The organism is Stenotrophomonas sp. STEN030, from assembly GCF_056759995.1.
This window is the reverse complement of record NZ_JBRREB010000004.1, coordinates 55,121-112,791: the sequence shown is the minus strand read 5'-3', so window position 1 is coordinate 112,791 and position 57,671 is coordinate 55,121. Positions and strand designations below refer to the sequence as shown.

Annotated in this window: 49 protein-coding genes (2 of these 49 running past the window's edge); 22 read left to right on the top strand and 27 right to left on the bottom strand. The window is 62.2% G+C overall.

Annotation, left to right across the window (positions count from 1 at the left end; translation table 11 throughout):
- The 3 genes in view from ACVOLR_RS02350 to ACVOLR_RS02340 are tightly spaced (at most 32 nt apart) and all read left to right on the top strand, a layout consistent with a single transcriptional unit that may run on beyond the window.
- Window positions 1-453: the 3' portion of a quinone-dependent dihydroorotate dehydrogenase gene (locus tag ACVOLR_RS02350; RefSeq protein ID WP_481535001.1), read on the top strand. It extends 603 nt beyond the left edge of the window; 453 of the gene's 1,056 nt are visible here — the last part of the coding sequence; its start codon lies beyond the left edge, outside the window; it ends in the stop codon at window positions 451-453.
- A complete protein-coding gene (gene murB / locus ACVOLR_RS02345; protein WP_481535000.1) occupies window positions 450-1,493 on the top strand; it encodes a UDP-N-acetylmuramate dehydrogenase in 1,044 nt (347 codons plus the stop codon). Before ACVOLR_RS02350 ends, murB begins: the two co-directional genes overlap by 4 nt.
- Window positions 1,494-1,525: 32 nt before the next feature.
- A complete protein-coding gene (locus ACVOLR_RS02340; RefSeq protein WP_481535020.1) occupies window positions 1,526-2,413 on the top strand; it encodes a DMT family transporter in 888 nt (295 codons plus the stop codon).
- Between the two features lie 17 nt (window positions 2,414-2,430).
- Here ACVOLR_RS02340 and ACVOLR_RS02335 read toward each other — a convergent pair whose 3' ends face one another.
- On the bottom strand, window positions 2,431-3,150 hold the full coding sequence (locus ACVOLR_RS02335) for an LrgB family protein (RefSeq protein ID WP_481534999.1): 720 nt from the start codon (window positions 3,148-3,150) through the stop codon (window positions 2,431-2,433).
- Complete coding sequence (locus tag ACVOLR_RS02330; protein WP_481534998.1) at window positions 3,140-3,547, bottom strand: CidA/LrgA family protein; 408 nt, start codon at window positions 3,545-3,547, stop codon at window positions 3,140-3,142. Before ACVOLR_RS02330 ends, ACVOLR_RS02335 begins: the two co-directional genes overlap by 11 nt.
- Before the next feature lie 82 nt (window positions 3,548-3,629).
- Here ACVOLR_RS02330 and ACVOLR_RS02325 point away from each other — a divergent pair, with 82 nt between their 5' ends.
- Entirely contained in the window at window positions 3,630-4,517 is an 888-nt protein-coding gene (locus tag ACVOLR_RS02325) for a LysR family transcriptional regulator (protein ID WP_481534997.1), read from the top strand.
- A gap of 3 nt (window positions 4,518-4,520) precedes the next feature.
- Here the strand turns inward: ACVOLR_RS02325 and ACVOLR_RS02320 are convergent, their stop codons facing one another.
- Entirely contained in the window at window positions 4,521-6,551 is a 2,031-nt protein-coding gene (locus ACVOLR_RS02320; protein ID WP_481534996.1) for a putative bifunctional diguanylate cyclase/phosphodiesterase, read from the bottom strand.
- A gap of 1,488 nt (window positions 6,552-8,039) precedes the next feature.
- Here ACVOLR_RS02320 and ACVOLR_RS02315 point away from each other — a divergent pair.
- From ACVOLR_RS02315 to ACVOLR_RS02285, 7 genes are all read left to right on the top strand, one after another.
- A complete protein-coding gene (locus ACVOLR_RS02315) occupies window positions 8,040-8,570 on the top strand; it encodes a fimbrial protein (RefSeq protein ID WP_481534995.1) in 531 nt (176 codons plus the stop codon).
- 96 nt (window positions 8,571-8,666) lie between these two features.
- Window positions 8,667-9,398 carry a fimbrial biogenesis chaperone gene (locus tag ACVOLR_RS02310; RefSeq protein WP_481534994.1) on the top strand — a complete coding sequence of 244 codons (732 nt, stop codon included), beginning with the start codon at window positions 8,667-8,669 and terminating at the stop codon, window positions 9,396-9,398.
- Between the two features lie 29 nt (window positions 9,399-9,427).
- Window positions 9,428-12,040 (top strand): fimbria/pilus outer membrane usher protein, encoded by a 2,613-nt coding sequence (locus tag ACVOLR_RS02305; RefSeq protein WP_481534993.1) that lies wholly within the window; start codon window positions 9,428-9,430, stop codon window positions 12,038-12,040.
- An 8-nt stretch (window positions 12,041-12,048) separates the two neighbouring features.
- Complete coding sequence (locus ACVOLR_RS02300) at window positions 12,049-13,110, top strand: fimbrial protein (protein ID WP_481534992.1); 1,062 nt, start codon at window positions 12,049-12,051, stop codon at window positions 13,108-13,110.
- Window positions 13,111-13,343: 233 nt separating this feature from the next.
- Entirely contained in the window at window positions 13,344-13,916 is a 573-nt protein-coding gene (locus ACVOLR_RS02295) for a DUF2239 family protein (protein ID WP_481534991.1), read from the top strand.
- 93 nt (window positions 13,917-14,009) lie between these two features.
- Window positions 14,010-15,413 (top strand): MATE family efflux transporter, encoded by a 1,404-nt coding sequence (locus ACVOLR_RS02290; protein WP_481534990.1) that lies wholly within the window; start codon window positions 14,010-14,012, stop codon window positions 15,411-15,413.
- Window positions 15,391-15,705, top strand: a complete 315-nt coding sequence (locus tag ACVOLR_RS02285; protein ID WP_481534989.1) for a GIY-YIG nuclease family protein — start codon at window positions 15,391-15,393, stop codon at window positions 15,703-15,705. Before ACVOLR_RS02290 ends, ACVOLR_RS02285 begins: the two co-directional genes overlap by 23 nt.
- A 46-nt stretch (window positions 15,706-15,751) precedes the next feature.
- Here the strand turns inward: ACVOLR_RS02285 and ACVOLR_RS02280 are convergent, their stop codons facing one another.
- Window positions 15,752-16,195 carry a helix-turn-helix domain-containing protein gene (locus ACVOLR_RS02280; RefSeq protein WP_481534988.1) on the bottom strand — a complete coding sequence of 148 codons (444 nt, stop codon included), beginning with the start codon at window positions 16,193-16,195 and terminating at the stop codon, window positions 15,752-15,754.
- Window positions 16,196-16,272: 77 nt separating this feature from the next.
- On the opposite strand from ACVOLR_RS02280, the gene ACVOLR_RS02275 reads away from it, so the two are divergent.
- Together ACVOLR_RS02275 and ACVOLR_RS02270 are read left to right on the top strand one after the other, a co-directional pair.
- A complete protein-coding gene (locus ACVOLR_RS02275; RefSeq protein WP_481534987.1) occupies window positions 16,273-16,764 on the top strand; it encodes a DUF2938 domain-containing protein in 492 nt (163 codons plus the stop codon).
- Between the two features lies 1 nt (window position 16,765).
- Window positions 16,766-17,569 (top strand): class I SAM-dependent methyltransferase, encoded by an 804-nt coding sequence (locus ACVOLR_RS02270; RefSeq protein WP_481534986.1) that lies wholly within the window; start codon window positions 16,766-16,768, stop codon window positions 17,567-17,569.
- Window positions 17,570-17,876: 307 nt separating this feature from the next.
- Here the strand turns inward: ACVOLR_RS02270 and guaA are convergent, their stop codons facing one another.
- The 12 genes from guaA to ndk all read right to left on the bottom strand — a co-directional run bounded on the left by guaA (window position 17,877) and on the right by ndk (window position 32,304).
- The gene (gene guaA / locus ACVOLR_RS02265; protein ID WP_481529428.1) at window positions 17,877-19,442 is read right to left on the bottom strand and encodes a glutamine-hydrolyzing GMP synthase; all 1,566 of its coding nucleotides are present in this window, start codon (window positions 19,440-19,442) and stop codon (window positions 17,877-17,879) included.
- Window positions 19,443-19,546: 104 nt separating this feature from the next.
- Complete coding sequence (gene guaB, locus ACVOLR_RS02260) at window positions 19,547-21,004, bottom strand: IMP dehydrogenase (RefSeq protein ID WP_481513301.1); 1,458 nt, start codon at window positions 21,002-21,004, stop codon at window positions 19,547-19,549.
- 338 nt (window positions 21,005-21,342) lie between these two features.
- Window positions 21,343-22,242, bottom strand: coding sequence for a bifunctional methylenetetrahydrofolate dehydrogenase/methenyltetrahydrofolate cyclohydrolase FolD (folD, locus tag ACVOLR_RS02255; RefSeq protein ID WP_481534985.1), 900 nt, complete (start codon window positions 22,240-22,242; stop codon window positions 21,343-21,345).
- A gap of 62 nt (window positions 22,243-22,304) precedes the next feature.
- The gene (locus tag ACVOLR_RS02250) at window positions 22,305-24,164 is read right to left on the bottom strand and encodes a monovalent cation:proton antiporter-2 (CPA2) family protein (protein ID WP_481534984.1); all 1,860 of its coding nucleotides are present in this window, start codon (window positions 24,162-24,164) and stop codon (window positions 22,305-22,307) included.
- An 80-nt stretch (window positions 24,165-24,244) separates the two neighbouring features.
- Window positions 24,245-25,384 carry a molybdopterin-synthase adenylyltransferase MoeB gene (moeB, locus tag ACVOLR_RS02245; RefSeq protein ID WP_481534983.1) on the bottom strand — a complete coding sequence of 380 codons (1,140 nt, stop codon included), beginning with the start codon at window positions 25,382-25,384 and terminating at the stop codon, window positions 24,245-24,247.
- Between the two features lie 343 nt (window positions 25,385-25,727).
- On the bottom strand, window positions 25,728-27,128 hold the full coding sequence (gene der, locus ACVOLR_RS02240) for a ribosome biogenesis GTPase Der (protein WP_481513684.1): 1,401 nt from the start codon (window positions 27,126-27,128) through the stop codon (window positions 25,728-25,730).
- A 12-nt stretch (window positions 27,129-27,140) separates the two neighbouring features.
- Window positions 27,141-28,337, bottom strand: coding sequence for an outer membrane protein assembly factor BamB (bamB, locus tag ACVOLR_RS02235; RefSeq protein WP_481534982.1), 1,197 nt, complete (start codon window positions 28,335-28,337; stop codon window positions 27,141-27,143).
- Entirely contained in the window at window positions 28,337-28,978 is a 642-nt protein-coding gene (locus ACVOLR_RS02230) for a YfgM family protein (protein WP_481534981.1), read from the bottom strand. The genes bamB and ACVOLR_RS02230 overlap by 1 nt, the downstream gene beginning before the upstream one ends.
- Before the next feature lie 55 nt (window positions 28,979-29,033).
- The gene (locus ACVOLR_RS02225) at window positions 29,034-29,873 is read right to left on the bottom strand and encodes a helix-turn-helix domain-containing protein (protein WP_481534980.1); all 840 of its coding nucleotides are present in this window, start codon (window positions 29,871-29,873) and stop codon (window positions 29,034-29,036) included.
- A 6-nt stretch (window positions 29,874-29,879) separates the two neighbouring features.
- Window positions 29,880-30,647, bottom strand: coding sequence for a type IV pilus biogenesis/stability protein PilW (locus tag ACVOLR_RS02220; protein WP_481535019.1), 768 nt, complete (start codon window positions 30,645-30,647; stop codon window positions 29,880-29,882).
- A 10-nt stretch (window positions 30,648-30,657) separates the two neighbouring features.
- Window positions 30,658-31,863 (bottom strand): dual-specificity RNA methyltransferase RlmN, encoded by a 1,206-nt coding sequence (gene rlmN, locus ACVOLR_RS02215; protein ID WP_481534979.1) that lies wholly within the window; start codon window positions 31,861-31,863, stop codon window positions 30,658-30,660.
- Between the two features lie 15 nt (window positions 31,864-31,878).
- Window positions 31,879-32,304: a nucleoside-diphosphate kinase gene (gene ndk, locus ACVOLR_RS02210; RefSeq protein ID WP_057628193.1), complete on the bottom strand. Its 426-nt coding sequence runs from the start codon at window positions 32,302-32,304 to the stop codon at window positions 31,879-31,881.
- Between the two features lie 210 nt (window positions 32,305-32,514).
- Here ndk and ACVOLR_RS02205 point away from each other — a divergent pair, with 210 nt between their 5' ends.
- The 3 genes from ACVOLR_RS02205 (at window position 32,515) to ACVOLR_RS02195 (ending at window position 36,863) form a co-directional block, all read left to right on the top strand.
- A complete protein-coding gene (locus tag ACVOLR_RS02205; RefSeq protein ID WP_481529420.1) occupies window positions 32,515-33,168 on the top strand; it encodes a TetR/AcrR family transcriptional regulator in 654 nt (217 codons plus the stop codon).
- A 34-nt stretch (window positions 33,169-33,202) separates the two neighbouring features.
- Window positions 33,203-35,575, top strand: coding sequence for a 3-hydroxyacyl-CoA dehydrogenase/enoyl-CoA hydratase family protein (locus ACVOLR_RS02200; protein ID WP_481534978.1), 2,373 nt, complete (start codon window positions 33,203-33,205; stop codon window positions 35,573-35,575).
- 79 nt (window positions 35,576-35,654) lie between these two features.
- Window positions 35,655-36,863, top strand: a complete 1,209-nt coding sequence (locus tag ACVOLR_RS02195; RefSeq protein ID WP_057628198.1) for an acetyl-CoA C-acyltransferase — start codon at window positions 35,655-35,657, stop codon at window positions 36,861-36,863.
- Window positions 36,864-37,148: 285 nt separating this feature from the next.
- Here ACVOLR_RS02195 and galU read toward each other — a convergent pair whose 3' ends face one another.
- From galU to cmk, 8 genes are all read right to left on the bottom strand, one after another.
- On the bottom strand, window positions 37,149-38,027 hold the full coding sequence (galU, locus tag ACVOLR_RS02190) for a UTP--glucose-1-phosphate uridylyltransferase GalU (RefSeq protein WP_481534977.1): 879 nt from the start codon (window positions 38,025-38,027) through the stop codon (window positions 37,149-37,151).
- Window positions 38,027-39,943 carry a polysaccharide biosynthesis protein gene (locus ACVOLR_RS02185; RefSeq protein WP_481534976.1) on the bottom strand — a complete coding sequence of 639 codons (1,917 nt, stop codon included), beginning with the start codon at window positions 39,941-39,943 and terminating at the stop codon, window positions 38,027-38,029. The genes galU and ACVOLR_RS02185 overlap by 1 nt, the downstream gene beginning before the upstream one ends.
- A 14-nt stretch (window positions 39,944-39,957) precedes the next feature.
- On the bottom strand, window positions 39,958-40,932 hold the full coding sequence (locus ACVOLR_RS02180; RefSeq protein WP_481534975.1) for an MraY family glycosyltransferase: 975 nt from the start codon (window positions 40,930-40,932) through the stop codon (window positions 39,958-39,960).
- Complete coding sequence (lapB, locus tag ACVOLR_RS02175; protein WP_481508284.1) at window positions 40,933-42,111, bottom strand: lipopolysaccharide assembly protein LapB; 1,179 nt, start codon at window positions 42,109-42,111, stop codon at window positions 40,933-40,935.
- A gap of 6 nt (window positions 42,112-42,117) precedes the next feature.
- On the bottom strand, window positions 42,118-42,417 hold the full coding sequence (locus tag ACVOLR_RS02170; RefSeq protein ID WP_481534974.1) for a lipopolysaccharide assembly protein LapA domain-containing protein: 300 nt from the start codon (window positions 42,415-42,417) through the stop codon (window positions 42,118-42,120).
- A gap of 96 nt (window positions 42,418-42,513) precedes the next feature.
- Entirely contained in the window at window positions 42,514-42,819 is a 306-nt protein-coding gene (locus tag ACVOLR_RS02165) for an integration host factor subunit beta (protein WP_057628209.1), read from the bottom strand.
- A gap of 87 nt (window positions 42,820-42,906) precedes the next feature.
- Complete coding sequence (gene rpsA / locus ACVOLR_RS02160; RefSeq protein ID WP_481508286.1) at window positions 42,907-44,592, bottom strand: 30S ribosomal protein S1; 1,686 nt, start codon at window positions 44,590-44,592, stop codon at window positions 42,907-42,909.
- A gap of 193 nt (window positions 44,593-44,785) precedes the next feature.
- The gene (cmk, locus tag ACVOLR_RS02155; protein WP_481534973.1) at window positions 44,786-45,460 is read right to left on the bottom strand and encodes a (d)CMP kinase; all 675 of its coding nucleotides are present in this window, start codon (window positions 45,458-45,460) and stop codon (window positions 44,786-44,788) included.
- A 191-nt stretch (window positions 45,461-45,651) separates the two neighbouring features.
- Between cmk and ykgO the strand changes: the two genes are divergently transcribed.
- From ykgO to ACVOLR_RS02125, 6 genes are all read left to right on the top strand, one after another.
- Window positions 45,652-45,777 (top strand): type B 50S ribosomal protein L36, encoded by a 126-nt coding sequence (gene ykgO / locus ACVOLR_RS02150; protein ID WP_057628212.1) that lies wholly within the window; start codon window positions 45,652-45,654, stop codon window positions 45,775-45,777.
- Between the two features lie 197 nt (window positions 45,778-45,974).
- Window positions 45,975-46,304 carry a hypothetical protein gene (locus ACVOLR_RS02145; RefSeq protein WP_481529412.1) on the top strand — a complete coding sequence of 110 codons (330 nt, stop codon included), beginning with the start codon at window positions 45,975-45,977 and terminating at the stop codon, window positions 46,302-46,304.
- Between the two features lie 69 nt (window positions 46,305-46,373).
- A complete protein-coding gene (locus ACVOLR_RS02140) occupies window positions 46,374-47,411 on the top strand; it encodes an agmatine deiminase family protein (protein WP_481534972.1) in 1,038 nt (345 codons plus the stop codon).
- A gap of 229 nt (window positions 47,412-47,640) precedes the next feature.
- Window positions 47,641-48,528, top strand: coding sequence for a carbon-nitrogen hydrolase (locus ACVOLR_RS02135; RefSeq protein WP_481534971.1), 888 nt, complete (start codon window positions 47,641-47,643; stop codon window positions 48,526-48,528).
- Between the two features lie 11 nt (window positions 48,529-48,539).
- Window positions 48,540-49,070, top strand: a complete 531-nt coding sequence (locus ACVOLR_RS02130) for an N-acetyltransferase family protein (RefSeq protein ID WP_481534970.1) — start codon at window positions 48,540-48,542, stop codon at window positions 49,068-49,070.
- On the top strand, window positions 49,063-50,295 hold the full coding sequence (locus tag ACVOLR_RS02125) for a TraB/GumN family protein (RefSeq protein WP_481534969.1): 1,233 nt from the start codon (window positions 49,063-49,065) through the stop codon (window positions 50,293-50,295). The genes ACVOLR_RS02130 and ACVOLR_RS02125 overlap by 8 nt, the downstream gene beginning before the upstream one ends.
- A gap of 476 nt (window positions 50,296-50,771) precedes the next feature.
- On the opposite strand, the gene ACVOLR_RS02120 is transcribed toward ACVOLR_RS02125, so the two are convergent.
- The 3 genes in view from ACVOLR_RS02120 to ACVOLR_RS02110 are tightly spaced (at most 4 nt apart) and all read right to left on the bottom strand, a layout consistent with a single transcriptional unit that may run on beyond the window.
- Window positions 50,772-53,843, bottom strand: a complete 3,072-nt coding sequence (locus ACVOLR_RS02120; protein WP_481535018.1) for an efflux RND transporter permease subunit — start codon at window positions 53,841-53,843, stop codon at window positions 50,772-50,774.
- 4 nt (window positions 53,844-53,847) lie between these two features.
- Window positions 53,848-57,315 (bottom strand): efflux RND transporter permease subunit, encoded by a 3,468-nt coding sequence (locus ACVOLR_RS02115; RefSeq protein WP_481534968.1) that lies wholly within the window; start codon window positions 57,313-57,315, stop codon window positions 53,848-53,850.
- On the bottom strand, window positions 57,312-57,671 hold the 3' end of the coding sequence (locus ACVOLR_RS02110; protein ID WP_481534967.1) for an efflux RND transporter periplasmic adaptor subunit. It continues 777 nt past the right edge of the window; the window shows 360 of its 1,137 coding nt (coding positions 778-1,137); its start codon lies beyond the right edge, outside the window; it ends in the stop codon at window positions 57,312-57,314. The genes ACVOLR_RS02115 and ACVOLR_RS02110 overlap by 4 nt, the downstream gene beginning before the upstream one ends.

Below are 57,671 nucleotides of genomic sequence, written 5' to 3'. Positions count from 1 at the left end.
GAGCAGCTGGCCGCCAAACACGGCAAGCGCGTGCCGATGCTGGTCAAGGTGGCGCCGGACCTGAGCGATCGCGACATCGATGCCGCCGCACGTGTGCTTGGCGAACTGGGCGTGGATGGCGTGATCGCCACCAACACCACCATCGCCCGCTCCGGGGTCGAAGCTGATCCGCTATCCAAGGAAATTGGCGGCCTCTCCGGCGCACCGCTGCTGGGCCAATCCACTCTGGTGTTGCGCCGCCTGCGTGCACGCCTGCCCGAGTCGGTACCCTTGATCGGCGTCGGCGGCATCAGTTCCGGCGCCGACGCCGTTGCCAAGATGGCGGCAGGTGCAACGCTGGTGCAGTGCTACAGCGGGCTGATCTTCCAGGGCCCAAGCCTGATCGGCGATTGCGTGAATGCCATCCGTCGCCGTCGCGAGTCCCCGTCGGGAGGCGCCGTCGCACCGCTATGACGAATGCCGCCCCTGCTTGGTCGCTGACCGAGAACGCTCCACTGCGTCACCTCAACACCTTCCATGTCGACGCCCATGCACCGCGCATGCTGCGCATCGCCGATCCCATCGCCCTGCCTGAAGCGCTTGCCGCCATCGGCGAGGCAGACCTGCTGGTGCTTGGCAGCGGCAGCAATGTACTGCTGGCTGCCGATCCTGAAGATGTCGTGTTGGTATTCGATAACCGCGAGATCAGCGCACTGGAACACCGCGCCGATCACACCATCGTTCGCGCCGGCGCTGGCGTGATCTGGCACGAGCTGGTGATGTGGTCCTTGAAAGAGGGCCTGTCCGGGCTGGAGAACCTGGCACTGATCCCCGGCACCGTCGGCGCCGCGCCGATCCAGAACATCGGTGCCTATGGCGCCCAGATCGGTGAGTTCATCCAGATCGTCGAGGCCTGGGACCGGCAGGAACAAGCCTGGGTGCGGCTGGACCAGGAGGCCTGCCGCTTCAGCTACCGCGACAGTCTGTTCAAACACGAGGCTGATCGCTACCTGATCACCGCCGTGGAATTCCGCCTGCCGCTACTGCACGAGCTGCAGCTGGACTATGCCGGCATCCGCGAGGAACTGCGGACGATGGGAATTGAATTCCCGGTCTCGGCCGACGTCGCCAATGCGGTCATCGCCATCCGCCAACGCAAACTGCCTGACCCGGATGTACTCGGCAATGCCGGCAGCTTCTTCAAGAATCCGATCCTGCCGCTGGAGCAGATCAACGTGCTGCTCCAGCACTACCCGGAACTGCCTGTATTCCCGGGCAGCGACGACAGCAACCGCAAGGTATCGGCGGCGTGGATGATCGAGAAAGCCGGCTTCAAGGGCCAACGCGACGGTGACGCCGGGGTTTCCCCCAATCACGCCCTGGTGTTGGTCAACCACGGCAATGCCACCGGCGCCGAGTTGCTGGCATTTGCCCGCCGCGTGTCAGCGGCGGTACTGGAAACTTTCGGCGTGCCAATTGAACCCGAGCCCAGGTTGGTCGGCGCCCGCTGGTGAACACTGCCCTGGCTGCACCCCGCTCCACCGCAATGCGCGCTGCCCTGCTGATGTTCGGCAGCGCCATGGCCTTCGGCCTGATGGCCATCGCCATCCGCCTGGCCACCGCCTACGTTCCCACCCAGGAAGTGGCATTCTTCCGCAACAGCTTTGGCCTGCTGGCGCTGCTGCCGATGTTGCTACGGCCCGGCCATGCGTCATTGCGTACCCAGCAGTTGCCACGCTATTTCCTGCGCAGCGCAATTGGCCTGGCCTCGATGCTGTGCGGCTTCTGGGCCATCGGCCACCTGCCACTGTCGCAGGCCATCTCCCTGTCCTATTCCACGCCCTTGTTTGTCACCATCGCTGCGGTGCTGTGGCTGGGCGAAAAGGTACGCTTCCGCCGCTGGGCCGCGGTGATCGTCGGCTTCATCGGCGTGCTGGTGATCGTGCGCCCGGGAGCGCACAGCTTTGAACTAGGCAGCCTGATCGCAGTCATGGCGGCGGTGCTCAGTGCACTGGTGGCGATCCAGATCAAACAACTCACCGGCGTCGACAGCCCGGATACCGTGGTGTTCTACACGTATGTGTTCTGGGTGCCGCTGTCGTTGATCCCGGCATTGTTCGTCTGGGTCTGGCCAACCGGTATCGCATGGCTGTGGCTGGTGGCTACCGGGGTGATGGGCACGCTCGGCCAGCTGTTCTGGACCCGCGCACTCAAGCTGGGCGAAGTGTCCGCACTCACCCCGATCAGCTTCACCCAGCTACCTTTGGTGGTGGTGATGGGCTGGCTGTTGTTCGGTGAAACGCTGGACCGCTGGACGGTGATCGGCGCCCTGATCATCCTCGCTGCCAACGCCTATATCGCCCACCGCGAGGCGGTGTTGGCCCGACGTAGTGAAAGTCTGCAGAACGCCCGAGCCGGCGACACGCCGGCTTGACTGAAACCCAGCCGGCGTCAGCCTTGCAGCAGCATCACCAGCAAGGGCGCGACAGCCACGTTCAATACACCGGCCATCACCATCACCAGTCCGGCGATTGCGCCCTCGCTCTCGCCGAGCTCGCGCGCCTTCGCCACGCCCATGCCATGCGCGCCCATGCCAAACAACGCGCCACGCGCCATCGCGCTGCGCACCGGCAGCAACTTGAGCAACAGCTGCCCGCACAGCGAACCACAGACGCCGGTGATGATCACAAACACAGCGGTCAGCTCGGGGATGCCGCCGATGCGCCCGGATACGTCCATCGCGAAGGGTGTGGTTACCGAGCGCGGCGCCAAGCTCAAGCGCAGTTCTGGCGATAGATGCAGGGCGGTGGCCATCAACCACGCAGCGACAATCGCCACGCCGCTGCCGACCAGCACACCAGCACCCAACACCTTCCAGTGCCGCGCGATCAACGCCCGCTGCTGATGGATGGGCACCGCGAACGCCACGGTCACCGGCCCCAGCATTGCCACCAGCCAGTGCGTACCACGCAGATAGTCGCGATAGTTGGCGTGCAACAGCAAGGCCAGGCCCAACAAGACCAGCGGCGCAACGATCAAGGGCGACGCCCAGGCGTTACCGCTACGCAGATACAGCTTCTTGGCCAGCAGGTAGATCGCTACCGTCAGCACGGCCCAGAACACCGGCCACAACAACTGCGCCGGCTGCTGCATCAGCACCTCAACGTTCATGACCTTGGCTCCAGCGCAGCAGCAGTTCGACGGTCACCGCCGTGCTTGCCATCACCAACAAGGTGCCGGCCACCACCACCAGCAACAGCTTCAGGCCGAGCCAACCAAACATCTGCCGGTTGTCGAGCAGGATCATCGCCGCCGGCACGAAGAACAACAGCATTTCCGCCAGCAACCACTGCGCACCGCGCGTGAACGAGCGCGGTGACAACCAACGCATGACGAAGGCCAACAGCAGCAGCAACAAGCCGACGATGCCAGCTGGCACCGGCACAGCCAGCCACTGCATCAACATCTCAGCCAGCAGCCAGATCACCACCAGAACGCCGATCTGCAAGCAGGCGCTACGGCGCAATCCGCGTCGCAGGCCCAGCTGGCCGCGGCGCAAAGACGACATCAAGGTTTCCATTCCCCCTATGTACGCCGGGCTGATCTATAAATAAAATGAATCCATTGCATCCAATGGATTCCATTTAAGAATGGATATCAGGCAGCTACGCATGCTGGTGGAAGTAGTCCGCCATGACGGCTTTTCAGCGGCCGCCGAGGCAGTGTTCGCGACCCAACCAACCATCAGCAAGGCCATCCGCCAGCTGGAGGACGAACTGGGTGAAGTGCTGCTGCAGCGCTCCCGCAATGGGGTGCGGCTGACCCCGGCCGGGCAGATCGTCTATCGGCGTGCCTTGGCCCTGCTCGGCGAACGCGAAGACATGTTGCGCGAACTGGAAGAACTTCGCGATCTGCAGCGCGGCGAACTGCACCTGGGCCTGGCCTCGCTCGGCAGCGACATCCTGTTCGCGCCGGTATTTGCCCGCTTCCGCCAGCTCTACCCGCAGATCGAGCTGCGCGTACTCGAACGCGGCAGCGAGGCACTGGAGGAAAGCCTGCGTGCAGGTGAAATCGAGCTGGCTGCCAGCCTGCTGCCGGTTGCCGATGATCTGGACTGGCAACCGGTCCGGACCGAGCCGCTGGTAGCGCTGCTGCCCCGCCAGCATCCATTGGCAAGTTCAGCCAGCCTGCAGCTGCAGGACCTGGCCGACGTACCCTTTGTGCTGTTCGAGAAGGGCTTCCTGCTGAACCGGCACATCATCCAGGCCTGTCAGGCACGTGGCTTCAGTCCACGCGAGGTCACCCGCAGTGGACAACCGGACTTCATCGTCGCACTGGTCGCAGCCGGCTTGGGCGTGGCGCTGCTGCCGCGCATGATTGCCAACGCACGCCCACGTGCGGACGTAGTGATCGTGCCGCTGGATGAGCCGGAACTGGACTGGAAAATGGTGCTGGCCTGGCGCCGCGGCGGCTATCTGTCCGCTGCGGCGCAGGCTTGGCTGCGGCTGGTGGAAGCACAGCACAACCAGGCCGAATGAGACTCAGGCCGTCGACATCTTCCGCGGCCCCTGCAAGCGCAGCGCCACCTGCGCCGCATCAACCGCCCGGTCATACAGAAAACCCTGGCCAATCCGGTAACCGGCCTCGATCAGTATCTGCCGTTGACTGGCGTTCTCCACCCCCTCGGCGACCAGATCCAGACGCAGACTCGGCCCAAGCTTGCCGACCGCTTCGACTATCGCGCGGATCGATGGCTCATCCACCATGCGTGCGACAAAGCTGCGATCGATCTTGAGTACATCAATCGGGTAGTCGCGCAGATGTGCCAATGAGGAATGCCCGGTACCAAAATCATCCAGTGCGATCCGCATGCCTGCTTCCTTCAGCAAGCCCAGCGCACGGGCGACAAAAGCAGAGCCGCGATCGGTAAGTACCTGTTCGGTGACCTCCAACTCGATCAACACCGGATCAACATCGAAGCGCTGCAGTTTCTCCAGCAGGATTTCAGCAAAGTCATCACGGAGAAACTCCACCGGCGCTGCATTGATCGCGATTGGCGGCACCTCCAGTCCCTGCGCCTGCCAGGCACAGATATCAGCCAATACCTGCAGGTGCATGGACTCTGCCAAACGCGATGCCAGATCATAGTCGCGAAATGCCTCGTCCAGCTGGCAGTCCTCACCCATGCGCTTGTCTTCGGCACATGGCCAACGCAACAGCGCCTCGTAGCCGACAACGCGACCATCCTGCAGGTTCACCTTCGGCTGGTAATGCGGCACCACGCCCCCATCGCGCACCAGCTGCCGCGCCATCAGCCGCTGATTCGCTGCCAGTTCGGCTATGGCCATCAACCGGCGACTGTACAGGCGCACGCCTCCGCGCCCGTTGGCCTTCAGATCATTCAATGCAGTGTCGGCAGCCTTCAACAGCCCTGCGGGATCACGCGCATCGCGCGGGTATAGCGCACAGCCGATACTCATTCCGGTGTTGATCACTTGCCCTGCGTAAGTCACCGAGCTTTCCGCCAGCAAATTGATACGTTCTGCAACCTGCAGCAACTCGGCTTCACCGCTGGTGTCTTCGAGGACAACGGCAAACTCATCACCACCCAAGCGCGTCACCAATGCCGTGTCGGGTACCTGCCCGGCCACACGCTTGGCCAACACACGCAGCAGATGATCGCCGGCCGGGTGACCCAACGTGTCGTTGACGTGTTTGAAGTGATCCAGATCGATGATCATCAAACCCAAGGTGCCGTTGCGCTCACGATGCCGCTGCAGGCTGATTCGCAGCCTGCGATTGAACGAGCGTCGATTGGGCAAGCCGGTGAGTTCATCGATCTCGCAGGCGATACGCAGCCGCTGCTCCGCCTGCTGTTGCCCACTCACATCACGCGATACACACAGGACGCCGTTCACCTGTCCTTGCCCATCAAACATCGGGGTAAGAATGTTGTCCCAGAACTGCGACTGCGCGCCCTCGTTGCCAGTCTGTCCCGCAAACCTTGCCGCCCTGCCACTCGCCGCCTGAGCCAATGCGCGGCGTCCCTTCTTGCGAAACGCCGCTGGCAACAGATCAGTCCACAGCATCCCGAACTCACGCGCATCCTGCGCCAACCCGGAGACCAGGCAGCCGGACCGATTCATATGCCGCACCGAGCCATCGATGTTGATCACCTGAATACAATCCATGCTGGCGTCCAGCATGCGGTGCTGCAGATCAAGGCTCTGCTCCAGGGAATGGCGTAAATGGCGCCTTGCGCTGACGTCCGTCATCGTCACTGCCTGCAACGGCACCTCTGCGCCCGGGCTCCCCAGACGTACCTCAAACCAATGCTCGAGGCCCGCTTCATCCTGCAAACGGCACTCAAACGCTGGTGCATGCCCACGCAGCAGAAACTCCCGCCAAGCCGCGATCGCCTGCACACGCTCATCGGCGTGCACACGCTCCAGCCAGTCACGTGAGCTGCCCAGCGCAGCATCCTTGCCAAAGAACTCACGCCAGCGCAGATTGGCTTGCACAGGCACGCCATCGTGAACCATCGCAGCCATCTGCGGCAGTGCGTCCAACACCGCCTGCAACTGCACATATAGATCAGCCTTTCGCCCCCTCCCTGATGACGGCTGAACAGCCTCGTCCCAACGCATTGCACTTCCCCCCGATGCACTGCCCGTATGAAACAAGGCAGCGGGGACATCATGCAGGACGGAAGACCTGAAAGAAGTGAAGACCGCGTGTGCATCGCAAACGCCGAAATCGATTACAGCCGCGTGACACTTCGTAAGAAAACTACCTATCCCAAGGCTTCCTTCGTCATTCCGCGGCGGCGGGCAGGCTTACCCCTGACAAGTTCACACTTTTACCAACACCGCATCCCGAACATATCCAGCAGTCGATACCCCATCAGCTAGCGCCGGGAGAGCCTGGCGACCACTACATAGCCAAGAAACTCCCGACTGGAACACCCACGCCCCCGTCCAGCGTGCACCGAATAGCTGTGTGTCGCTTCAACATAAAGCCGATCCACCCTCACCCCCACCTCACGCTTTGCTGTCTGCAAGGACCTGGGCAAATAGAAACAAGAGGGATGTATCGGCGGTTGGCAACCGCCAACTGGCAAGAATGAAAAGAAACCGAGGCAGCCGCACCGGCAAAAAGACGACCAGCCAACTCGAACTATCCCTACAAATTCCCGCGCAAAACTTGGGAGCAACCAGCGCCAGAACACCAGTAAACGGGCGCGCGCCCGTGCGCTCATCCAATTACGCAGCGCGCAACCACGGGGCCTCGCCGGCGTTGTCCATACGGCGCCAGCACCAACCAAGCAGAAGCCGGCATGCGTAAGCCGCACATCGATTGCCAATAATTCCCATCAGCAACATCACTTCTCGCCGCCGGTGTTCTGGGAAATACCTACAGCCGAATTGAGCGGCGCAACATAACCTTTTCGGCTCAATTCATCGCTTCAAGACCTATCGAAACCACCGAATCCAAGACGCGATTGCGCAACCGAAGAACCGACTTCCGCCTTCGCTTGAAGTTTCCAGCCAAGCGCGTCGCTGCCAGACAGAACTCCACCACTGCGCTCAACCGATTGGATGGTCGCGATCACATCCGCGTAGAGAACAGGCGATTTCCTAAGCTGATTGATAAATCGCCGCACACAGCACTCAAAGGTACGGCGGCGCTATCGCTGTTCCAACGCTTCGCCGCCATTGATAACCAGCGCTTCAGAAATACACGCACCGTCAATTGGCGCGGCAACGGAAGCAGCCATATTCGCCGACGGAATCGCGATTCTCCGGACAACTATTTTGCTTCACCACCGCACTCGCTCGCCACACCAGCAGTGAGTCCTTCCCACCATTCATGCAGTACACCGCATGACCCCACCTACGCGTCAGCAGCTGTGAGCCCTGGCCCTGAAACCAACGTCGCAATCAGTGCGACTTCCACTTGGAGCCATCACGACGCGCTACACAGCCTCCGTCGCCATGTTCAAAACGCCTGCGAGATCACAACGGTAGCGCCGGTGCCTCCTCAACGAATAGGAAAATAAAATGAACTTTACTACCCCAAACATTCTCAAGAACGCCGCACTGACACTGGCACTGTCCTGCCTGGTAGCACCGGCAGCCCAGGCAGCATCGGGTTCGATCACGTTCAAGGGAGAGATCGTCCAATCCACCTGCGACGTAAGCACCGCCAGCGTCGACCAGACCGTCACCATCGGTACCTTCCCGACCACCTTGTTCAAGGAAGCTGGCGATGTCTCCTCGCCCAAGAGCTTCAACATCAACATGGAAAACTGCGAAGCCGGCACTTACACGCTGCGCTTTGACGGCACCACCCCAACCGGTCACCCGGAACTGCTTGCGGTGAGCAAGGCAACCGGCGTTGGCATTGAGATCCTGGACAACAACGACAAGCTCTTCCCCATCAACCAAGACCTGGTTGATCCGGCGCTGGTCACCGTTGCCGCCACCGGCAAGGCAACCGTCAACTTGAAGGCTCGCTACAAGTCGTTCGAGAAAGATGTAGGCGCAGGCCTCGCCGACGCGAACTCGACGTTCTCGATCGAGTACCGCTGATTGACTCCGCGGGGCTTGCGACGCATCGCCGTTTCCAGCCCCGCGGCAAATCTTCCAGGCGCCCGCGCGCAATCGTCCAATTCTCTGGCAAGACCAATGAACTTCATGCACGCCCCTATTTCCCAGGCGAAGTGGCCTATCGCCTTGGCCGCGCTGCTCTGCCTTTCCCTGTCCAATGCGGCTCATGCAGCAGTGCAGGTGCAAACCACGCGTGTGATCTACGACGCCAAGTCCGCATCTGCCGCGGTGACATTGTCCAACAAGAGCAGCCTGCCCTACATGGTTCAAACCTGGCTGGACACCGGTGACGACTCCGTGGTCCCTCAGGATCTACCGATGGCAATCACACCACCACTGATGCGGATGGCGCCAGGCGAGCAGGCGGTGGTTCGAATGATCTATGCCGGCAGCGGACTTCCAGAGGACAAGGAGTCGCTGCTGTGGATCAACGTGCAGGAGATTCCGCCCACTGCGGAAGCCGACAACGTCCTGCAGGTGGCCATACGCACCCGCATCAAGCTGTTCTACCGGCCGCGTGAACTCGACACAACGCTGGATGAAGCCGCCCACAGCCTCCAGTGGCGTATCGACGGCCAGCAGTTGGAGGTTCGCAACAACAGTCCAATGCATATCACCTTCTCGCACCTGCAAGGGCTGGCAACTGCAGGCATTGGCAACGACATCAAGCTGGACATGATCGCGCCGGGGCAGACGCTCTCAGTACCACTGTCCAAGCTGAAACTCAACGATACGCGCTCATTGCGCTTTGGCTACATCAATGACTACGGCGGCATCAGCGATGTCACCGACGTGCCGTTGCGGTCCTAAGCCCCCCGATCCACTTCGCGATATCCATCATGCTTCGCAGAATCCGTGTAACGCTGCGGGGGGGCAGTGCGGCCCCTCGCCTGGCACCGCTCGCGGTGGCCATCAACGCACTTGGCATCGGCAGCGCTGTTGCCTCCGGAAACTTCAACCTGGACTTTCTGCGTGGCGACGCCAACCGCAGCGATGTCGCCGCGCTGTCCAGCCCCGGTGCCATTCTCCCTGGCACCTATCCCTTCGCCGTCTATCTCAATGGCAATGAAGTGGCCCGCGAGCAAATCACGTTCACGGCATCCCCGTCCGGCCAGACCGAACCGTGCCTGCCACGTAATCGCGCCAAACAATGGGGCATACGTCTTGAGGATCTCAAGACCGGCGCTGCCGACGCATCTGACTGCGTCGCGCTTGACCGTGTCATTCCAGATGCAAGCGTCAGCTACAACGGCAACCAGCAGCGGCTGGATCTGCGCATTCCGCAGGTTCACCTGATCAACCTGCCGCGCGGCCACATTCCGGTCGCGCTACGAGACCAGGGAGTCAACGCACTACTGGTCGACTACGCACTCAATGGAGCGCACAACGACCACGAAAACCAGCGCCAGGACAGCTATTTTTTTGCATCGATCAACAGCACGCTCAATGCGGGAATGTGGCGCTTTCGTCATACCTCCAGTGGCAACCGATCAGGCAATGACAGGGGCATACACTGGAAAACGCAAGGTTTCCGCGCAGAGACCGATCTCGGTTCCGCGCACAGCAGATTGACGCTTGGCGACACCTATACCGCATACGGAGTCTTTGACAGCATTCGCTTTCGTGGTGTGCAGATATCCAACGATGACGAAATGCTGCCTTACAGCCAACGCAGCTATGCCCCGGTTGTACGCGGTGTGGCCGCCAGCAATGCACGCGTTGAGATCCGTCAGGACGGAAGCCTCATCTATGCCTTGAACGTGGCTCCGGGCGCCTTCCAGATCGACGATATCGTGCCCAACCGGCTGAGCGGCGAACTGGAGGTTTCCATCGTTGAAGCGGATGGCTCGCTGCAACGCTACAGGCAATCTTTCTCTGCAGTCGAGACAATGCTGCGACCAGGTCTACTGCACTACGAATTCAACGCCGGCGAACTACGCAATGGCTATGACCGCTACCAACCGCGTTTTGTACAGGCAAGCGCAGCGCGGGGCTTGGCATCGGACACTACGCCTTATGCCGGCCTGCTGTTGTCTGAAAACTACAGCGCCGTAGCGCTTGGGGCGGCCCAGAGCCTCGGCCGGCTTGGATCGGCCTCCATCGACCTGATCCACGCCCGCACCCGGCTGGCTCAGGGCAAGGTGAGCAACGGCCAGAGTTACCGGTTCCTGTATTCGAAATCGCTGAATGCACACGGCACCGAATTCCGTCTGGTCGGCCATCGCTATTCTACTTCCGGCTACTACGATTTCAGCGACGCGTCTGCAGAGCGCGCGCAGTGGCGGCACGGCTACTACGAGTCCAGCTACGACGATCCGGGGCAATCTGCGGACCACGCCGCCCCGTGGACTGAGCCAGCACAACAACTGATACGCAGCCAGCGCTACCACAACAAACGCAACCGCCTGGAAGTCGCACTGAATCAGCGCATCTCCGACGGCTACACGCTCAATGCCAGTTACAACAACCAGAACTATTGGGGTGCAAACGAACGCGAGCGCGAACTACAACTGGGGTTGAATGGCCAGATTGGCGCAGTCAACTTTGGCGCGTTCGTTCGCCATAGCCAGAGTCGTTACAGCCGCGCGGACCGTTCGTTCGGCCTGACCCTGTCCATGCCCCTTGACCGACTGGGCAGGCGCCGTAGCAGCGGCTCTGCCTCCTACAGCCACTCGCGCCATAGCGGCGCAAGCTACCAGACCGGGTTGAATGGCTCCCTGCTGGATGGCGACCGGCTTGGCTATGGCGTCAATATAGGCAGAACCGATACCGGTACTACTGGCTCGGCAAACCTGCGATACATGGGCAGCAAGGGTGTCGCGACGTTCGGCGGCACGCTCGCAGACGATTACTCCCAGATCAACTGGGGGGTCCGCGGCGGCTGGGTTCTTCACCGCAACGGCCTGACCTTTGCACAGTCACTGCACCGTACCAATGTCCTGGTGCACGCGCAGGATGGCGCCGGCCTTGGCCTGGAGAATCAGTCAGGGGTTCGCCTGGATCACCGAGGCTACGGCCTGATCAGCGGCATCAGCGCTTATCGAACCAATCGGGTCGCCCTGCGCACTGATGATCTTGGTGCTGACATGGATGCCAGCAGGGTTTCCAGAAACGTAGTGCCAACGCGCGGTGCGTTGACGCGCGTGGATTTTGAAACCCGTCGCGGCGTCAGCTTGATGATCCATCCCATTCTCGTTGAGGACATCCGTGTTCCACTCGGGGCAACCGTGTTCGGCAACGACGGCTTGAGCCGCGGCATCGCTGGTCCCAATGGCGAGATCTTCGTCAGTGGCGTGAACCCGGGCGACCGACTCTCGGTGCGTTGGGGAAACAAGCCAAATCAGCGCTGCGAGATGCGCCTCGATCAAGCGCACGCAGCGCCAACCCACATGACCTTGGCCGGCTACCGGCACATCGAATTGCACTGCGCTCCGCCAAGCCAATCACAATGAAAATAGACATGAAAAAAAAGCTATTCCAGGCACTTGCGGTACTGATGCTCCTGTCGGTGCTGCCAAGCACAGCGTGGGCTTTGTCCTGCAAGGATGCCATGACCGAATCGGTAAACCAGGTCATCCCATTGCTCGATGAGATCACCATTTCCAAAGGTGATGCGGTCCGCGGCCGGCTGCTGTGGCGCTCGGACGATTACACCGTGAGCTTCCGCTGCGTAGACGCGCAAGACGCGCCGCAAGGGGAGGAAGCATTCTTCTACTGGGACCCGGATCGAACCGTTGCCCAGATCCACCCGTCGATCGAGATTGGCGTGACCATCAAAAGCGTCGACCACAGCCTCAGCAGAGGCAACATCCGATTGCTGGCAGGTCAAGGAACCGCGCCGCCGGCAAACCGCCAGAACTGCAAGATGTACTGGAACAATGCCAAGGCCAAACAATGCGCAACGTCGATGGTATTGAACGTCACCTTTTCGATCTACATCAAGGCGACCGGCAGCCCACCGCCGCAGAGCGGGAAGATCGACAACTACGGGGTTTACGACCTGTTTCAAGTAGACGGCGAAGGCGGCCTGAATACCATACCCAACTCAAATTTCCGCGCCGGCATCTCTGGACTCGGACAGATCCATTTCATTGCATGCAACCCAAGCATCACGGTCATCGGGAACTCGGGGAGCACGGTGAACTTTGGCCGCATCCCGGTTGCAGACATCAACAAGGGAGCGATCCAGTCGCAGATCCCATTCCAGATCCAGGTCGACATGACCCAACCCGGCGCGGGCAATGAATGCAGCGATCGAATGCTGGTCGCCTCGATCAGCACCCTCAACATCGTGCAGGACGGCGTCATCATCATGCCCAAGCTCAACGGCGGCTTCGGCATTGCGATATCCCCGGCAGATACGCCGAATCACTTCATCCAGTTCAAGAAGTCGATACCGCTCGGCCCCGTCAACAACACACTGATGAACTACGACTTCCTTGCCTCATTGATGTGGACTGATGACACGGCAAAGCTGGGCCCGTTCTCGGCAACGGCCACGGTAAATGTCACGTTCCGTTGATGCCGCAGTGGACCCAGCAAGGCACTGACATGCTGGGCCACACAACTCTGTCGTCGCTGGCAACCGATAACAGGCGCGCATCGAGAATTGCCAGCACCAGGCATGGAAGGAACGCCTGCATCGGTTCTGATCGGCAGGGACTGCCAAGCCACCTTGCTGGAAGCCCCACTGCGCCCGTTTATTTTATCCGGGTATTATTGACGATAAAATTTAACCCGGGTAATATTCTTCAAATGAAGCCAGACCCGTCAACCTCGTACACCGCCTTCCTGAACGGGCAACGCCTCACTACCGGCCCATTGCATGAGGTCGCCTTGGCCTTGCTGCGCACGCAGCAGACGCAGCCCGGCGCACAGCCACTGGTGTTCAGCGATGCCACCGGCCAGGCTGCAGACCTCGACCTGCGCGGCGGCGAGGACGCTGTCGCCGCGCGCTACACCGTAGCTGCGCCGATCCAGCAACCAAAAGGCCGCGGCCGCCCCAAACTCGGCGTGGTCGCGCGCGAAGTGACGCTGCTGCCGGAGCACTGGGACTGGCTTGCGGCGCAGCCAGGCGGCGCTTCCGTGGCCTTGCGCAAGCTTGTGCACGAAGCGCGGCGCACAGGCAGCGGCATGGACCAGACGCGCCAAGCGCGCGACCGCGCGTACCACGCCATGTCCACGCTGGCCGGCGATCTTGCTGGTTTCGAGGAAGCATCACGAGCACTGTTTGCCGGCGACCACGAGCGGTTGGTGGCGCAGATGTCCGATTGGCCGAAGGACGTGCGGGCGTACGTACTGCAGCTCGCCGAGCCTGCCCCCGGCTAAGCACCGCCCTTTCCTGCTGTTGTTGCAACCAGTGCGCGGCTCAGGGTCGCAGCGCTGCGGGCATACGCACGCCTGCGATCAACGAGATCACCCATGAGCACACCAGAATCACCCGTCGCCGCCAAACCGGCGCCAACGTTGCGCACGCACTACCTTGCGCTGCTGACACCCCTGATCCTCACTCACGCGCTGCAAAGCGCAGGCGGCCTGCTCGATGGCTTCTGGCTCGGACACCTGCTCGGCGTGCGCGGCATCGCGACTGCCGCATCGTTCTTCCCCGTGTTCTTCCTGCTGCTGTCACTGATCATAGGGCTGGGTGCCGGTGCAACAGTCCTTGCAGGACAAGCATGGGGCGCGGGTGACACCGCACAGGTGCGGCGCGTGGCTGCAACAACCTTTGTCGCTGCGTTTGCTGTCGGGCTTGCAATCGCAGCAGCCGGGGCGTGGTCTGCACCGTGGCTGATGCAGGCATTGGGCACACCAAAGGACATTTTGCCAGCCGCGGTCGGCTATGCACGCGCCATGTTGCTGGTGATGCCCTTGGTGTTTGTCACATGGGCGGGCCTGTCGCTGAGCCGCGGCACCGGCGACGCGCTTTCGCCGATGTGGGCATTGCTGGCCGCGACACTGATGGGCGCGGTGTGCACGCCACTACTCGTCGCCGGTACGCCATTAGGCGTGGCTGGTGTGGCGGTCTCAACGCTTTTCGCGCAGCTGACAGCACTCACCGTCTTGATCCGGCGCTGGCGTCGGCACGACCATCCGCTTGCCCCCGGCTCAGGGTGGCAGGACTGCAAACCAAGTGCGGCCATCGCCAAACGCATGCTGCGCATCGGCCTGCCGGCTGCATTGCAGATGCTGGCACTGGCGCTTGCTGAGATCGTGTTGCTCGGTCTGGTAAACCGTCACGGCTCCACCGCAACCGCAGCCTATGGCGCGGCTACGCAGGTTCTGAGCTGGGTGCAGTTCCCGGCGATGAGCCTGGGCATCGCCGCAACGATCTTCAGCGCGCACGCAGTTGGCGCGGGACGACGCGAAAGGCTATCAGCGATCGTGGCCATGGGTCTGCGCTTGAACGCCGTGGTCACCGCATTGTTCGTGTTGGCTGCACATCTGCTGGCGCCCTTCGCCCTGCGTGTATTCCTGGAGCCCGGGCCCGTACTTGATCTGTCAGTCAGCATCGTGCGCACCGCCGCCTGGAGCGTGCTGCTGCTCGGATGGAGCAACGTCCTGGTGGGCTCGATGCGTGCGAGTGGTGCTGCTCTGCTGCCGGCACTGTTGAGCATGACTGCAATCATTGGCGTCGAATGGCCGGTTGCCGTGGTGCTGGAAGCGCACTTCGGCCTGGCCGGCGTGTTCTGGGCCTGCCCTGCCGCATTCCTCACCATGCTCGTACTGCACAGCCTCTACTACCGCCACAAGGAAAAGAAAGATGGACGCGCCCCTCAGCCACACCTCGCGTCAAGCGCGACGGATGCTCGCACGACAGGCACGTGACGCCTTCCCGCCGATGGGCATCTACACCATTCGCGACCGATCCAGCGGCTATCGCGTGCTCGGCGCGAGCCGCAATGTGCCTGCGGCGCTGAATCGTGCGCGCTTCGAGCTGGGCATGGGCAAGTACGCCGACCGCGTGCTGCAAGCTGAGTGGAACCGCAGCGGCGCCGACGGGCTCGACTTCGACGTGCTCGAACTTGTGAAGAAACGCGAGGATGCAAACTTCGATTACGCGGGCGAGCTGAAGGCACTGGAACAGATCTACCGCGAACTGGAAGGGCTGGTGCCGTGATTGAAAGCGCCCTGCAGATGCAGGCATAAGTTCGATATGCGTCGACTCAGCCGCCAGCCCGAGTACTGCGCCTCACCGCTTTCAATTTGGCTACGTCCTGCTTCAACCGGCCAGCGCCCGCGGCCTTGAGCAGGCGCTGGAAGGTCGGGCATTCCACGTGATTTTCAGCAGGGCATGCGGCGGCATGGCGCAAGCCCTCACTCATGGCCCGCAAGCGTTTCACGGTCGCATCGATCTCGTCGGCCTTGGCCAACAGCAGCGCCCGATCCACGCGCGGAGCTCCCTGCGGCGAGAGCATGGTCTGGATCTCGTCCAGCGACAGCCCGCCGGCCTGGCCCAAGGCGATCAAGTCCAACTGGTCGAGCACGTCAGCGGCAAAGTGCCGCCGGCCACCAGCGCCCCGACTTGCCACGATCAGGCCCTTGTTTTCGTAATAGCGCAGCGTGGAGGACGCCAACCCCGTGCGCTTGGCGACTTCGGCAATGTCCATCGCAGCCTCTTGACTTGAAGTTGACTTCAACTTTTACCATGCCGGTCAGCAGATGAGTCGATTGCAAAGGAACCAAGATGACTTGGATGGAAGTGTTACGGCTGGTATTGGTCGGAATCGGGGCTACCGCGGTGATGGATGCCTGGACGCAGACCCTCAAGCGGCTTGGCATTGCCACGCTCGACTACGCACTGCTCGGACGCTGGGCAGGACACCTGGGCAAGGGCACGTTCGCACACGCCAGCATCGGGCAGGCTGCAGCAATACCGCGCGAGCGGCTGCTTGGCTGGGTCATCCACTACGCCATTGGCATCGCTTTCGCGGTGCTGTTGGTGGCAGTTGAAGGCTGGTCCTGGTTGTACCATCCCTCCCTGCTGCCCGCCTTGGTCGTGGGCACGGCAACCGTCGTCGCACCGCTGTTCGTCATGCAACCGGCAATGGGTGCGGGGTTCATGGCATCAAAGACGCCTACGCCGTTGAAGAACTGCCTGCGCAGCTTGGCCACGCATTCGGTATTCGGGTTGGGGCTGTATCTTTCCGCTACGCTGATTGCGTTCTGTGAGGCTTGATATGACGATCAATGAAATCCGCTTTCGCGACGGCGCAGCCTACGAGCGCTACATGGGAGTGTGGAGCCAGCTTGCCGGCGACGTATTCCTCGATTGGCTGGCTCCAGCACCGCGTCAGCAATGGCTGGACGTCGGCTGCGGCAACGGTGCCTTCACCGGGATGGTGATCGGACGCTGCGCGCCCAGCTCGATGCATGGCATAGATCCATCCCAGCAACAACTCGCCTATGCGCGTGCGCAGCCAACGCTGCAGTCGGCAGTGTTTGAGCAAGGTGATGCGATGGCCCTGCCCTACCCGGCTGCTGCTTTCGATATCGCGGTGATGCCGCTGGTGATTTTCTTTGTCCCCGAGCCCGCCCGAGGCGTGGCTGAAATGGCACGTGTGGTGCGCCCGGGTGGGACCGTCGCCGCATACGCCTGGGACATGCTAGGTGGCGGATTTCCCTATGAGATCCTGCTGGCGGAGATGCGTAGGCTTGGTCATGCAGTTCCGTCACCGCCCAGTCCTGAAGCCTCACGAATCGAGGTGTTGCAGGAGTTGTGGACCGACGCAGGTTTGGAGACGATTGAAACGCGCGAAATAGAGGTATCCCGCACCTTCGCCGATTTCGAAGACTTCTGGTCCACGGCGCTCGGGGCGCCAAGCGTAGGAACGACGCTTGGCGCGATGGCAGCTGAGGAGCGTGCGTTGCTCAAGGCTCGGATCAGCGCACGTTTACCGGTAGACGCCGAAGGGCAAACAGCATGTCGCGCACGTGCCAATGCAGTGAAAGGTCGCAGGCCGAATCAGGCTCGCCCTGAGTAAAGCAAATACCCGTACTACATGTAGTGCAGCGCATCTCAGCGAAACAACTCATGCACCGGCCCGGTGCTTGTCTGTGGGAGCGGCGTAAGCCGCGAATCTGACCTTGCTCGATCCGTCCCCGAGCACTCCGCCACCTGATGATGTGCGTGCTTCGCGGCTTACGCCGCTCCCACAAAACAAAAACTCCGATGCCAGCGCTCTGGCATCGGATTCCGGTTACTCAAATGATCTGGTGAACAGCATTGCGCGCCAAGCGAGCTTTTGGCTTGTTACCGCCAGTTGCTAGCGCGCAATGCCAGATGCCCGATCACTCCCACTCGATCGTCGCCGGCGGCTTGCCGGAGATGTCGTAGACCACGCGCGAGACGCCACGCAGTTCGTTGATGATGCGGTTGGAGACGCGGCCGAGGAAGTCGTACGGCAGGTGCGCCCAATGCGCGGTCATGAAGTCGATGGTCTCCACTGCGCGCAGTGCGATCACCCACTCATAGGCACGCGCATCGCCAACCACGCCCACCGACTTGACCGGCAGGAACACGGCGAAGGCCTGGCTGGTCTTGTCGTACAGATCGGCGGCACGCAGTTCCTCGATGAAGATCGCGTCGGCCTTGCCCAGCAGCTCGGCGTACTCACGCTTCACTTCACCGAGGATACGCACGCCCAGACCCGGACCCGGGAACGGATGGCGGTAGACCATCGCGCGCGGCAAGCCGAGTTCGACGCCGAGGCGACGCACTTCGTCCTTGAACAGTTCGCGCAGCGGCTCAACCAGCTTGAGCTTCATGTCTTCCGGCAGGCCGCCCACGTTGTGGTGGCTCTTGATCACGTGTGCCTTGCCGGTCTTGCTGCCGGCCGACTCGATCACGTCCGGATAGATCGTGCCTTGGGCGAGCCACTTGGCATTGCTGAGCTTGTTCGACTCTTCATCGAAGATCTCGACGAACAGGTTGCCGATGACCTTGCGCTTGGCTTCCGGATCGCTGACGCCTTCCAATGCCTTGAAGTAACGGTCGGCGGCATTCACGCGCACAACCTTGACGCCCATGTTGTCGGCCATCATCTTCATGACCTGGTCGCCCTCCTGGAAGCGCAGCAGGCCGGTGTCGACGAAGACACAGGTCAGCTGCTCGCCGATGGCCTTGTGCAGCAGTGCCGCAACCACCGAGGAATCAACGCCGCCGGACAGGCCCAGAATCACTTCATCGCTACCAACCTGCTCGCGCACGCGGGCGATCTGGTCGTCGATGATGTTGGCCGCGGTCCACAGCGTGTCGCAACCACAGATGTCGGTGACGAAACGCTTCAGCAGTGCCGAGCCCTGCTTGGTGTGGGTCACTTCCGGGTGGAACTGCACGCCGTACCAGCGCTTGTCTTCGTTGGCCATCGCGGCCACCGGAATGCGGTCTGTAACGGCAGTGATGGCGAAGCCCGGCGGCACGTGGGTAACGTGGTCACCGTGGCTCATCCACACATCCAGGCGCGGCTCGCCGTTATGGTCGGACAGGCCGCCCAGCAGCGCGTCGTTACCGAGCAGCTTCACTTCGGCATGACCGAACTCGCGCTGGTCAGCAGCCTCAGTGCCACCGCCCAACTGCTTGGCCATGGTCTGCAGGCCGTAGCAGATGCCCAGCAGCGGCAGGCCGCTGTCGAACACTTCCTGCGGTGCAGCCGGCGCGCCGGGCAGCGTGGTGGTTTCCGGGCCGCCAGACAGGATGATGCCCTTGGCACCAAAGCTGGCGATCTCGGCCGGATCGTGGTCCCAGGCCCAGACTTCGCAGTACACACCGAACTCGCGGATGCGACGCGCAATCAGCTGCGTGTACTGTGCGCCGAAATCGAGGATGAGGATCTTGTCGTTATGGATGTTGGTCATAAAGCCCGGCAAGTGATCAATGAAAACGGGAGTCGATGCAAAACGAATGGCGGATAGAGAAAGAGGAACGGGACCAGGTCCACGTTCCTCTTCTGCTTACCGCATCAAGCGCGGTAGTTCGGCGGCTCTTTGGTGATCTGCACGTCGTGGACGTGGCTCTCACGCTGGCCGGCACCGCTGATCTTGACGAAGTTCGGCTTGGTGCGCATTTCTTCGATGGTGGCGCAACCCACATAACCCATGGTCGCGCGCAGGCCACCGATGAGCTGATGGATGATGCCGCCAACCGGGCCACGATACGGAACGCGGCCCTCGATGCCTTCCGGCACCAGCTTGTCGGCAGTGGCGGCGTCCTGGAAGTAACGGTCCTTGGAACCCTTTTCCATTGCAGCCAGCGAGCCCATGCCACGGTAGCTCTTGTAGGAGCGGCCCTGGAACAGTTCGGTTTCGCCCGGCGATTCTTCGGTACCAGCCAGCAGGCCACCGATCATAACCGTCGAAGCACCAGCAGCCAGCGCCTTGCCAATATCACCGGAGTAACGGATGCCACCGTCGGCGATCAGCGGGATGCGATCCTGCAGTGCTTCGGCAACCAGGTCGATCGCGGTGATCTGCGGCACACCGACACCAGCGACAACACGCGTGGTGCAGATCGAGCCCGGGCCGATACCGACCTTGACTGCATCGGCGCCGCAATCCAGCAATGCCAGTGCGGCGTCGCCGGTACAGATGTTGCCGCCAATGACCTGTACATTCGGGAAGTTCTTCTTCACCCAGCGCACGCGGTCAAGCACGCCCTGCGAATGACCGTGCGCGGTGTCCACCACCAGCACGTCAACGCCGGCAGCAACCAGCGCTTCAACGCGGCGATCGGTGTCGCCACCAACGCCGACCGCAGCACCAACCAGCAGACGCGTTGCAGCGTCCTTGGCAGCGTTGGGGTTGTCGCTCTTCTTCTGGATGTCCTTGACCGTGATCAGACCGCGCAGTTCAAACGCGTCGTTGACCACCAGCACTTTCTCAATGCGGTTCTTGTGCAGCAGCGACAGGACTTCATCCGAGGCCGCGCCTTCCTTGACCGTGATCAGGCGATCCTTCTTGGTCATGATGTGGCGGACCGGATCGTCCAGCTCGGTTTCAAAGCGCATGTCACGGTGGGTGACGATGCCGGCCAGCTGACCGTCGTTGCCCACCACCGGCACGCCGGAGATGTTGTGCGCCTGGGTCAGGGCCAGCACATCACGGATCGTGGTTTCCGGACCAACGGTGATCGGGTCGCGGATGACGCCGGATTCGAACTTCTTGACCTTGGCCACTTCGGCAGCTTGCTGCTCGACGGTCAGGTTCTTGTGCAGGATTCCAATGCCGCCGATCTGGGCCATGGCGATGGCCAGGCGAGCTTCAGTGACGGTATCCATGGCGGCCGAGACAATCGGCAACTTCAACCGCAGGTCGCGCGTCAGCCGCGTGCCGAGGTCAACGTCCTTAGGCAGAACGATGGAGTGAGCGGGGACGAGAGAAACGTCATCGTACGTTAGTGCTTCAGCCTGGATGCGCAGCATCGGCGTGCCCGGTAGATGTGGGGAAGCGCGACATTTTACCCTTATTTGCCCGCCGATGTCAGGGGGCAAGTGCGACGCAGTGTCGCGCTGGCGGGGAGGTGTTCAGGGACCATGACCTGTAGTGCCGAGCCATGCTCGGCAGAGTCTCTACTGGTAATGCCATTGCCGAGCATGGCTCGGCACTACATTGGATGCTGTACCGGGGAAGCCCCCTGCCTAGCATGGCTCGGCACTACATTGACGCAGTGCCGGGGAAGCCTCTGCCGAGCGTGGCTCGGCACTACATTGACGCTGTGCCGGGAAGGCCCCTGCCGAGCATGGCTCGGCACTGCGGATCCTCAGAACTTCAAGCCTTCGGCGCTGGCTTCGGCCGCTTCGATCGTGTTCTGCATCAGCGTGGCTACCGTCATCGGGCCAACGCCGCCCGGCACTGGGGTGATCCAGCTGGCCCGCTGCGCTGCGGCTTCAAAGCCGACATCGCCGACCAGCCGGCCATCGTCCAGGCGGTTGATGCCGACATCGATCACCACCGCGCCCGGCTTCACCCATTCACCCGGAATCAGCTGCGGAATGCCTACCGCGACGACCAGGATGTCGGCATTGCGCACGGCTTGTTCCAGCACGTCCTTGGGGGTGAACTTGTGGCAGCTGGTCACCGTGCAACCGGCGATCAGCAATTCCAAGCCCATCGGCCGGCCGACATGATTGCTGACGCCGACGATGGTGGCATTGCGACCGCGTACCGGCTGGTCGGTATGACCCAGCAGCGTGGTGATGCCACGCGGCGTGCACGGGCGCAGGCCGAACTCGCGCAGCACCAGATGACCCACGTTCTGCGGGTGGAAACCATCCACATCCTTGCGCGGGTCGATGCGTTGGATCAGGCGATTGGCATCGGGAATGCCCGGCAGCGGCAACTGGATCAGGATGCCGTGGATCTTCGGGTCGGCATTGAGCTGATCGATCAGGTCCAGCAGTTGGGCCTCGCTGGTGCCTTCCGGCAGATCGTAGTCAAACGCCTCGATGCCGACCTTTTCGGCAGCACGGCGCTTGTTGCGCACGTACACCGAAGACGCCGGGTCGCCGCCCACCAGCACCACCGCCAGACCGGGCCGGGTACCTCCAGCCACCAGGCGGGCGTCGACGCGTACCTTCAAATCGTCGAGCAGTTCCTCGGCGATGCGGCGGCCATCAAGGATGCGGGAGGTCTGGGTGGAGGCGTCGGCGAGGACAGTCATGGGGTATGGCGGTAAACACGGGGGCGGCTATTGTCCCTGATTCCGGCCAACGCCACACCTTGTCATGGCCCCGCCGCGCCGCCTGAATCGGCGACAGCCTGCTCCCCTGCCCCGGCAATGGCATCAGGATTGAGTGGGCGCGCTTCACGCCGCGGCGGCGTGAACGGTGTCGGCGTCGGTGCTCCGGGCGTATTGCGGTACATCAGCCCAGTGTCAGCCTGCAGCCCGCCGCCTGCCATTTCCAGCTCGAAGCGCTCGGCATCGCGCCTGCGGATTTCGCGCGCGACCACGTCGGCCTCGTCTTCATCCACGCCCAGCTGCATCAGTGCCGCGCGGCCGAACTCCACCGCCGACTCGAAGGTCTCGCGGATCTGGAAATCCACCCCCGCGTGTATCAGGGACAACGAATGCTCGCGATCAAATGAACGCACCAGCAGCTTGGCCAGCGGGAACTCATGCCGCACCAGCTCGACAATGCGATCAGCAGCTGTGCGGTCATCCACGCAGACGGCGATTGCGCGTGCGGTTTCGGCACCGGAGGCGCGCAACACATCCAATCGCGTGCCATCGCCGTAATAGATCTTGAAGCCGAACCGGGTGGCGCTGCGGATCATGTCGATATCGTTGTCGATGATGGTCACATCCACATCGCGCGCCAGCAGTGACTGACTGGAGACCTGACCGAAACGCCCGAAGCCGATCACCAACACGCTGCCGGTGAGCCCATCGGCGGCATCCACGCCATCGGTGGAGACCTGCCCCTCCTTCACCAACAGCCGGTAAACCAGCATGCACAGCGGCGTCAGTGCCATTGACAGCACAACAACGGCGGTGAGGTTGGCGTTGACCTTGGCATCGATCACCCCGGTGGTGGCAGCGGCGGCAAACAACACGAAGGCGAACTCGCCACCCTGCGCCATCAGCACACCGCGATCCAGCGCCTGGCGATGATCACTGCCCATCACCCGCGCCACGCCGTAGATGCAGATCGCCTTGGCCAGCATCATTGCCGGCACCAGCAGCGCGATCACTTTCCAGTTGGTCGCCACCACCGAAAGGTCCAGCGCCATGCCAACACTGAGGAAGAACAGGCCAAGCAGGATGCCGCGGAACGGCTCGATGTCAGCTTCGATCTGATGCCGGAAGGTGGATTCGGACAGTAGAACGCCGGCCAGGAACGCGCCCATCGCCATCGACAGTCCGCCCAGCTGCATCAGCAAGGCCGCGCCCAACACCACCAGCAACGCCGCCGCCGTCATCACCTCGCGCGCCTTGGCGGCGGCGAGGATGCGGAACAAAGGATTGAGCAGGTAGCGCCCAACCAGCACGAGGCCAACGATAGCGCCAGCACCGATGGCGATGCTCGTCCAACGCGAACCTTCGTGCGCACCGATCTGCGCCGGTGCCATCCACGCCACCACAGCCAGCAGCGGCACGATCAACAGATCTTCAAACAACAGGATGGAGACGATCTTCTGCCCGGATGGCAAGGTCAGGTCACCGCGCTCACCCAGCAGCTGCATCACCACTGCGGTCGAGGTCAGCACGAAGCCTGCGGCTGCGATGAAGGCGATCTGTGGGCGGTAACCGAACAGGATTGCGACGCCGGTGAGGACCACGGCGCAGGTAACGATCTGTGCGGTGCCGAGACCGAATATCTCGCCGCGCAGACTCCATAGGTGCGACGGCCGCATTTCCAGCCCGATCACGAACAGGAACATCACCACACCGAGCTCGGCGACATGCAGGATGGCCTGCGGATCGGAGAACCAACCGAAGCCGAACGGGCCGATCGCCAAGCCGGCGACAAAATAGCCCAGCACCGAGCCCAGACCGAGCCGCCTGAACAAGGGCACGGCCACCACCGCAGCACCCAACAGGGCAACTACCTTTACCAGTTCCTGCGAGGATTCCGCTGCCATGCCGCACCACCTTGTAATAATCCAGGTGCACGATAAAGCAAAAACCGTGCAGAACCGGTCAGCGCCTGTGGCTTTTCAACTCATGGCGAATGCGAACAGAACGCTGCGTAGTCGATATATCCGGGGAATGGAACACCGGGCGCGCACAACGGGCAGGCCGGATCAGCATGCACACGGGTCTCGCGGAAGCGCATCTGCAGGGCATCGAAACGCAGCAAACGCCCGGTCAATGGCTCACCGATATCCAGCAACAGCTTCAACACCTCGGTCGCCTGCATCACCCCGGCCAACCCGGGCAACACACCCAGCACGCCGGCTTCGGAACAGTTGGGAGCGAATTCAGGCGGCGGCGGCTCCGGGAACAGGCAGCGGTAGCACGGTGCCACACCGCGCTGGCGACCCGCATCGAACACGCTGACCTGCCCGTCGAAGCGCTCGATGGCGGCGTAGACCAAGGGCTTGGCGTGCTTGATGCAGGCATCGTTGAGCAGGTAGCGCAGCGGAAAATTGTCCGAGCCATCCAGCACCACATCCACGTCCTGCAGCAAGACATCGATGTTGGCCGAGGTGACCCGCTCGGCAACCGCTTCGACGTCGATGTGCGGATTCAAGGCCAACAGGCGCTCTCGCGCCGAGTCCACCTTGGCTGTGCCCAAGGCCGCTTCGGTGTGGATGATCTGCCGCTGAAGGTTGCTGCGTTCGACCACGTCGTCATCGACGATACGCAGCCTGCCCACCCCCGCTGCGGCGAGATAGAACGCTGCCGGGGCCCCAAGCCCACCGGCACCCAGCACCAGCACTCTGGATTGCTGCAAGCGGCGCTGGCCAGCCTCGCCCACTTGGGGCAATAGCAAATGACGCGAGTAGCGGTCATAGAAGTCGCGCTCACCGGCATCCAGCATGGGCTGGACCAAGGGTAAACCCGCTGTCCGCCAGGCCACTGTGCCGCCACCCACCGAAGACAGATTGATGTAGCCGGCGTCCTGCAGCGCCAGCGCGGCGTCTGCCGAGCGCTTGCCGCTCTGGCAGATCAGCAGGACTTCGCGTTCGGGGGCTGGCAGGTGCTGCGCTGGGCTGGCGAGCAGCTCTGCCTTTGCAATGCCGATCGCACCTTCAGCCATACCGCCAGCGCGCTCGTGCGCCTCGCGCACGTCGATCAGCAATGCGCCATCGGCGTGGCGGGCACGGGCCTGTTCCGGGGTCAGTTCGCGAATGCTCATGCTTGGATTATCGGCCAAACGGGAGCCAAGGGAGGGAACGGCTTTTGGCTTTTGGCTTTTGGCTTTTGGCTTTTAGAGCTTGTCATTCCCGGGCAGGCGGGAATAGCTCGGGCTCTGGCTCTGGCTCTGACCTCCACCTTCGCCCTTTCAATTGCACCCACGCTCTCTCTTTACAAGCAAGAGCAAGAGCGATTCCCGCCTTCGCGGGAACGACGAAATCATCTAGCGGGAACATCGGCCAACCCGAACGCCCAACCCACTCTATACGTCAAAAACAAAAGCGGCCTTTCGGCCGCTTTTGTCTGTATCACTTAGCCCGCTTGAACAGCGTCCCGGGCTCGGATCACTTCCTGCCCTTGACGTGCTTCATCAGGCGCCGTTTGGCCTTGACCTGACGGTCCGTCAATACGTTCTTCTTGCCCTCGTACGGGTTGGCACCCTCACGGAACAGGAAGGTCACCGGTGTACCCACCAGCTTGAAACGCTTGCGGAAGAAGTTCTCCAGGTAACGCTTGTACGAATCCGGCAGTTCCTTCAGGCGCGTACCGTGCACGATGAAGGTCGGCGGATTGCTGCCGCCCGGATGCACATAACGCAGCTTGGAAACGTGGCCACGAATGCTCGGCGGCGGATTGGTCTCGTACGCCACTTCCAGCGCCTTGTTGACCTCGGACGTGCTGAACTCATGCGTCGCCGAGGCATGCGCCCGGTGAATCGCCTTGAACAACTCGCGCAGGCCCGAGCCATGCAGCGCGGAAATCCGCACGTTCTCGGCCCACGGCACGAAGCCCAGCTTCAGCGACAGCAGGGTTTCAGCCTGCTGCTTGTCATACTCGCTCAAGCCGTCCCACTTGTTGATCGCAATGACCAGGGCGCGACCGGCATCCAGCACCGCACCCAGCACGCTGGCGTCCTGATCAGTCACGCCTTCATGGGCGTCCAGCATCAGCACCGCCACCTGGCACTGCTCGATCGAGCGCAGCGTCTTGACCACGCTGAACTTCTCGACCACTTCGTCCACGCGCGACTTGCGGCGCAGACCGGCGGTATCAATCAAACGGTACAGCTGGTCGTCGCGCTCCAGATCCACCGCGATCGAATCGCGGGTGGTACCGGGCACTTCCGAGGCGATCATCCGCTCCTCACCGAGGATGCGGTTCACCAGCGTCGACTTGCCCACGTTGGGGCGGCCGACGAAGGCAATGCGGATGCGATTCGGATCGTTGTCCAGGGTCTCGGCCGTGCCTTCTTCCGGCAGGCGGCCGACAACCTCTTCAACCAGATCATCGATGCCCTGCCGATGCGCGGCAGAGACAGTCAGCATCTCGCTGAAGCCGTAACGGGAAAACTCCGAACGAACGGCATGTTCGTCCGTACCGTCGATCTTGTTGATCAACAGCAAGGTAGGCCGCGCAAGCTTGCGCAGCCAAGACAGGATCTCGTCATCCAGGGCCGACGTGCCATCACGCGCGTCAACAACAAATACGATCAGATCCGCCTCACCGGCGGCGGCACGGGCTTGGCGCGCAGTGGCGCCAGCCAGCCCTTCCTCTTCACCGGCGATACCACCGGTATCGACGATCAGGAAGGGATTGTCCTCATCTAGACGGCAAACACCGTAATTGCGATCGCGGGTAACACCCGGCTGGTCATGCACCAGCGCATCGCGCGTACGGGTCAACAGATTGAAAATGGTGGACTTACCGACGTTCGGTCGTCCAACCAGGGCGACCAAAGGCAGCATCGCTATAACTCCTTATTGGGCCAACCGGAATGCGGTCAGCTTTCCATCAACGTTCTGCACCAGCAGGATGCCGTCAGCGACGACCGGCTGCGCCAGCAGAGCATCACCACCGCTCTTCTCGCGCGCTGCCAATTCGCCATCGCTCAACCGCAGCCAATGCAGATATCCCTTGTAGTCCCCCACCACGGCATAGTCGCCCTGGATGGCGGCACCGGTCAGCGAGCGGCGCGCCAGCGCCTGCTGTGACCACATTGCCGAGCCGGAGGTCTTGTCCAGCCCGTACACCACACCCTTGCCATCGGTGACCACGACATTACCCGAGGACACCGCAACACCACCGCCACCGCCGTGGTCACGCGACCACATCGGACGACCGGTCGGGCCTTCAATGGCCATGGTTTCGTTCTTGAAGCTGGTTACAAACAGCGTGTTGCCTTCCAGCACCGGTGCGCCATCGATGTCAGCCATGCGCTCCAGTTCGGTACGGCCTTCCGGCGTACCCACCATCTGTTCCCACAGCGGGCGCCCATCCTGCATCGACAGCGCGGCGACGGTGCCGTCGTCGTTGCCGATGAACAATACGCCCGGGCCAGTCACGACCGGCGCGTTGCCACGAACGGTCAAGGACGGCAGTTCCTGCGAATTGAACCAACGCTGTTCGCCAGTGGTGGCATCCAGCGCGGTAGTGCGGCCATCATTGCTACGCACGAACACCAGGCCCTGGCCAACGGCCGGAGCTGCAATCACTTCGCCGGTGACCTTGGACTTCCACTTTTCACTGCCATTGGCCGCGTCCAGCGCAATTACCTGACCGTCCAGCGTACCGATCACCACCAGGCCATCGCCAACGCCCGGACCACCGGAAAGACGCAGCTTGGGCTTCTTCTTTTCCTTGGCCGGGCTGTATTCCCAGACTTCCTTGCCAGTCTGCAGGTCCAGCGCATGCACGCCGCCCTGCACCGCTGCCGCGTACACGCGACCATCGGCAACCACCGGCGCCTGACGCAGGCCGATACGGCCCTCGCCCTTGCCAACGTTTGCCGACCAGATCTTGTTGACCTTGGCAGTCGGCTCGAACTTGGTCAGCTCAGCCGGCTCCAGCGCCTTCTTGGCCGCCGCGTCCTTGCCTGCAAACCAACCCTTGACGGTGGAACAACCGGTCAATGCAACTGCCATCAAGGCAATGCCTGCAACTTGCTTGAACTTCATCAATTCTTCTCCGCTGCAGGATCAGCCACGGTGCCGCCGGCGTCCATCAATTTGGTTTCCAGCAAGCGGCGCTGCGGTGCAGCCACGTCCAGCTTGGCCAGCGCTTGGGTGTACAGCTCGCGCGCTTCATCACGCTTGTTCTGCGCCATCAAGGCATCAGCACGGATTTCCAGACCCGCGCTGTCGTCAGCCTTGCCCAACAGGGCCACTGCGTCCTGCGGCTTGCCGGTTTCAATCAGCAGGCGTGCAATGCGCTGGTCGATCAGGGCCTTGAATTCACCCTCGGTCTTGAGCGCGCGCAAGGTCTTGATGGCATCGTCGTACTTGCCCGCTTCGACCTGGGCCTTGGCCAGTTCCAGCGCTGCCAGATCGGCATAGATGCTGGCCTTGCCACCGCCAAGCGCCGCAACCTCTTTGGCCGCCTCGTCCAGATTCTTGGACTGCAGGCTGCGGGAGACGGCTTCGTAACGGACGTTGGCCTCGGCAAGTTTGCCGACCTGCTCTTTCTGCCACCACTGCCAACCGGCAATAGCGCCAATGCCGAGAACTACTCCGCCGAGAATTCCGGCGCCATTCTTGCGCAGCCACGTGCGGACACGTTCGCTTTGTTCGTGCTCGTCGAGCAGGTCGTCAATCGCCATGCGTACTCTCGCTCACCCTGGCGGGGAGCCTTGTTGTTTTGTCAGACGCCTGGTTTCAGTGTGAAACCGGCGCCACGGAGCCTTCAGAGGATACCGTAAAGCGGGCCACATTGCCGCGCTTGTACGGAGCCAGGTCGACGTTACCCGCCGCCTGCTGAACCTCAACCTCGGCTGCATTGCCCAGCACCATGCGCCCCACCTGACCTGCTGCGAAGCTACGGCTTTCACCGGCGCGTATCAGGGCTTTTTCGACGGTGGTACCGTCTGGAGCAGTGATGTCCACCCAGCTGTCCCCCTTGAAACTCAGGGTCAATGCCGACGGAGCGGTAGCAGCCGGACGCGCCATCGGCGCCATCGAGGCGATGTAAGGGCCGGCATCTGCGGCTGGCGCAGCGGCTACCGGCTGAACAGGCGCGCTCGCCTGCCCGGCAACTGCCGGCGCCGGCGCTGGCACCACGTCCAATGAAGCCGTGCTGGGCGGGGCGCTATTGGAATTGCCACTGATCACATACCAGACCGGCACCGCCAACACTGCCGTGATCACCACATACACCGCGCGCCGTCCGATATTTTCGGCCGCCCGCCGCAGCCGCGGGGTATGGGTATGACTGACCAGCTTGGGCGGCTCGACCGGCGCGATCCGCGCCTGTTCCAGCAAGCCCTCCAGGTCTACCTTCAGCAAGCGCGCATAACTGCGCAGCTGACCACGCACAAATACGGCTGCACCCAGCCGCGACCATTGCTCGGCTTCCAGCGCGGCAACTACCTGCTGCGGCATGCGCAACTGAGCGGCGACCTGATCCAAGGACAACCCGGCGGCCTCTCGCGCCCTGCGCAGCTGCTCACCGCAACCCACTACACCATCTAAAGCATTTACACCCGGATCATTGATCACAATGCGTCAGCCTTGGGGATTCGAGGTTGCTGGCGAAGGAAACTCTTCGCGCAACCGCTGTTGGAACCGACCGGCAGCCATCCTGTCGCCGAGTCGCTCTTCAATCTGAATGGCAAGTTGTAACACGGAAACCGTGGCCGGCGCAGCCGCCAAACGCCGCTGGTAGAAGGCCCTGGCCTCGAAATAACGACCATGTAGCACTTCATTGCGGGTCATGGACTCCAGCGCGTAGGCATTGCCCGGCGCCAACGCCAGTGCCTGGCGAAGATTATCTTCGGCCCGTTCGAGCTGCCCGGCATCCAGTGCGCAGCCGCCTGCATTGGCCAAAGCATCGGCACGCCCGCCATAGTTCGGGTCAGCCAAGGCACGATCAAACCAGACCAAGGCCTCTGCCGGGTGGCCATTGCCGCACAGCCAAGCACCGTAGTTATTGAGTACATCGCCCTGCTGCGGGGCTAGTTCGGCTGCCTTGCGATACAGCGCACCTGCCGCCGCGTTGTTGCCTTTATGCCCTTCGATCACGGCCTGCAGGGTGTAGGCAGCCGGCAAATCAGGCTCCATCTTCTGTGCCGAAAGCGCGAACTGCAGCGCCTCGTCCAACTGCCCACGCCCAAAGCGATCACCGGAAAGGCGCAGGAACTCCTGGTAGCGCATCCGCTTGTGTGCAGCCTTGTCCTGCTTGATGCTGTAGTCCGGCGCCACTATCTGTGGGCGCTTGACCTTGAGATTATCCCGCCCACACGCTGCAGTGAGCGCGACCAGGACCAGCAGCAACAACCAGCGGTCAGGCGACCGCATCCCCGCCTTCCTGTTCCTGCAGCAGACGATTGAACTCGGCCTGACGACGGGTACGATCCATCACCTGCCCCTTTAGCTGGCCGCAGGCGGCATCGATATCGTCGCCACGGGTACGGCGCACCATGGTCAGAACCTGCGAATCCAGCAGGATCTTCTGGAAGGCGCGGATCTGTTCTTCGTCCGAGCGCTCATAGCGCGTACCCGGGAACGGGTTGAACGGAATCAGATTGACCTTGCCCGAATCCTTGGCCTGCACCGCGTTGTCGAACTGGCGCATCAGCCGCGCCAGCTGGCGGGCGTGCTCGGGCTGGTCGTTGATGCCCTTCATCAAGGTGTACTCAAAGGTCACCGAGTCGCGCTTCTTGTTGCCGCGCAGGTAACGCGCGCAGGAAGCCATCAGCTCGGCAATCGGGTATTTCTTGTTGAGCGGCACCAGCGTCTCGCGCAGCTCATCGTTGGGCGCATGCAGCGACACTGCCAGCGAGACATCGCTCTCGACCGAGAGCCGATCGATCTGCGGCACCAGACCCGAGGTGGACAGGGTCACGCGCTTGTTGGCCAGGCCGTAGCCCAGGTCATCGCGCATGATGCTCATGGCGCGGATGACATTGTCGAAATTCATCAACGGCTCGCCCATGCCCATCATCACCACGTTGGTGAGACGACGCATCTGGTGCGGCACGTTGCCCAGGTGACGCGCAGCGATCCACACCTGGCCGATGATCTCGGCGGTGCTCAGGTTGCGGTTGAAGCCCTGGGTAGCGGTTGAGCAGAACGTGCAGTTCAATGCGCAACCAACCTGCGAGGACACGCACAGCGTGCCGCGGGTCTTGTCCGGGATGTAGACGGTTTCGATGGCGTTCTTGCCATCCACGCCCATCGCCAGCAACCATTTGTGGGTGCCGTCGGTGGACGGCTTGTCAAACACGATGTTCGGGACGACGACCTCGGCATGCTGCTGCAGCTTGGCGCGCAGCGACTTGCCGAGGTCGGTCATCTGATCGAAATCGGTGACGTAGCGATGGTGGATCCACTTCATCACCTGATGGGCACGGAACTTCTGCTCGCCGAGGATATCGACGAAGAAATGCTCCAGGCCCGCGCGATCAAGGTCGAGCAGGTTCTGCTTGCCAGCTTTGACTGCCGTTTTCGGCAACGGCTGGATGGCGGGTGTCTGTACGACCTCGTTCACGACTTCAACCTCTAATTAACGCGAAACAACTTCGGTAGCAGCAAAGAAGTAAGCCACTTCGTTGGCTGCGTTCTCGACCGAATCCGAACCGTGAGCGGCGTTGGCGTCGATCGAATCTGCGAAATCAGCGCGGATGGTGCCCGGCGCTGCGTCCTTCGGATTGGTGGCGCCCAGCAGGTCGCGGTGGGCCAGGACGGCGTTCTCGCCTTCCAGGGCCTGGATCATCACCGGGCCGGAGATCATGAACTCGACCAGCGCGTTGAAGAACGGACGCTCGCGGTGCACGGCGTAGAAGCCTTCGGCTTCACGGCGCGACAGCTGCTTGTACTTGGCAGCGACAACCTTCAGGCCGGCCTTTTCGAAGCGGGCGTAGATTTCGCCGATCACGTTCTTGGCAACGGCGTCGGGCTTGATGATGGAAAGAGTGCGCTCGAGCGCCATGGGAATTCTCCGGTATTTGGGCCGGTCGGCCCGAGGGTACATGAAAAAACCCGCGTGCGGACGCGGGCTTAGCCTGAATTGCGGTGGCTAATTCTACCGGGTGACCCCGGCGTTTGCACAGCGGCAGATGAATGATGCTGCGGCGCAGCATGACCTGGGCGACCAGGCGGGCGTAGCATCCAAACAATCGTTTGATTGATTGAGCCAGCCATGGGCAAACCCGCCAGCTTCTCCACGAAGGACCGCATCCTCGGCGCGGCCGAGGAACTGTTCGCCCAGTACGGCTTTGCCGGCACCTCACTGCGCCAGGTGACCAGTCACGCCGATGTAAACATTGCTGCGGTCAACTACCACTTCGGGTCCAAGGACAACCTGGTCAATGAAGTGTTCCGCCGCCGCATGGACGAGATGACCGCCGCCCGCCTGGGCCAGCTGGAGCAGGCCCGCAGCGCCCACCCCGGCGATCTGCGCGCAGTTCTGGCCGCCTTCGTCGAGCCAGCGCTGGCCCTGGCCCAGGACCGCCAGAGCGGCGGTGCCTTTGTCCGCGTCATCGCCCGCGCCTACGCCGAGAAGAACGACAACCTGCGCAAGTTCCTGTCCGATCACTACGGCCATGTATTGCGCGAGTTCGGCAAGGCCATCGACGCCTGCATCCCGGGCCTGAGCAAGGAAGAGCTGTATTGGCGCCTGGACTTCCTGGCCGGTTCGCTGACCTATGCCATGGCCGATTTCGGGCTGATCAAGCGCCCGCACAACATCAGCGAGGCCGAGCACCGCAGCAAGGCCGCGCAGGAATTGATTCATTTCGCCGAAGCCGGGTTCCGCGCCAGCGTGCGCAATCCGACCTCCCCCGCCGTTCCCTGATCCAACCGTCATCGCAGACCAAAGGTTTATCGATATGTCCAATTCCCTGCTTGTCCGCCGCGCCGCCGTTCTTGGCGCAGGCGTCATGGGTGCGCAGATCGCCGCCCACCTGACCAATGCCGGCGTCGACACGGTGCTGTTCGACCTCGCCGCCAAGGAAGGTCCTGCCGACGGCATCGTGCTCAAGGCCATTGCCAACCTCGGCAAGCTGAGCCCGGCCCCGCTGGCCAGCAAGGCGCTGGCCGAAGCCATCACCCCGGCCAATTACGACTCCGGCCTGGAGCAGCTGCGCGACTGCGACCTGATCATCGAAGCCATCGCTGAACGGATGGACTGGAAGCAGGACCTGTACAAGAAGATCGCGCCGTTCGTGAACGAACACGCGGTGCTGGCCTCCAACACCTCGGGCCTGGGCATCAACAAGCTGGCCGACGTGCTGCCGGAAGAACTGCGCCACCGCTTTACCGGCGTACATTTCTTCAACCCGCCGCGCTACATGCACCTGGCTGAGCTGATCCCGGCCAAGGCCACCGACAAGTCGGTGCTGGAAGGTCTGGAAACCTTCCTGACCACCAACCTGGGCAAAGGCGTGGTCTACGCCAAGGACACCCCGAACTTCATCGGCAACCGCATCGGCGTGTTCTCGATCCTGTCGACCATTCACCACACCCAGCAGTTCGGCCTGGGCTTTGACGAGGTGGACGGCCTGACCGGCCCGCTGGTCGGCCGCCCGAAGTCGGCGACCTACCGCACCTCCGACGTGGTCGGCCTGGACACCATGGCCCACGTCATCAAGACCATGGGCGACACCCTGCCTGACGACCCGTGGCACAAGTACTTCAACGCGCCGGCATGGCTGGGCGCGCTGATCGGCAAGGGTGCACTGGGCCAGAAGACCGGCGCCGGCATCTTCCGCAAGGTCGGCAAGGACATCATGGTCGTCGACCTTGAGAAGCAGGACTACCGTCCGGCCGATCGCGTTGCCGCACCGGAAGTGGTCGAGATCCTGAAGATCAAGAACCCGGCCGAAAAGTTCGCCAAGCTGCGCGAAAGCCAGCACCCGCACGCGCAGTTCCTGTGGGCGACGTTCCGCGACCTGTTCCATTACAGCGCCTACCACCTGGCCGACATCGCCGAGACCGCGCGTGACGTGGATCTGGCCATCCGCTGGGGCTACGGCTGGTCGCTGGGCCCGTTCGAGACCTGGCAGGCTGCCGGTTGGAAGCAGGTAGCGCAGTGGATCGCCGACGACATCGCCGCCGGCAAGAGCATGAGCAATGCGCCGTTGCCGGCCTGGGTACTGGACGGCCGTGACGGCGTGCACGCCGCCGAGGGCAGCTACAGCCCGTCGCAGAACGCATTGGTCCCGCGCTCGTCGCTGCCGGTGTACCAGCGCCAGCGCTTCCCGGATGCACTGCTGGGCGAGAAGTTCGCGCAGGGCGAAACCGTGTTCGAGAACGACGGCATCCGCTTGTGGACCGACGGTGACGGCATTGGCGTCATCAGCTTCAAGACCAAGATGAACACCGTCTCCGACCAGGTGCTGGACGGCATCCAGCACGCGATTGCCCTGTCCGAGAAGCAGTTCAAGGGTGTGGTCATCTGGCAGAACAAGGAGCCCTTCTCCGCCGGTGCCGATCTGTCTGGCGCATTGGGCGCACTGAAGGCTGGCAAGTTCGCCGAGTTCGAAGCGATGGTGGCCAACTTCCAGCGCACCAGCCAGCGCATCAAGTATGCCACCGTGCCGGTTGTCACCGCAGTGCGCGGCCTGGCACTGGGCGGCGGCTGCGAATTCCAGATGCATGCGGCCAAGTCGGTTGCAGCGTTGGAAAGCTATATCGGTCTGGTGGAAGCCGGCGTCGGCCTGCTGCCGGCCGGTGGTGGCCTGAAGGAAATCGCCGTGCGTGCCTCGCAGGCCGCCGGTCCGGACGGCGACGTGTTCGCAGAACTGAAGAAGACCTTCGAAACCGTTGCGATGGCCAAGGTCTCCCACTCGGCGGTCAACGCCAAGGAACTGGGCCTGATGCGCGGCACCGACAAGGTGGTGTTCAACAGCTTCGAGCTGCTGCACATCGCCAAGGCCGAAGTCACTGCACTGGCCGAAGGCGGCTACCGTCCGCCGATGCCGGCACGCCGCATCCGCGTGGCCGGTGACGTTGGCATTGCCACCTTCAAGATGATGCTGGTCAACATGCTGGAAGGCCGCTTCATCAGCCCCTACGACTACGAGATTGCCGAGCGCATCGCCACCGTGTTGTGCGGCGGCAAGGTCGACCGCAACACCGTGGTCGACGAAGAGTGGCTGCTGACCCTGGAGCGCAAGCACTTCGTCGAACTGGCCCAGCAGGAAAAGACCCAGGCCCGTATCGCGCACATGCTGACCACCGGCAAGCCGCTGCGGAACTGAGTGAGCGTGCTTCGGGGTGGCACTACCAGCGCCGCCCTCGCCCGCCCTCACGCTCACACCTATTGAAGAGATCACTGCAATGACCAAGCAAATCCAGGACGCCTACATCGTCGCCGCCACCCGCACCCCGGTTGGCAAGGCGCCCAAGGGCATGTTCCGCAACACCCGTCCGGACGACATGCTCGCCCACGTGCTCCGCTCCGTGGTCGCGCAAGCCCCGGGCGTGGACGTCAACCGCATCGACGACGCCATCATCGGCTGCGCCATGCCCGAAGCCGAGCAAGGCATGAACGTGGCACGCATCGGCGTGCTGCTGGCCGGCCTGCCCAACACCATTGCCGCGCAGACGGTGAACCGCTTCTGCTCCTCCGGCCTGCAGGCCGTGGCGATGGCCGCTGACCAGATCCGCCTGGGCAACAGCGACCTGATGCTGGCTGGCGGCACCGAGTCGATGTCGATGGTGCCGATGATGGGCAACAAGATCGCGATGGCACCGAGCGTGTTCGACAACGACCACGTCGCCATTGCCTACGGCATGGGTATCACCGCCGAGAAGGTCGCCGAAGAATGGAAGGTCTCGCGCGAAGAACAGGACGCGTTCGCCCTGGCCTCGCACCAGAAAGCCATCGCCGCGATCCAGAACGGCGAGTTCAAGGACGAGATCAGCCCATACGACATCGTCTCGCACCTGCCTGACCTGGCCGACGGCAAGCGCATCATCACCCGCAACAAGCTGGCCGATACCGACGAAGGCCCGCGTCTGGACTCGTCCGCAGAAGGCCTGGCCAAGCTGCGCCCGGTGTTCCGCAACGGCCAGTTCGGCGGCTCGGTCACCGCCGGTAACTCTTCGCAGATGAGTGATGGTGCCGGTGCAGTGCTGCTGGCCTCGGAGCAGGCGATCAAGGACTACGGCCTGACCCCGTTGGCCCGCTTCGTCAGCTTCTCGGTTGCCGGCGTGCGCCCGGAAGTGATGGGCATCGGCCCGATCGCGGCGATTCCGAAGGCTTTGAAGCAAGCTGGCCTGAGCCAAGACCAACTGGACTGGATCGAGCTCAACGAAGCCTTTGCCGCGCAGTCGCTGGCAGTGATCCGCGACTGCGGCCTGGACCCGTCCAAGGTCAACCCGCTGGGCGGCGCCATCGCCCTGGGTCACCCGCTGGGTGCCACCGGCGCGATCCGCACCGCCACCCTGCTGCACGGCCTGCGTCGTCGCCAGCAGAAGTACGGCATGGTCACCATGTGTATCGGCACCGGCATGGGCGCTGCAGGTATTTTCGAATCGCTGTAAGCAGTTCGTTGCAACCTTGATTGAAGAAGGCGGCCGCAAGGCCGCCTTCTTCGTTGCTCATTCCGGACAGTCGCGACCGGAGCTTGTAGTGCCGAGCCATGCTCGGCAGAAGCCTTCCCGATAAGGCCCCAGCACTGCATGGCTACGCCCTACAAAAGCCGGGTCATCCGGAACAGCAAACACATCTCGCGCACTTAATCCAAAAACAGAAAGGCAGCCTCCCGGCTGCCCTTCCAATCCACAACGCCGACAAACGTCATCAGCGCTCAGGATGATCCCCGCCGCTTACTCGGCCAGCATCTTCTGCATCATCTCGCGCGCCGGACCAGCCAGCTTCTCGTTCTCCAGCGCGAAGCGTACGGTCGCCTCGACCAGTCCGAGATGCGTGCCACAGTCAAACCGTGTGCCTTCAAACCGATACGCATCCACCTGCTCAGTCTTGAGCAGCTGCGCGATCGCATCGGTCAGCTGAATCTCGCCACCTGCGCCTGTGCCAGTAGCTTCCAGCAACTCGAAGATCTTCGGGCTGAGCACGTAACGCCCAACCACCGCCAGATCGCTCGGCGCATCTTCCGGCTTGGGCTTCTCGACGATCTGGGTGATATGGCCTTTGCGGCCATCAAACTTATCGGTCGCAACGATGCCGTAGCTACCAGTCTTGTCGTGCGGTACGTCCTCCACTGCGATGACGCTGGCACCACTGGCTTCGTTGAGGTCCGCCATCTGCTTGAGCGCACCTTCGCCACGATTCCAGATCAGGTCGTCCGGCAACAGCACGGCGAACGGTTCGTCGCCGACAATCGCCTTGGCGCACAGCACGGCATGGCCAAGCCCAAGCGCCTCGGTCTGGGTAACGAACACTGCCCTGACGCCCTTGGGTAGTACGTGGCGGATCAGCTCCAACTGTTCCACCTTGCCCGCGCGCTCAAGCTTCTGCTCCAGCTCGTAGGCCTTGTCGAAGTAGTCGGCCACCGCGTGCTTGTAGCGGTTGGTGATGAAGATCAGCGTATCGCAGCCCGCCTCGATCGCCTCATCCACTGCATACTGGATCAGCGGACGATCGATGATCGGCAGCATCTCCTTGGGCACCGTCTTGGTTGCCGGCAGGAACCGCGTTCCAAGTCCGGCGACGGGAAATACCGCTTTTTTAATTCGACCGTGCATCAATGACTTCTTCCAGCTTCTTTGGAGGTGGGAAACGGAACGATGTTGGCTGTGCCCGTCTGTGTTGCTGCGTCTTTGGCTGACATGAATTCGGGAATCGTTGTCGCAAGGATAGTGCGCATCGCCTCCAAGTCATAGGCCGCAACAGCCTTCCTGAGAGCCGTCACGTTGTTCAACACCAGCTCGGGAGAGAAATCGCGCACCCCGGCGGCCAACACTTTCGGGTGCGCGGTCGGCTGGCAGCTCTCGTCTGCGTAGAACAATCTCTCATGCAGCTTTTCACCCGGACGCAAACCGGTGTAGATGATCGGGATATCTATCCCGGGCTGCTTACCCGCCAGCCGGATCATCTGTTCGGCAAGGTGACGGATGAGCACCGGCTCGCCCATGTCCAACATATAGATCGCACCGCGTGAAGACGAAGCCGCCGCCTGCAGAATCAACAGACAGGCCTCCGGAATCGTCATGAAATAGCGACTTACATCAGGGTGTGTGACGCTGATCGGACCACCCTTGCTGATCTGTTCGCGGAACATCGGCACCACGCTCCCCACCGAACCCAGCACGTTGCCGAAGCGGACCGTGACAAAGCGGGTGTGGGCGCTGCGCCGATTCAAGCTCTGGCAGATCATCTCGGCGTAGCGTTTGGTTGCACCCAATGCATTGGCCGGATCAACCGCCTTGTCGGTGGAAATGAAGACGAAGTTCTCAACCCGCGACTCAATACAGGCGGTTGCAACACACTCGGTCGACAAGGTGTTGTTGCGCACGGCTTCGCGCAACTGCGACTCCAGCAGGGGAACCTGCTTGTAAGCCGCAGCATGGAACACGGTATCCGGGTTGTAAGTGCGCAGCGCGTGGCGGATGACGGCAGGATCACCGCAATCGCCCAGCACGCCACGGACCTCCAGATCCGGAAAGCTCCTGCTCAGTTCCGCCTGGATGTTGATCATCAACAATTCGCTGATTTCCAGAACCACGATGCGCGATACACCGTGCCGCGCACATTGGCGACAAAGCTCTGATCCAATCGAACCACCACCGCCAGTGACCAAGACAGTACGTCCGCGCAACCAGCTGCGCAGCAGCTCCCAGTCCGGCAGGATGGGCTTGCGCCCGAGCAGGTCTTCGATGGCGACTTCTTTAAGTTGGCCCGGCAGCGAGCTGCCTTCCAGAATATCGGTCAACCGCGGAACCGTGCGGAACGGCAAGCCAGTGCTTTCGCAAAGCCCGACCACCCGCTGCATGCCCGCCGCATCAAGCGTTGGAATGGCGATAACCAGCAACTTGGCGCTGGTCTCCCTGGCAACCACCGCGACCTCATCCAAGGTACCGAGAATCGCCGCGCCATGCAGCCAAGCTCCTTGCAGGTGTGGTGAATCATCCAGCAGGCCCACAGGCTCATAGACGCCAGAACGGCGCAGGTCCTTGATCAATGATTCAGCCGCCTGGCCAGCTCCGAGTACCAGCACGCGCCGCGCGCGGGCATCCGAATGCTGCGCTTGATAATCCTTCCATGCACGGTAAAGCAGCCGAGGGCCGCCCAACATCGCAGACAACGCGAACGGGTAGACCATCAGCACAGAAATAGGAATGCCTTCCAGGCGGCGATAGGAAAACACCATAACTATCGCCAGCAGCCCAATGAAGCTGGCCTTGAAGATGTTGATCAGATCGGCAACCGACGCAAATCGCCACAGGCCTCGATAAAGCCCGACCTTCCAGAAGGCGACCGCCTGGATCGCAATGACTGCCGCAACGTCAAGCGAAAACCACGGATGCACAGGACCTGCATCGAGCAAGGCAAAGCGCGCCATGAGCAGCAACTGCCAGCACAACCACACCATGACCAGGTCGTGCAGCATCACCGCGTAGCGCGGACCACCGCCTACAAAGCGATCGAACCAAGACGCCATAGAAAACTCTGTCCTTAATTAAGTGCCTTAGCACGCAGGAACACCCACGCCAGTGCCGCAGCAACCAGCCAGGTAACGCCCCCTGCCCACCCCCAACCTAGGGGAAGCCTTGAAAATTGCGCTGCAAGTGTAAGCCCCACAACGCTGAAGAGCGAATACCCCAGCGTCACAGCTGCGTGACTGCATTCACGTTTCACAAACCGCTGATAAACATGCTGGGTATGCGGCTGCATCCAAGGCTCGCCCTTCAGCATGCGTGACAACAGCGTGAAACCCGAATCAGCCAAAAACGCCGCTGGAAGCATCAACCACAGTACCGGCGCGGTGTCGGTAACACTCAACCCAAGCGCCAGCAGACCAGCCACCAGATAGCCAAGCGCGCCGCTGCCAACGTCACCCATGAAGATCCGAGCGCGGGGGAAGTTGAACGGCAGAAACCCCGCACAGCCAGCTGCCAGCACCCAGCCAGCCAACGCATAAGGAGCTGGCAGCAACCATGCCGAGCCTAGTCCGACCAGGATTGCCTGGGTGGTGGCCAAGCCATTGATGCCATCCATGAAGTTCCAGATGTTCACCAGCGACACGGCCAGACCAAAGCAGAACACGGCTTTTAGCAAGCTACCAGTGCCCAACCAAACCAAGGCCGCGAGCATCAGTCCGGCCAATAGATGGACGCATAAACGCGGCAACGCGGGCAGTGCGCGGTGATCGTCCCACCAGCCAATCCCTGCCACCATCAACAGGCCCAGCGCGAATACCAGCAGAACCAGCGCATGGTCCGGCAACAACACCGCACCCAGCACACAGGCCAGCAACTGCGAAACGACGATGCCGACACCACCGCCACGCGGGGTCGACACGTTGTGACTGCGCCGCTCACCGGGCTGATCAATCAATTGTTGCCAGCGCGCATAGCGTATCGCCAGCCAGGTCACCACAGCCGCTGTAACCAATACCAACAGCACCACCCAGTAATGCAGTTCCAGCACTCAGAGCACCGCGAAGTTCAATAGCGGCTTGACCGTGCCCCACTCCTTGCAACTCGGACATTGCCAGTGGTGCGTGCGCGCACCAAAGCCGCAGCGCGTGCAGCGATAGGCCGGGTTGCGGACCAGCAGCTGATCGGTGATGTGCTTCAGATCCTGCAAGGTGGCGACCGGATCGGCACCTTCAGCCAGAGTCAGGTCGATCAAGGCGGATTCACCGCGTACCGACGGGCGATCCTTGAGCTGGCGCCCCAGATAAGCCCGCGCAGGTGCCGGCCCTTCCTGCTCTTCCATCAAGCGGGTCAGCGCCAATACCGGCGCGATGCCTCGATAGTGCTCGGTCATCTCGGCCAGGAACGCGCGCGCGCCAGCGAGATCGCCCACATTGCGGTAGTTCTTCAACAGCTGCGGCAGGATCTCAGGCAGGTAGTCCGGGTCATTGCGGGCCGCCCGCTCAAACGCGCGCACCGCCGCCTCGTCATTGCCGAAATCGCTCTCGAGACGGCCTTCGATGATGCCAGCGCGCACACTCATCGCATCGGCGACATTGGCCCGATTGATCGCCGCCCGCGCGTCGTCCAAACGTCCAGCAGCGCGGTAGCGCTCAGCCAGTTCGCATTCGAACTGACCGATCAGCTTGCCCATCGGTTCGTCGGTTACCGCTTCATAGCGGGTTGCGTTCTCGATGGCCTTTTCCCAATCACGCTCGGCCTGATAGATGCCGATCAGGTGCTTCAAGGCCTGCGGGGCGCGTTGATCGAGCTGCGCCAACTCGGTGAATACGGTTTCGGCACGATCCAGCAGGCCGGACTTCATATAGTCCTCGCCGAGCGCAAGCAATGCCTGCACGCGCTGCGTGTCGCTCAGATCGTTGCGATTGACCAGCCCTTGATGCAAGCGGATCGCACGGTCCACTTCGCCACGACGGCGGAACAGGTGACCCAAGGCCACCTGGGTTTCAAAGGTTTCTTTGTCCAGCTCGGCAATATGCAGGAACAACTCGATGGCCTTGTCCGGCTGCTCGTTGAGCAGATAGTTCAAGCCACGAAAATAGGTACTGGAAAGACGAGTGACCTGATTCTCGCTGTGGCGCTGGCCACTGCGGCGACCAATCACCCAGCCGGCGATCGCGGCAACTGGCAGGCACAGGAAAAACCAGAACCATTCACTGATGAAGTCCATCGTTGCTCAGCGTCCGTCAAAAGGAGAAGGCGTCTGCGCGGCAGGCGCAGCAGGCTCGGACGCCGTCACGGCGGCCGCTTTATTGGCGCGGCGCAGCTTGGTGTACATCGGTACCACAAGGGCTGCCATCACCATGCCACCGCCTACCAGGGCGCCGAGCAACAGCGATGCAATGATTGCGATACCCGAGGTGGTTTTGAGCACCCAGAACGCGAGGCTGATTTCGATGGGCTGCGAGTTGAGCGAGCCGATCACCAGGCCACCTATCAACACCGCCAGCAGAATCACTAATCGAACGGTCTTCATGCGCCGGCTTACTCCTGTTACAAGAGCCCGTAGCTTACCGTTCAGCGGATGAAATGGCAGCAGTCAATCTACTACGAAGCACTCAGGCAAGATTACTCAGGCAGGGTCGCTTTCCAGCGGCACCACCGAGCTCACGCGCTCGCGCAGCTCCTTGCCCGGCTTGAAATGCGGAACATGCTTACCCGGCAGCGCAACCGACTCACCCGTCTTCGGGTTGCGGCCCAGGCGCGGCGGGCGGTAATGCAGGGAAAAACTACCGAAACCGCGGATCTCGATGCGGTCACCGGAGGACAGCGCCCCACCCATCATTTCCAGCAACGACTTCACCGCCAGATCGACATCATCAGCCTTCAGGTGCGCCTGATGGCGCGCGAGGATTTCGATCAATTCGGATTTGGTCATTGCGTACTCGTCAATGGCAGGGTCTTACCCTGAAACGGCCCGGACTGATGTCCGGGCCGCCAGGTCAAATCTACAACAGGAGGCCGATTACTCGGACTTGTTGCCGTTCAGCTGTGCACGCAGCAGCGCGCCCAGCTGGGTGGTGCCGCTGGAAGCCGAAGAGGACTGGTATTCCTCCAGCACTTCGCGCATTTCGGCATCATCCTTGGCCTTGATCGACAGCTGCAGGGTACGGCCCTTACGGTCCATGCCCACGAACTTGGCTTCGACCTTGTCGCCGACCTTCAGGAACTGGGTCGCGTCGTCGACGCGCTCGTTGGCAACGTCACGTGCCGAAACGTAGCCTTCGATGCCGTCAGCCAGCTCGATGGTTGCGCCCTTGGCATCAACTTCCTTGACAACGCCTTCGACCTTCGAACCCTTCGGGTTGGCAGCCATGTACTGACCGAACGGGTCCTGCTCAAGCTGCTTGACGCCCAGCGAGATGCGCTCGCGCTCCGGATCGACGGCCAGGACCACTGCGTCCAGGGTGTCGCCCTTCTTGAAGTTGCGAACCACGTCTTCGCCGGTGGTGTTCCAGCTGATGTCCGACAGGTGAACCAGGCCGTCGATGCCGCCGTCCAGACCGATGAAGATACCGAAATCGGTGATCGACTTGATCTGGCCGGAAACCTTGTCGCCCTTCTTGAAGATGGCGGCGAAGGTTTCCCACGGGTTGGCAGCAACCTGCTTCATGCCCAGCGAGATACGACGACGCTCTTCATCGACGTCCAGCACCATCACTTCGACTTCATCACCAACCTGGACAACCTTGGACGGGTTGACGTTCTTGTTGGTCCAATCCATCTCGGACACGTGCACCAGGCCTTCCACGCCCGGCTCGATCTCAACGAACGCGCCGTAATCGGTCACGTTGGAGACCTTGCCGAACACGCGGCTGTTGGCCGGGTAACGACGTGCGATGTTGTCCCACGGATCTTCGCCCAGCTGCTTCAGGCCCAGCGAAACGCGGTTGCGCTCGCGGTCGAACTTCAGCACGCGCACGTCCAGCTCGTCGCCGACGTTCACGACTTCGGACGGATGGCGCACGCGCTTCCATGCCATGTCGGTGATGTGCAGCAGGCCGTCGATACCGCCCAGGTCCACGAATGCGCCGTAATCGGTCAGGTTCTTGACGACACCCTTCAGGATTGCGCCTTCCTGCAGCTTGTCCATCAGCTGCTCGCGCTCTTCCGAGTGCTCGCTCTCGACAACTGCACGACGCGACACGACCACGTTGTTACGCTTGCGGTCCAGCTTGATGAGCTTGAATTCCAGCTCCTTGCCTTCCAGGTAGGCCGGGTCGCGCACGGGGCGCACATCGACCAGCGAACCGGGCAGGAATGCGCGGACATCCTTGATGTCCACGGTGAAACCACCCTTGACCTTGCCGCTGATGCGGCCGGTGATGGTTTCGTTCTTTTCCAACGCTTCTTCCAGCTCGTCCCACACCATGGCGCGCTTGGCTTTCTCGCGCGACAGGATGGTTTCGCCGAAGCCGTTTTCGATCGAGTCCAGTGCAACCTTTACCTGGTCGCCCACGCCCACATCGATTTCACCAGCGTCGTTACGGAACTGTTCGATCGGCACGATGCCTTCGGACTTCAGGCCGGCGTTGATCACGACCACGTCGCCGCGGACTTCAACGACGGTACCGATAACGATGGCACCGGGCTTCAGCTTGGCCAGATTGGCCTGACTGGCTTCAAACAGTTCTGCAAATGATTCGGTCATTAGATTTACTCAGTTGAACATATGGACAGCGGATCTGTTGCGAAAACCCGTACCGTCCAGCCTGTTGGACGACCCCATGACAGCGGCCGAATGTGAATGAAAAAGCCCACCACGCACCATTGCGCAGCGGGTTGTTGCAACATCTTTGCTACGACTGCGATCGATCAACTGACCGCACTCAACGCTGCGAGGATCAGGCTTCCTTGGAAACCAGACCCAGCACCTTGGCAACGACGTCGTCGATGCCAATACCGCTGGTGTCGATGAGGATGGCGTCTTCGGCCGGCCTCAGGGGCGCCACTGCGCGCTGTGCATCACGGGCGTCGCGGGCCATGATCTCACGCAGGAGGTCTTCAAAGTTAACCGAAACCCCTTTTTCTTTCAACTGTTTATGCCGCCGCTCGGCCCGTTCCTCAGCGCTGGCAGTCAGGAAAACCTTGAATGGGGCGTCCGGGAAGATGACGGTGCCCATATCGCGGCCATCGGCCACCAACCCGGGCAAAATCCTGAATGCGCGCTGGCGCTCCTTCAGCGCAGCCCGCACCTCCGGTATGGCCGCAATCGCCGAAGCCAGCGCACCGGTAGTCTCAAGGCGCAGCTCATCGGTGGCATCGGTACCATTGACCAGCACCCGCAGGCTCTCGCCCTGTTCCACGAACTGCACCTTGGTATCAAAGGTGCAGCGCACCAGCGCCGAGGCGTCGGAGGTATCGATGTCGGCCCAGCTGGCCGCGACGCCCACCGCGCGGTACAGCGCACCGGAGTCCAGGTAATGCCAACCCAACTGACGGGCAACGATGCGACTGACGGTACCCTTGCCGGCCCCGGACGGGCCATCAATGGTAAGAACGGGGGGCAGCTGGCTCATTTAAACGCCTGTCTGGAACGAGAATCAGGCTATTCTAACGCCCCTCACCGCCCTGCCTGCACCCGTTTGCATGCAAGCACTTGAACTGGCGTAGAAATACCCGGTAGAATGGCGGGCTTGAACGGGCGTTATCCTGCATATCCGCGGCCACGCTCCTAAGATCTCCTTACCAGTATCCGCCGAGGTATGTCATGAAAGTTCTGTCCTCCCTGAAGTCGGCGAAGACCCGTCACCGTGATTGCAAAGTTGTGCGCCGTCGCGGCAAGATCTTCGTGATCTGCAAGTCGAACCCGCGCTTCAAGGCTCGCCAGCGCTGAGCCAACTGGCGCAAGCCAGCGCTTGATCCGCAAGGATCGGGCAACGCCAAAAAGCCGCCTTTGGGCGGCTTTTTGCGTAGCGGGCCGAGCGCAGTGATGACGCCTTGCTGAGTGCGTGCAGCAATACCGACGCAGGACTGCACTTTCCTCGCCATTTTTTGCTGTAATCGCACCCTGTCCTCTGGGGAGATGTGACCATGAAGCACGCATTCAAGATTTTGAGCCTGATCGCCGTACTGGCTACCGCACCGGCAGTGCACGCAGACACCTTGTTGATCGAGCGCGCGCAGGAAAAGCCAGCCCAGGCCATTCCGGCCCGCGGCCAGAGCATGGCCGAAGTGGAAGCCCGCTTCGGTGCACCCAGTGAACGCATGGACCCGCGCGGCGGCCAGAAGCGCCAATGGCCAACCATCAACCGCTGGGTCTACCCGGCGTTTACCGTGTACTTCGAAAAGCAGCGCGTAATCGACGTAGTGGCCCGCCAGGCCAGCCCGGATGAAGTCGGGCCCAAGCCGCCGATCCGCTGAATCCTTTCCTAGCAGCGGGCTCTGGCCTGCTGTCCCAATGCCCACCCGGGCCGAACGCATCCGAGAAGAATGAACGACACGCTCCGCTTTCCAGCCGAATGGGAAACCCAGTCCGGCGTATTGATCGCCTGGCCGAACGCCGACACCGACTGGGCCGAACGCCTGGCCGAGGTTGAGGAAACCTACATCGCGCTGGTCAGCGCCATCACCCGCTACCAGCCGGTGCTGATCTGCGTGGCCGATGACGACATCGAGACCTACGCGGAAATGCGCCTGCGCTCGAACCGCGTGGACATGGAGCGCGTGCAGTTCGTCACCGCACCTTACGACGACACCTGGCTGCGCGATTCCGGCCCGATCACCCTCAAGCGTGCCGACGGCAGCTTCCAGCTGCTGGATTTCCGCTTCACCGGCTGGGGTGGCAAGTTCGAAGCCAGTCTCGATGACCAGCTGGTCGGCGTGCTCGACCAGGCGCAGGTATTCAACAACGCCCAGGTCCACAGCATTCCGTTCGCACTGGAAGGCGGCGCCATCGACACCGACGGCGCTGGCACCTTGCTGACCACCTGGAAGTGCCTGCACGAACGCCACCCGGAGCGCGACCGCGACTCGCTCAGCACCGACATGGCCGCCTGGATGCAGCAGGACCGCGTACTGTGGCTGGACCACGGCTACCTGGAAGGCGACGACACCGACGCCCACATCGACACCCTCGCCCGCTTTGCCTCGGTCGACAGCATCGTTTACCAGAACTGCGACGACCCACAGGACTCGCATTACGCCGAGCTGCAGGCCATGGGCGCCGAACTGGCTGCCCTGCGCACCACCGAGGGCAAGCCTTACCGCCTGTTCCCGTTGCCGTGGGCCGAACCTGTTCTCGACCAAGGCCGCCGCCTCGCAGCCTCATACGCCAACTTCCTGATCGTCAACGGCGCGGTGCTGATGCCGGCCTATGGCGATGCTGCCGATGATGTCGCGCGTGACGTACTGGCCCAGGCCTTCCCGGACCGCGAAATCGTGCAGGTTCCCTGCCGCTCGCTGATCTGGCAGAACGGCAGCCTGCACTGCATCACCATGCAGCTGCCAGCCGGCCTGCTGAAGATCTGAGCCGATTCACCTGTAGAGCCGAGCCATGCTCGGCTGAACAGCACGTGGCGTGTTCGTGTTCATGACGCCGGAACGAAAGGCAGCCGAGCATGGCTCGGCTCTACCTGAAAGACGTCCGCGAGCACGGAACTGCCTCATGCGTGCCTTGCTGCTCCCTCCGTTCAGCCCAGACCGCATTGCCGACGCGCATCCGCGTTAACATGCGCGTTTTCCCCCGCAGGATCGCAGCATGAACTCGCGCAGCCCTCTTACCGTCGCCCTGGTGCAGGAGCGAAACCACGGTGATGCCGCCGCCAACCTGGCCGTGATCGACGCACGCGTCGCCGAGGCTGCCGCGCAGGGCGCGAAACTGGTACTGCTGCAGGAACTGCACAACGGCGCGTATTTCTGCCAGCACGAATCGGTGGACGAATTCGACCTAGCCGAGCCGATCCCCGGCCCCAGCACCGAGCACCTCGGCGCCTTGGCCAAGAAGCATGGCGTTGTCATCGTGGGTTCGCTGTTCGAGCGCCGCGCCGCTGGCCTGTACCACAACACCGCCGTGGTCTTCGAGAAGGACGGCACCTTGCTGGGCAAGTACCGCAAGATGCACATCCCCGACGACCCGGGTTTCTACGAGAAGTTCTACTTCACCCCGGGCGACATCGGTTTCAAGCCGATCGACACCTCAGTGGGTCGCCTTGGCGTGCTCGTGTGCTGGGACCAGTGGTATCCGGAAGCCGCCCGCCTGATGGCGCTGGCCGGTGCCGAACTGCTGCTCTACCCGACCGCGATCGGCTGGGACCCGGATGATGTGCAGGACGAGAAAAACCGCCAGCGCGATGCCTGGGTGCTGAGCCACCGCGGCCACGCCGTCGCCAACGGCGTGCCGGTACTCAGCTGCAACCGCGTCGGTCATGAAGCCTCGCCGCTGGGCGCATCGGGCATCAACTTCTGGGGCAACAGCCACGTGCTCGGCCCGCAGGGTGAATTCATTGCCGAAGCCGGCACCGACCCGACCCTGCTGGTCTGCGAAGTCGACCTGCAGCGCAGCGAGCACGTGCGCCGCATCTGGCCGTTCCTGCGGGACCGCCGCATTGATGCCTACGGCGACCTGCTCAAGCGCTACATCGACTGACCGGACCTGACATGAGCCTGCAGCTGCGCACCGCCACACCCGCTGACATCCCGGCCATCACCGCGATCTACGCGGTGGAGGTGCGCGAGCTGGTCAACACCTACGAATACGAAGTTCCCGCCGCGTCGGAAATGGCGCAGCGCATGCAGGACATCACCGCACGCGGGTTCCCCTATCTCGTCGCCACCATCGACGGCGAGGTAGCCGGTTACGCCTATGCCAACAGCTACCGTGCCCGCATTGCCTATCAATGGACCGTGGAGAACTCGGTCTACGTCGATGCACGCTTCCAGGGCAAAGGCGTAGGCAAAGCCTTGATGCAGGCGCTGATCGACGAATGCACCGTGCGCGGTTACCGGCAAATGATCGCGGTGATCGGCGAGCCGACCAATACCGCATCGATCAAGCTGCACGAACGTTTCGGATTCGAGCTGGTTGGCGTGTTCCGCGGCCTTGGCCGCAAGCACGGGCGCTGGCTGGACACGGTACAGATGCAACGCGCACTCGGCGACGGTGCCGACAGCGCCCCTTCCAATGAATGAAGCAATGACTGACTCTTCTATTGAAACCGGCGGCGAACTGCTGGCCGGCCAACCCGTGCGCGTGGTTGAACGCGACGGCGTGCGTTACACCTTGCTGGGTACTGCCCACGTCTCTGCAGCCAGCGTACAAGCGGTTGAGCAGGCTATCGCCAGCGGTCAGTACGACGCGGTCGCGGTCGAGCTGGACCCGCAGCGCCTGCAGGCGCTGACCAATCCCAATGCACTTGCCCAGCTGGATCTGGTCGAAGTGATCCGCAAGGGTCGCGTGGCGCTGTTTGCCGCCAACCTCGCCCTGGCCGCCTACCAGCGTCGCCTCGCCGAGCAACTCGGCATCGAACCTGGCGCCGAACTCAAGCGCGCAGTGGAACTAGCCAAGGCCAATGATCTGCCAGTGCACCTGATCGACCGCGATGTCGGCCTCACCTTCCGCCGCGCCTCGCAGAGCTTGGGCTTCTTCGGAAAATTGAAGCTGGTGATGGGTCTGGGTGCGGGCCTGTTCTCCTCCGAGGATGTGGGTGAAGAAGAAATCGAGAAGCTCAAGCAGGGCGACATGCTGGAGTCGAGCTTCGGCGAGTTCGCCAACGAAAGCCCGGAGCTGTACCAGGCCATCATCGGCGAGCGCGACCGTTACATGGCAACGCGCCTGCGCGAGGAGCACAACAGCGAGCAGCGCAATGTGCTGGCAGTGGTTGGCGCGGGTCACCTTGCTGGATTGGCCCGCTATCTGGAAACCGATACCGACGCCCCCGGCCCGCTGCGCGAGCAGCTGGAGTCGGTGCCGAAGAAACGCAACATCCCTTGGATCACGCTGGGTATTCTGGCGATCGTGCTGGGTGGTATTGGTTTTGGCTTCTGGAAGGGCGGCATGGGCATGGGTGCCGACATGCTGCTGACCTGGGCGATGTTTACCGGCGGCTTGGCTGGCCTTGGCGCACTGCTTGCCGCCAGCCATCCGCTGAGCATTCTGACCGCGATCGTGGTTGCGCCTTTCAAGCCTTTCCGTTTGAGCATTCCTACCGGTGCATTTTCGGCGTTGGTGGAGACCCGGCTGCGCAAGCCAACGTATCAGGACTTCCTGCAGCTGCGTGATGATGCGCAGAGTGTGAAGGGCTGGTACCGGAATCGTGTTACCCGCATCGTGCTGACTTTCATGCTGACCAATCTGGGCAGCATGCTGGGTTTGTGGCTTACCGGCTTCAGTGTTTATGGGAAGTTGGCTGGGTGACGCTTTTGGTGCTTTGAAGCTTTAGAGCTTTAAAGCGTTGAGGCTGTAGAGCGCTAAAAGCGTAGAAGCGCCCTCACCCCTACCCCTCTCCCGTAAACGGGAGAGGGGATTGGATCTCATACATCTTCTTCTGCTGCAGCCGCCTCGGCTTACGGTAGCCAAAACCGCATCTCAAGCACCAGCTTCGGCTCCTGCTTCGGCTCCCGCTTCGGCTCCTGCTACTGCTTCGGCTCCCGCTTCGGCTGCGGCTCCTGCTGCGGCTCTTGCTGCGGCTCTTGCTGCGGCTCTTGCTGCGGCTCTTGCTGCGGCTCTTGCTGCGGCTCTTGCTGCGGCTCTTGCTGCGGCTCTTGCTGCGGCTGTCCCCTCTCCCGCATGCGGGAGAGGGGTAGGGGTGAGGGCAGCTCTTGCTTCAGCTGTCGCTATTGCCTTCGCTGCTTGCAATCGCAGCAGCTACAGCCGCCCTGCCCTCCAAGCAATCAACCCTCTGCAACAGCCGCATGTTCCACCGGCGGCAAGCCGCGCGCACGCCGCACCAACCGCGCCGTGCCCGTACGCAGATCGTCCAACAACGCATAGATGGTCGGCAGGAACAGCAGACTGACCACCGTCGAGAACGCCAAACCACCGGCAATCGCACGCGCCATCGGGTAGTACGGCGGCATGCCATCAGCCGTGGTCGTGTTCAAGGCAATCGGCACCATCGCCAGGATCGCCGTGCCCATCGTCATCATGATCGGCCGCAGACGCTCACGGCTACCTTCGATCAAGGCCTCCGTGCGCGACACCCCACGTCGGCGCAGGTTGTTGATGTGCTCGATCATCACGATGCCGTTGTTTACCACCACGCCCATCAGCACCAGGATGCCGATCACCGCCATTATGTTCATCTCGGTGCCGGTCAGCCAGAACAGCCAATACACACCGTAGATAGAGAACAGCACGCAGGACATGATCGCGGCCGGGAACAACAACGACTCGAACACCGCCGCCATGATCACCACCATCAGGATCAGGGCGATGAAGATCGCGCTCACCATCTGGTCCATGCCGTCGAAGTTGATGTTGAAGCCCGCACCGTTGAACGTATAGCCATAGCCCGGCGGGAACTGCACGCGATCCAAGGTCTCCTCGACGGACTTGCGCGCCTGGTCCATCGGCACGTCCTTGGCCAGGCCGGCCTCGATCCGCAGCATGGTCTGCCGGTTCAAGCGCTGGATGGAGTTGGCCGCCGGATTGACGTTCACATCCACCATCGCCAGCAGCGGGATCTCCTTGCCACTGGAGCTACGTACCATGAAGGAAGACAAGTCCTCGATGCTGTAGTTCTCCGAGCCCGAGAAGCGCACGTTGACCGGAATCTCGACGTCATCGCGATGGAAATCACGCAGCGATGAGCCACGCAGCGCCATCCCCACGAACTGCGCCACCTGCTGGGCACTGAAGCCATACGAAGCTGCACGTTCGCGGTTGACCCGCACCGCCAGCTCGGCATTGGCATCGCCTACGTCCACACGCACGTCGCGCAACTTGGGGTTACGCGCCAGGATCGGCACGATGTCGTCGGCCAGCTCGCGCAAGGTCTGGCTTGAGTCGCCGACCAGGCTGAAACGCAGGCCCTGCCCTTCGCTACCCATGCCGCCTGGCCAGCCGATACCGATCTTGGCGCGCGCCGACTGTGGCAGCCCCTTGCGCACCTCTTCCTCGATCTTCTTGCTCTGCTCGCGGTCGTCGATGCTCAGGTACAGCCGCGTCTGCGCCCAGCCCTGCTCGGCGAAACGGCTGTACACACGTTTGATCTTGAACTCGTCGCGGTTGGCGTTGACGAAGTCCTCGACCCGCTGCACTTCCTTGCCCATCTCTTCCTTGGAATAAGACCCCTTCCATTGGTAGAAGATGTTGATCTCATCCGGATCATTGTCATCGCCGCCACCGGTGGTCTGGGTCATCGGCCACACGCTGAGCACCGACACCAGCACGATGCCTGCCACGCTCCAGCCACGGTTCTGCAGGGTCCAGCGCAGTACCCGCGCATAGCGCGCCTGCAGGCGACTGATGAATGGTGACTTCAATGCCGGCGGGGTCTTCATCCGCGCCGACAGCATCGGAATCAGGCTCACCGCCACCAGCCACGACGCCAGCAGCGAGAAGGAGATGGTCAGCGCCAGCTGGGTCAGGTAGATGGTGATGATGTTCTTCTCGCCGAACATCATTGGCAGGAACACCACGCAGTGGCACAAGGTGCCGGCCGACAGCGCGATCGCCACATGGCGGGTACCGATGATGGATGCCATCTCCGGCTTGCCAGGGTATTTCTCGCGCTCCTGGTAGATGCTCTCCACCACCACCACGGCGTTGTCGACCAGCATGCCCACCGCCAGCAACAAGCCCATCATCGAGATGATGTTCAGGCTGATGCCGGTGAAGTACATGAAGCCCAGCGTCATGATGAAACAGATCGGGATCGCCATCGACACCATCAGCGTTGACGGCCAATGGCGCAGGAAGGCGTACAACACGATCACCGACAGCAACAGACCGATCGCCCCCGCCTCGGCCAGCGCAAGCAGCGAACTGGTGACCGCCTTGCCGGAGTCCCACGCGATCTCGATATCGACACCGCGCAGGGCCGGATCCTCGCCCAACAGCGCGACCTCCTTGGTCACAGCGCGCGACAGGTCCACCAGGTTCGCCGAGCGCTCCTTGTAGATGTCCACGCCCACGCTGGGCTTGCCTTCCATGCGCCGCACATAGCTCATGCGCTGCGGTTGCAGGCTGACCTCGGCGATGTCGGACAGGCGGGTACCGCGGTTGTTGACCGGCAGGTCGCGCAGTTCCTGCACTTCCAACAGCTCACCCCTGGGTTGCACGCGCAGGCGGCGGCCGTCCTCGGTGATCTGCCCGGCCGATACCGCGAAGTTGGCTGCCTGCAGCTTCTGCACGAGATCGTTCAGGGCCACACCGTGCGCACTGATGCGATCCTTGTCCAACGCAATCAGCACTTCCTGCTTGGCCACGCCTTCCACTTCGACGCGGGCCACGCCGGGTAGACGTTCCAGACGCTGCTTGATGGCACGCTCGATCATGTCAGCGCGCGCGGTCAGGTCCTCAGCGCTGTTCAGACGCAGGCTGATAGCTTCCTGGTCGCTGGTACTCCAGCGCTGCACGTAATAACGGCGGAAGTCGTCGGGCAACTCGTCGCGCACCGCGTCGATGCGCTCACGCGCTTCGGATGCGGCCATGGCGATGTCGCGGTTCCAATCGCTGAATTCGACCTGGATCTGGCCGCCTTCGGCGTTGGCGCGCGAGTTCATCGTCTTGATGCCGGGCATCGTGGCGATGGCCTCTTCAACCGGCCGCAGCAGGTTGCGCTCCACTTCTTCCGGGGTCGACCCCGGATACGGCAGTGCAATGAAGAAGAACGGGATCGATGCTTCCGGCTCCGACTCCAGCGGCAGCTTGAACGCAGCGATCAGGCCGATCACCACCATCGATACGAACAGCATGATGGTGGTGACGGGGCGGCGGATGGACAGCTCGGTGATATTCATCCGCTCAGTCCTTGATGCCGCCGATGGGGTCCTGCTCATGGCTCAGCACCTGCTCGGCCTGGGCCATCGCCTGACGTGCACGACGGCCGCGCTCGGCGTAGTACTCATCCGGCTTGCGGTCCAGCAGGTCGTACACCACCGGGATCACCAGCAGGGTCAGCATGGTCGAGACCAGCAGGCCACCGATCACCGTGATCGCCATTGGCGAGCGCACTTCGGCACCTTCACCGAAGGCCAGGGCCAGCGGCAGGAAGCCGAACACCGCACACAGCGTAGTCATCATGATCGGACGCAGACGCGAACGAGCGCCTTCCACCAAGGCCTCACGCTTTGCCACACCCTCTTCGCGCAGCTGGTTGACCTTGTCGATCAGGATGATGGCGTTCTTCACCACCAGGCCGACCAATAGAATCAAGCCGATGAACACCACCACCGATACTGGAGAACGTGCCAGCAGCAAGGCCGCCACCGCGCCAACCAGCGCCAGCGGAATGGTGAACAGGATGACGAAGGGATGCAGCAGCGATTCGAACTGCGATGCCATCACCAGGTAGACCAGGAACACTGCCAAGGCGAAGGCGAACAACAGAGAGCGGATCGACTCGCCCAGCTCCTGGCCCTGACCGCCGATGTGCATGCCGACGTCAGTGCCCAGCGGATTCTTGGCAACCATGTTCTGCACTTCGGTGATGGCCTTGCCCAGATCGATATCGCGCAGGTTGGCCGAGACAATCGCCACGCGACGCTGGTTGGCGCGGTGGATTTCGCTAGGGCCGGTGGTGGCGATGACGTCAGCCACCGAGCCCAGTTCGATCGCCTTGGCGCCGGTCGGGTTGACGATCAGGCGGCGGATATCGTTCACCGACGAACGCTCCGACTCCTGTACGCGCACCAGCACGTCGATCTTGCGATCGCGGAAGCTGTAGCGGGTGGCGACATTGCCCTTGACCTTGTTGACCACCGCATCGGCGATCTGGCGTGTGGTCAGGCCCAACGCCGCAGCGCGGTCCTGGTCGAACACCACCTGGATTTCCGGGAAGCCCTGCTCCACCGTCGACTTGACGTCGGCGTAGTGCGGGTTCTCGCGCAGCATGCCAGCCAGGCGATTGCCGGCGACACGGATGTCTTCGAGATTATTGCCCTCGATTTCGATTTCCAGCGGCGGCGACAGCGCGAACAATTCCGGGCGAGCGAAATCCACCTGCGCCGACGGCCATGCCTTCATGGTCTCGCGCAGCTTCTCGGTCAGTGCCGGCTCGAGCTTGGTGTCATTCACCACCACCGACAACTTGCCGATGTTCTCGCCGCTCTCGGTCGGGCTGGCATCCAGCCGCGTACCGGTGCCGGAGACGCCGTACAGCAGGCGCACGCCTTCTTCGCCAGCATGCTTGCGCTGCACTTCGCGCACCAGTGCATCGGTCTGCGCCAGCGGCGTGCCGGGCGGCAGCTTTGCGGTCATCTCGAAGCGGTCCTGGGCCAGCTGCGGCAGCAGGTCCACGCCCAGCAACGGCAACGCTGCCAAGGTCAGGCCAAAGGCCAGGGTCGCAAAACCGAGGATCGGCCATGGACGCTTCAACGCCGCCGGCAGCGCGCGCAGATAGGCAGCTTCAGCGCGGCCGTAGGGCGCCATCGCCAGATCACTGGCCTTGCGCATTACCGGGCCGACCACCGCAGCAATGCCACGGAAGATCCGCACCACGCCCCAGGCCAGGAAATAGAAGCCATAGCGGAACATCGCGCCGATGCCACGGCCTGCATAGGCAGCCGGCTTTTTCCAACGACTCTCGGGACGCCACGGCTCGCGCGGGTCCTCGGCCGGGAACTCCAATGGCGGACGGCCTTTCAGCGCGCTCAGCATCGGGATCAGCGTCATCGACACCACCAGCGACACCGCAATGGCGATCGACACGGTCAAGGCCTGGTCGCGGAACAACTGGCCAGCGATGCCTTCGACGAATACCAGCGGCAGGAACACCGCGATGGTGGTCAGGGTCGAGGCAACCACTGCCATGAACACTTCACGGGTGCCCTTGATCGCCGCTTCCAGGATGCCCATGCCGCGCTCGCGCGCCTTGGCGATGGACTCCAGCACCACGATCGAGTCATCCACCACCAGACCGGTGGCCAGCGCCAGACCGCCCAGCGACATCACGTTCAAGCTCAGGCCGAGCTGGCCCATGAAGAAGAACGTGGCGATGATCGAGATCGGCAGCGACAGCGAGATCACGAACGTGCTCCAGCCATCACGCAGGAACAGGAAGATGATCAGCACCGACAGCAGGCCGCCGATCACCGCATCGATCTTGACGTCCTTGATGGCGTGGCGGATGAAGACCGATTGGTCCTCAACCATCGTCATCTCGATGTCCTTGGGCATTTCCTTGCGGATCGTTTCGAGCTTGGCTTCCAGCGCATCGGCAGTGGAAACCGTATTGGCGTCGCCTTCCTTGTAAACCGCAAGCTCAACAGCCTCATGACCGCCAGCGCGGATCACCGCCTCGCGTTCCTTATAGCCTTGGCTTACCTGCGCCACATCTTTCAAGCGCACGCTGGGCGCACTGCTGCTGCCATCGCTGCGCATCGCCGCGATCACGTTGGGATCGCTGCTGCCGAGGATGGCCGACATCAGCTGGCGGTTTTCGCCGGCCGAGCTTGCAGTGCTGGACCCACTTGCCGTGGTCAGCAGCATCTCGCGCATCTGTTCAACGGTGGCGAACTGGTTGACGGTACGCACCAGGTAACGCTGCGAGCCTTCTTCCAGTCGACCGCCGGAAAGATTGACGTTCTCCTGCTGCAGGCGCTGGATCACCGTGTCCAACGACAGCCCCAGAGCAGCCAGCTTGCGCTGGTCGATATCGACCTGGATCTCATCTTCCAGACCACCACCAACCTTGACCGCGGCCACACCGCTGACCGGCTCGAGCTTGCGCTTGAGGTCTTCGTCGGCATAGCGACGCAGCTCCATCAGGCGGCGCACGGCATCGGCGTCGTTGCCTGCTTCCTGCTTGGACGACAGTGCCAGCCGCATGATCGGCTGGGTCGAGGGATTGAAGCGCAGCAGTACCGGCGGCTTGGCCTCCAGCGGCAGCTGCAGCGTCTCCATCTTGTCGCGCACGTCCAGCCCGGCCTGCTGCATGTCCGTGCCCCAGGCGAATTCCAGCACCACGTCGCTCTGACCTGTGCGGGAAATGGACTTGAGCTTGCGCAGACCCTTGACGATGCCCAGCGCCTCTTCGGCCGGCTGCGAAATCAAGGTTTCCACCTCGGCCGGCGCTGCACCTTCGTAGTCGGTACGCACGGTCAGGGTGGGATAGCTCAGATCCGGCAGCAGTTCGACCTTCAGGCTGGACAGCGAGATCAGGCCAAACAACACCAGGGTCAGCGTCATCATCGCGATGGTGACGCGGCGGCGGGTGGCGAATTCGATCAGATCGAAGCCACCGCCGGAAGCCGACGGTCCGTGGTCACTCATTGTTTGGTCGCCTGTGCAGCTGCCGGCGCCTTGGCCGCCGCTGCCACTGCCTTCTCCTTGCCGATCACCTGCACTGCACTGCCTTCGCGCAGTGCAGCCTTGCCGGCGATGACGACTTCATCACCCTGCTTCAGACCATTGCGCACCTCGATGAAGCCGGCATCGTCGTAACCCAAGGCCAACTCGGTACGCACGGCCTTGCCGTCACGCACAACATAGACCGCCGGCTTGCCACCGTCCTCCAGCAGCGCGGTGCGCGGCACCACCAACGCATCGGCGCGCTGGTCATAGTTGATGCTCAGGCGGCCGAACATACCGGCCTGCAATGCGTCTTCGCCGGTGAACGTAGTCACCAC

What these genes read in the sequence shown, in the direction of transcription:
- bamB (WP_481534982.1), bottom strand. Translation starts at nt 28,337, where the DNA reads ATGAAGTTCAAGCAAGTTGCAGGCATTGCCTTGATGGCAGTTGCATTG.
- ACVOLR_RS02230 (WP_481534981.1), bottom strand. Translation starts at nt 28,978, where the DNA reads ATGGCGATTGACGACCTGCTCGACGAGCACGAACAAAGCGAACGTGTC.
- guaB (WP_481513301.1), bottom strand. Translation starts at nt 21,004, where the DNA reads ATGCTGCGCATCCAGGCTGAAGCACTAACGTACGATGACGTTTCTCTC.
- moeB (WP_481534983.1), bottom strand. Translation starts at nt 25,384, where the DNA reads ATGAGCATTCGCGAACTGACCCCGGAACAGGCCCGTGCCCGCCACGCC.
- ykgO (WP_057628212.1), top strand. Translation starts at nt 45,652, where the DNA reads ATGAAAGTTCTGTCCTCCCTGAAGTCGGCGAAGACCCGTCACCGTGAT.
- ACVOLR_RS02125 (WP_481534969.1), top strand. Translation starts at nt 49,063, where the DNA reads ATGAATGAAGCAATGACTGACTCTTCTATTGAAACCGGCGGCGAACTG.
- ACVOLR_RS02195 (WP_057628198.1), top strand. Translation starts at nt 35,655, where the DNA reads ATGACCAAGCAAATCCAGGACGCCTACATCGTCGCCGCCACCCGCACC.
- rpsA (WP_481508286.1), bottom strand. Translation starts at nt 44,592, where the DNA reads ATGACCGAATCATTTGCAGAACTGTTTGAAGCCAGTCAGGCCAATCTG.
- ACVOLR_RS02305 (WP_481534993.1), top strand. Translation starts at nt 9,428, where the DNA reads ATGCTTCGCAGAATCCGTGTAACGCTGCGGGGGGGCAGTGCGGCCCCT.
- ACVOLR_RS02315 (WP_481534995.1), top strand. Translation starts at nt 8,040, where the DNA reads ATGAACTTTACTACCCCAAACATTCTCAAGAACGCCGCACTGACACTG.
- ACVOLR_RS02330 (WP_481534998.1), bottom strand. Translation starts at nt 3,547, where the DNA reads ATGTCGTCTTTGCGCCGCGGCCAGCTGGGCCTGCGACGCGGATTGCGC.
- galU (WP_481534977.1), bottom strand. Translation starts at nt 38,027, where the DNA reads ATGCACGGTCGAATTAAAAAAGCGGTATTTCCCGTCGCCGGACTTGGA.
- ACVOLR_RS02140 (WP_481534972.1), top strand. Translation starts at nt 46,374, where the DNA reads ATGAACGACACGCTCCGCTTTCCAGCCGAATGGGAAACCCAGTCCGGC.
- ACVOLR_RS02340 (WP_481535020.1), top strand. Translation starts at nt 1,526, where the DNA reads ATGCGCGCTGCCCTGCTGATGTTCGGCAGCGCCATGGCCTTCGGCCTG.
- ACVOLR_RS02145 (WP_481529412.1), top strand. Translation starts at nt 45,975, where the DNA reads ATGAAGCACGCATTCAAGATTTTGAGCCTGATCGCCGTACTGGCTACC.
- cmk (WP_481534973.1), bottom strand. Translation starts at nt 45,460, where the DNA reads ATGAGCCAGCTGCCCCCCGTTCTTACCATTGATGGCCCGTCCGGGGCC.
- ACVOLR_RS02270 (WP_481534986.1), top strand. Translation starts at nt 16,766, where the DNA reads ATGACGATCAATGAAATCCGCTTTCGCGACGGCGCAGCCTACGAGCGC.
- guaA (WP_481529428.1), bottom strand. Translation starts at nt 19,442, where the DNA reads ATGACCAACATCCATAACGACAAGATCCTCATCCTCGATTTCGGCGCA.
- ACVOLR_RS02280 (WP_481534988.1), bottom strand. Translation starts at nt 16,195, where the DNA reads ATGGACATTGCCGAAGTCGCCAAGCGCACGGGGTTGGCGTCCTCCACG.
- ACVOLR_RS02335 (WP_481534999.1), bottom strand. Translation starts at nt 3,150, where the DNA reads ATGAACGTTGAGGTGCTGATGCAGCAGCCGGCGCAGTTGTTGTGGCCG.
- ACVOLR_RS02300 (WP_481534992.1), top strand. Translation starts at nt 12,049, where the DNA reads ATGAAAAAAAAGCTATTCCAGGCACTTGCGGTACTGATGCTCCTGTCG.
- ACVOLR_RS02295 (WP_481534991.1), top strand. Translation starts at nt 13,344, where the DNA reads ATGAAGCCAGACCCGTCAACCTCGTACACCGCCTTCCTGAACGGGCAA.
- ACVOLR_RS02135 (WP_481534971.1), top strand. Translation starts at nt 47,641, where the DNA reads ATGAACTCGCGCAGCCCTCTTACCGTCGCCCTGGTGCAGGAGCGAAAC.
- ACVOLR_RS02325 (WP_481534997.1), top strand. Translation starts at nt 3,630, where the DNA reads ATGGATATCAGGCAGCTACGCATGCTGGTGGAAGTAGTCCGCCATGAC.
- ACVOLR_RS02290 (WP_481534990.1), top strand. Translation starts at nt 14,010, where the DNA reads ATGAGCACACCAGAATCACCCGTCGCCGCCAAACCGGCGCCAACGTTG.
- ACVOLR_RS02130 (WP_481534970.1), top strand. Translation starts at nt 48,540, where the DNA reads ATGAGCCTGCAGCTGCGCACCGCCACACCCGCTGACATCCCGGCCATC.
- ACVOLR_RS02185 (WP_481534976.1), bottom strand. Translation starts at nt 39,943, where the DNA reads ATGGCGTCTTGGTTCGATCGCTTTGTAGGCGGTGGTCCGCGCTACGCG.
- ACVOLR_RS02250 (WP_481534984.1), bottom strand. Translation starts at nt 24,164, where the DNA reads ATGGCAGCGGAATCCTCGCAGGAACTGGTAAAGGTAGTTGCCCTGTTG.
- lapB (WP_481508284.1), bottom strand. Translation starts at nt 42,111, where the DNA reads ATGGACTTCATCAGTGAATGGTTCTGGTTTTTCCTGTGCCTGCCAGTT.
- ACVOLR_RS02165 (WP_057628209.1), bottom strand. Translation starts at nt 42,819, where the DNA reads ATGACCAAATCCGAATTGATCGAAATCCTCGCGCGCCATCAGGCGCAC.
- ACVOLR_RS02200 (WP_481534978.1), top strand. Translation starts at nt 33,203, where the DNA reads ATGTCCAATTCCCTGCTTGTCCGCCGCGCCGCCGTTCTTGGCGCAGGC.
- ACVOLR_RS02275 (WP_481534987.1), top strand. Translation starts at nt 16,273, where the DNA reads ATGACTTGGATGGAAGTGTTACGGCTGGTATTGGTCGGAATCGGGGCT.
- ACVOLR_RS02285 (WP_481534989.1), top strand. Translation starts at nt 15,391, where the DNA reads ATGCTCGCACGACAGGCACGTGACGCCTTCCCGCCGATGGGCATCTAC.
- ndk (WP_057628193.1), bottom strand. Translation starts at nt 32,304, where the DNA reads ATGGCGCTCGAGCGCACTCTTTCCATCATCAAGCCCGACGCCGTTGCC.
- ACVOLR_RS02120 (WP_481535018.1), bottom strand. Translation starts at nt 53,843, where the DNA reads ATGAATATCACCGAGCTGTCCATCCGCCGCCCCGTCACCACCATCATG.
- ACVOLR_RS02115 (WP_481534968.1), bottom strand. Translation starts at nt 57,315, where the DNA reads ATGAGTGACCACGGACCGTCGGCTTCCGGCGGTGGCTTCGATCTGATC.
- ACVOLR_RS02170 (WP_481534974.1), bottom strand. Translation starts at nt 42,417, where the DNA reads ATGAAGACCGTTCGATTAGTGATTCTGCTGGCGGTGTTGATAGGTGGC.
- der (WP_481513684.1), bottom strand. Translation starts at nt 27,128, where the DNA reads ATGCTGCCTTTGGTCGCCCTGGTTGGACGACCGAACGTCGGTAAGTCC.
- ACVOLR_RS02310 (WP_481534994.1), top strand. Translation starts at nt 8,667, where the DNA reads ATGAACTTCATGCACGCCCCTATTTCCCAGGCGAAGTGGCCTATCGCC.
- murB (WP_481535000.1), top strand. Translation starts at nt 450, where the DNA reads ATGACGAATGCCGCCCCTGCTTGGTCGCTGACCGAGAACGCTCCACTG.
- ACVOLR_RS02205 (WP_481529420.1), top strand. Translation starts at nt 32,515, where the DNA reads ATGGGCAAACCCGCCAGCTTCTCCACGAAGGACCGCATCCTCGGCGCG.
- folD (WP_481534985.1), bottom strand. Translation starts at nt 22,242, where the DNA reads ATGACTGTCCTCGCCGACGCCTCCACCCAGACCTCCCGCATCCTTGAT.